The following is a 57671-nucleotide window of genomic DNA, read 5'->3' on the forward strand; positions in this document are numbered from 1 at the left end:
GCAGCAACGGTTCGAGCTTCGGGCCACGACGGGGCACTGACGCACCAGCAGCAGAAGTCATGCAATTTCTAACGATCAACTACTGGCGCAGGACACTAGCTCAGACCGAGGATGGAAAACGCTCCCTGTACTTGTCACCAGGCCGGTACGCTGCTTGTCACCGTGAGTGCAAGGCATCACCGTTCTCACCGGCGGCGCCCACCCTGAGCTGTGCGGGAGCCTCGTCACCAAGCGTGCTCGACAGCCGTCGTGCCATTGCTGGCGAGTTCTGTCAGCCCATGTTGGTGGTGTGGTCGTACGCGTCGCGGGCGGCCAGCAGGGTGGGCATGTGCTCCTCCGCCCAGCGCCGGCCGGCCGCGATGAATTCGAGCAAGGTGTGGCCCAGCGCGGTCAGTTCGTACTCCACTCGCGCGGGGACCTCGGCGTAGACGGTACGGGTGATCAGCCCATCGCGTTCCAGCGCTCGTAGGGTCTGGGTGAGCACCTTCGGGGTGGGGGCACGCAGGGGGACCCGGAGCTCGGAGAACCGCCGTGGCCCCTGCTCCAGACACAGGATGACCATGGCGGACCATTTGTCGCCGACCCGGATCGGCATCGCGCTGCTCGGACAGGCCGGATGGAACATGTCGGGATCAAGCGGTTGCACCAGTACCCCCGCGGTAGCCAGATACCCTTGAAGTAACCATTATGTCCTGCACTACCTTCGCGTCGGCGGCGCAACCGATCGTCGCCTCTCCGGATCATTGATGCGAGGGAAGCATGCGTGCTGTCCGATTCCATGACTATGGATCACCCGCCGTACTACGCGTCGACGAAGTGCCCGTTCCCCAGCCGGGCCCCGGGCAACTGCTGGTCCGGGTCACCGCCGCGGGCATCGGGTTCGCCGACGTCCAGATACGGGCCGGCCTGATGCGACAGACTGCCCTCCCCGATCTGCCGATGCCGTTCTCGCCGGGCTTCGAGGTGGCGGGCACCGTGGCGGATGTCGGGCCCGGCGTCGATCCCGCAACGGTCGGCAGGCGGGTGGTGAGCGCCCTTTCTGGCGGCGGTTACGCCGAAATGGCGGTGGTGTCTGCCGCCGCAGCCCTGCCCTGCCCTGACGCCCTTGATGACCGCCAGGCACTGGCGCTGTTGGGTCAGGGTTCGACCGCAGTCGGGGTGCTCCGGGCCGCAGCACTGCGAGCAGGCGACACCGTACTGGTCGAAGCCGCTGCAGGCGGTGTCGGCAGCCTTCTGGTGCAGTTGGCCAGGCGCGCCGGCGCCACTGTGATCGGCGTTGCCCGAGGGCAGAGGAAACTGGCCGTGGCCAAGCGGCTCGGCGCACACACAGTGATCGACTACACCGCGCCGGACTGGCACGAACACGTACGCGATGCGGCACGCGGCAGCGTGCAGGTGGTCCTGGAGGCCACGGGTGGTTCGGTATCGGAGGCCGCGTTCGACCTGCTGACCCCCGGCACAGGCCGTATGGTCGTCTATGGCATGACCAGCGGGCAGGCACCGCGCTTCGACCCGCTCGCGGTGTATCACCGAGGCGTCTCCGTGACCGGATTCGCCTCCATGGCCCTGACAGCGGACCAACAGACCCGACTGCGCGACGAGGCATTCGCCCTGGCCTCCAACGGTGCACTCAAGCCGATCATCGGTGCTGTCCTGCCGCTGTCGAAGGCCGCCGCAGCGCACCAGGCCTTTGAGGAACGCACCACCATCGGCAAAACCCTCCTCGTCCCCTGAACACCCACTATCGGTGTGAACCCCGCCGGGGCGCGCCGACGACGGTTTCGGCCTGCCGGTGACAACAGGTCACCGAGTGGGACGTAGAGGCCGACCTCCCTGACACCCCTGTCCCAGACGCCACCCGTCCGCGCATCGTTGCCGCCTTCATGGCCCATCTCGTGGAGACCGGGGGAATCGATTGAGCACGGGGATCGACCAGTCCGCTCTCGCCGCACCCATGCCATGACCACCTCGATGACACCGAGCATTTCCAGCGCTGCCGCTCCAGGGTGAGGACAGCGGCGGCGATTGACGAGAGCCGGTTCGGGCTGCAGCGGGCGCGGCGGAAGATCCGTCAGGACTTGAGCCTTGCAACGCTTCGTTCAACCGGCGCCCGAGCTGCCGACAGGGCTCTGTTGGCCGTCCGCTGGGTGGGCGTGAGCTCTCCAAGGGGCGGCCGTCCGACCGGCGTGGTCGCCCAGGGGCCGGCGCCGATGTAGGCGCGGTCGGCGATGACGGGAACGCCCTGGCGCTCGCGGATACGGATGATGTGGTGGGTGCGGGCCGCGGTGAGGTCGTGGGTGCGGCCGGGCAGGGCGGGCGAGATCTACAGCGGGTTGCCCGCGGGATCGGCTACGACCTGCACGTTCACCCCGTGGCGGCGGTGCTCGGGGGAGAAGTCGGCCCGGCTGTCGCCGACCCGGTCGCACTCGGCGAGCGTTCCGTCGAGCAGGACGTAGACGAGGTCGGTCTCCCGCAGGATCCGCAGCAGTCCAGGTGCCCGGTGGGACAGGTGGTCGATGACGGCGGTGGCGTAGGCGTGGGCTGTGCCGACGGATATGCCGAAGCCCGCGGCGATCTGCGTGAGCGTGTCGTGCCGGCGCAGGTGGACGAGGCCGGTCAGGGCCCGCTGGTGAGGCGGGAGCTTGCAGCGGCGGTCACCCTCACGGGTGACGATGAGCATGGTGACCCAGTCGACCAAGGCGTGGGGCAGGTCGAGTGCGGCAGGTTGTGGAACCAACAAGGCCCCCGAGCTGATGAGTTGAGACGCCGAGCACCTCTCTCAACGGCACGGGAGCCTCGTCCGTTGCGGGGCCCCGGCCGGTCACCCGATCAGTGGCCACTCTGAAAGACCTCACTGATGCGCGAGGGCGGCTTGCCCGGTTCTTGACGTTCTGGTGGTGAGGTTACGGGCTCGGGAGGTGCTGACGAACCCGATGCTCAGGGGTATGGAGTTGCGGACGGTGGCCCGGCTGACCGTGGCGCTTGGGATCCGTTGCCGCGTTGCAGGCCGTTAGCCTGTCGGTATGTCGGAGCGTGTCATGCCCGGTCGCACGGACGGCCTGATCCCCCTGGTTGCCGCGGACGCTCTGTGGGTCGATTTGACGGCCGGCAGTGCTGTGCCGACGGCTTCTGGGACATTCACCTGCTCTCCTGCCCCTGTCCAGGTGGGGTACGTCCTGCTCGGCTGCCATGTGGTGGCGACGGTGAGGGCGAGCGACGGTCAGTGGGGTGTTCCGGAGGTTGAGGTGCGCCGGGCGGCCGCGGACCTGAACGCGGTGAGGATGGATCGGCAGGACCTGGTCCGCATCGGTCCGTTTCGTGGGGCGCCGAGGCAGGAGTGCAACGAGGAAACGCCGCTGCGTTGGCGTCAGCGCATCAAGAGGGAGCTGCAGGAACTGGGCGACCCCGAGCGGGCAGCACGACGTGAAGTCGGCAGGCCGTACCATCTGGCGGGGATCGACTGGCGACAGCTGCTCGTGGAGCAGAGCCGCGACGGGACGCGGCGCACGTGGTGGCTGCCGCGCGCTGTGGTCAGGCTGCTGGACGCGGCCGAGCACGCCGAAACGCAGTGGGTGCGAGCCGCGCAGACCCGCCAGGCAAGCGCAGCCGTCACCGAGCCGCCCTCCCACCCCCGGCAGGCCCGAGAAGCCGGCGGTCGGCAGGCGACGAGCCCCGAGGGCTCCACCGCCTCGCTGCGCCCGTACGACAAAGAGCTGGAAGGCCAGCTGTACTCGGTGCTCAGCAGGAAGCCCGGTACCTCCCGCAGGGTGGCCGGGTGGGCGTGCGCCGTCTGCCGCACCGCGCCCGCCACCGTGCTCGACCACTGCCACGAACACGGCTACGTCCGCGCCCCCGTCTGCCAGTCCTGCAACACACAGGAACGCCCCGACCACCTGTACAGCAACGACATCCGCGTGGCGAACCGCTACACACGCCTCTTCCACACCGACGCCGACGACTGGCTCCGCCACTGGCACCGCTGCTCCGGCTGCCGCGCACGCACCACCCTGCCCCTGCCGCACCTCGCCGCATGGACCGCCCACATAGCCTGCCGATCACTGCGCCCGACCCATCGCGCCCCCCGCGGGCGCAAGCCCTGCGGTGTCCTGCGCGTGTCCTGGACGGGAAGTCAGAACGCACCCCGTTCCTGCCTGCTCACTGTCGCCGTCGACTTCTGCCCCTCCGGCGAGCACCGTGTCCTGGCGCAAGTCCCCTACCGCGAAGCCGCCGAGCGGTTTCGTACCTGGTTGGCCGAGACGGCCCCTGCCGTGGCCGCCGCGGCCGGTCCTGACCGCCTGGACGGCCTCCCTGCCCAGTTCCGGCCAGTCATCGCGGACACCAGCGGCGAGGACCTGGAACTGTTTTGAGCGGGCACCGGGAGACCTGACACCGTTCCTATTCAGTGCGTGGCAGCCCACCACAGGAGGTGCGCTCGGTCCGTGTCATTCTGAAGCGGAACCCCCAAGCCCCGCGGATTTCCGGATCCTGACCTCGTACCTCACCCCTTGAGTCATGACCACGACGGAGCAGCCTCATGACGCTGTCCCCCGGCCCCGGATCCCGGTTCTACGAGGTGCAGGAACTCCTGGAGGCCTACGCGGCGCACGACTGCACCTTCACCGACACTCCCGAGACCCCTGGGCCCGCCCTGTCCGCGTATCTCAGGATCGTCTCCCCAGACCCGCAGCGGACAGCCGACGCAGTACATCAGCTTGATGACATCCTCCGGACCGGCCTGTTCTCCCCCGAGATCGCGGACGACATCGAACTGCTCCCGAAGATCGAGCCGCCGTCCGGGCGGGGCGTCGAAGAATGCCTGCGCATCATCCGCGAGCATCTGGTCCGCCACCTCGGAAGCCCCGCACAGCAGAACCGGTCCTTGCCGCAGAACAAGTGGGAGTACAGAGAACGTTTCCCGGAACTGAACCAGTTCCTCGGAGCCCACTTCCATCAGGACTTCTCCGATGAGTACACCTCCTACGCCGAGGCTGTCGACGACTACTTGTCGGGGGCATCGGACGCTGACCTGGACCAGCTCGTACGGGACGTCACGGGGCTTCTCGCCATGGCCGCCACGGACAAGGACCTGAAGCAGGCTGTCTCCGTGCTGGGCATGGACGTATCACCTCCCTCAGGAATCAGCGTCCGCCGATGGCTCGAGGAGGTGGCCGGGACCGTCGCCGAGCGCCTTCGCCGCTAGGCATCGGCGTTCCCTTGGCTTTGCGCTTCATCGGCGGATGCTGTCGTTCCTCCAGCCTCGGTAGCGACGGTCCTGGCGGCGGCCGGAAGTGGCCCGCGCGGGTGGCCGTGCCCCCAGGGAACCCGAGGGCGTCCCCCCGGCGGGTGCGGTGGGTTGCGGGCCCGGGGCCGCATCGGTCAGACCCGGTCCAGGGGCCGGTGCGGGCCGCTGGGAAGCTCCACTTCGATCGTGTCGCCCGGGCGCACCGCTCCGCCCTCCTTCACGATGCTCATGATTCCGGCCTTGCGCACGACGTTCCCGGCCTCGTCGCGGCCGACGACCTGCTTCAGCAGCCCGCCCTGGAAGTTGTCGATCTGCACGCAGGGGTTGCGCAGGCCGGTCACCTCCAGCACCGCCTCGTCGCCGACGCGCAGCAGCGTGCCGACCGGCAGGCCGAGCAGATCGATGCCCCGGGTGGTGATGTTCTCGCCGAGGTCGCCGGACGCCACCTCGAATCCCTCCGCGCCGACCTCGGCGAAGAGTTCCTCGTGGATGAGGTGGACCTGGCGCAGGTTCGGCTGGGTGGGGTCCTGGGCGACGCGTGAACGGTGCTTGACCGTCACGCCGGCATGGACGTCCCCCTCCACCCCGATCCCGGCGAGCAGCGTGATGCTGTCCCGGTTCGGCTTGGTGAACGAGTACTCGCCGTTGCTGCTGACCGCCGTCACTGTCCCGCTCATCCCCGGAGCCCTCCCACGATGCCGATGAACCAGCCACGACCCTAACCGCCGGACTGCGGTACGCAGCGGTCACGGTCGAACGTGGGTGCGGCCGTCACCGCGTCGGCGCCGGGTGCAGTGCCGGGTGGCGGTCCGCGGCCGCGTCGGGGACGTGGACGATGCCGACGGGTGCACGCGGTCGGGGCCGGGCCGGGACCAGGTCGTCCGCCGCGCCGTGTACCGGCGTCCGTCCCGCCGTACAGCACGGCGTCGTACAGGCCGTGACGCTGGTGGCGGGCCGGGCATCACCACCACGCTGACCGCATGCACATCCCCCTCCGTACTCCGACGCACCCGGCGGACTCCACCGAGTTCGCCATGGCCTTCACCTCCACCCCGCGCGGCGCCCGTCTCGCCCGGCTCTTCGTCGCGCACTGCCTGAACGCCTGGGGCCACCCCTACGACGGCCACGTCAACGAGACACTGACCCTGATCACCGCCGAGCTGTGCGCCAACGCCGTACGGCACGGACGCGTCCCCGGCCGGGACTTCCACGTCCGGCTGGCCGCCGAGGCGGACGGTGGGCGGCTGCGCCTGGAAGTCTCCGACACCCGCGTCGAACGCCGGCCCGTCGTCGCCGTTCTCGCGGAACCCGACGCCGAATCCGGCCGCGGCCTCCTCCTCGTCACCGCCCTCGCCGATGACTGGGGTGTCACCGACCGCCGGGGCGGCCCCGGCAAGACCGTGTGGGCGACCCTGAGCACGCACCGGACCTCGGCGGAATGACCACACCGAACACGCGCGGCTTTCCGCCCCTCCCTACCAGGGCACCGGCCGTCCGCCGGCGGCGAGGTACCCGGACAAGCCGATGACGGTGAAGGAGCTGGTCGTCCAGGCCGGCCGGCAGGCGGCCCGTCCGGTGTCCTGACGCGAGGGCTCGAGGCCGGGCACGGGCCGCAGCGGCTTCAAGCGCATGTACTCGCGCTTCGTCGCCCTGCGGATCCGGCCCGCCGGACGCGAGATCCGCCAGGCCACCCAGGGTGCGGAACTGCCCGAGCGGTGGCTGCTGGCCCAATGGCCCGCCACCGAGCCGGAACCGGTGCAGTTCTGGCTCTCCAGCCTGCCCTCCGGCATGCCCCTGGCCACCCTGGTGCGGCTGGCCAAGCTCCGCTGGCGCATCGAGCACGACTACCGGGAGATGAAACAGGCCCTGGGCCTTGCCCACTTCGAAGGCCGCACCTGGAACGGCTGGCACCACCACGTCACCCTCGTCTGTGCCGCCCACGCCTTCTGCACCCTCCAGCGGCTGGCACGAGCCCCAAAAGACGCGGCGCAGGACTGAGCCTCTGACCAGGTCGTCCGCGAGTTGCAGACGCTCCTCGGCCTCTGGGCCGACACCTGCCCCACCTGCCACCGCGCCGTACCCATCCCCATACGAACCTGACCAAGCCCTACCGGTCCTCGGGAGACCTCGGCGCCTACCCGGCCACCGACGCGGGGTGGGCTGCCACCGCCGGTGTGACACAAGTTCCTGACGGTCGATGACCTGAAGTCATCCAGGTGAGGGCGAATCGTCCTGCTTCGGCCCCGGCCGCGCGAAGGTGACCGGGGCCGGAACTTGAACGGTGGCTTTGGTCGTGGCTTGTGAGGCGGTCAGCTCTGGGGCATTCAGCGGCTGATGTCGTCCAGCTCGGTCAAGTCCTCATGGGAGAGGGAGAGTCCCGCGCCGGCGATGTTCTGGCGCAGGTGTGCCGTCGATGACGTGCCGGGGATGAGCAGGATGTTCGGTGATCGCTGCAGCAGCCAGGCCAGTGCGACGGACATCTGTGTCGCCTCCAGTCGAGCGGCGACCGCCGAGAGCGCCGAGGACTGAAGCGGGGTGAAGCCCCCGAGGGGGAAGAAGGGCACGTATGCGACGCCGTCGGTGGCGAGCCGGTCGATGAGCTTGTCGTCGTGGCGGTGGGCGAGGTTGTACATGTTCTGCACGCACACGATCGGCGCGATGCTCTGTGCCTCGGTGACCTGCTCCTCGGTGGCGTTGCTGATCCCGAGGTGGCGGATCAGGCCCTGCTGCTGGAGTTCGACGAGCGTGGCGAACGCCTCGGCGAGCGAGCCGGGCTGGGGACCTTCGGCGTTGCCGAGTCGGAGGTTGACCAGGTCGAGTACGTCGAGGCGGAGGGACTTGAGGTTGTCGTGGACCTGACGGCGCAGATCTTCGGGTCGGCGGGCTGTAGGCCAGCCGCCCTGTTCGTCGCGGGTCGCGCCCACCTTGGTCACGATGTGCAGCGACTCGGGATAGGGGTGCAGTGCCTCGCGGATCAACTCGTTGGTGACACGCGGCCCGTAGGCGTCGCTGGTGTCGATGTGCGTGATACCGAGGGCGACCGCTTCACGCAGCACGGCCAGGGCACCCTCGCGATCGGCGGGTGGCCCCATGACCCACGGGCCGGCCAGTTGCATGGCGCCGTAGCCGAACCGGGTGACGGTCAGGTCCCCCAGAGTCCAGGTGCCGCCGGGAAGAGAGAGGGAAGGTGTGCTCATCTTGTTGCCTTTCATCGTGCACTCGGGGGTGGCGCCTGCTGCCTCCCTGCATCAGCATTGGAGAGAAACTTCCTGTCGGGAAGTAGGCACTTGGGAGTGCGTAACCCACCCATTGGTGAGAGGTGCGATCAGTGACGACGATGAAGGCGGCCCAGAAGAGGGCTCAGGCCAAGGTGGAGTACAACGCGTTCCTGGCAGGGTGTCCCAGCCGGCAACTGCTCGACCGAATCTCGGACAAGTGGGTCGTCCTGATCCTGTGTGCGCTGGGCGGCGACAACAGCCCCGGCCAGCCCGGTGCAGCACACGCAGACGCTCCGAAGGCGATGCGTTACTCCGAGATCTCTCGTCTTCTGGCCGGGGTCAGCCAGAAGATGCTGACCCAGACGCTGCGGTCGCTGGAGCACGATGGTCTGCTCACCCGTACCGTGACGCCAACCGTCCCTGTCACCGTCTCCTACGAGCTGACCGACCTCGGCCTCTCGCTCCACCACATGACCCGCGGGCTCAGAAACTGGGCGCAGACACACATGGCCGAGGTCCTCGCAAACCGCGAGAACTACGACGCTCGCACCCCCTGATGACTCACATCCAACCGTCCAACAGCTCTACGTTCTCGGCCTACACCCTCAACTGCGAAGAGCCCAGCAGACGCTGGACAGCGTCCTCCCACGAGATCTGGGTCATGCTTCGCATTCTCTCTTCCGACGGATCAGTCACAGCGCCGGCATCGATGTGACGACAACGAACGGCGGATCGAGATGGGGCCGGCGCCTTCGGCCATGGACATCACCGTGCATCCGCACCTCGTCCGTGCCCCGCGGCGGGAGTCCGGGATCCGACCAGGTGGGTACCGATGTCCGAGGTGGGCGGTATTTTTGACGCTGATCGTCAGGGCGCGGTCGCCGGACGTCACGGCGTCGCGCGTCCGGCGGTCCCGGTGATCGTCCTGTCCGAAAGGTCCTCGTGAAGCCCACCCTGGCCGCCGCGCAGCTCCGCGGCAGTCTCACGCAGTACCTCACCACGACGTACGCGCTGGCCGACGAGGACACGCGGCTGGCGCTGGAGCGGTTCCTCGGGGATCCGGAGACGGGCATCTTCCGGGGGCCGTACCTGCGGATCAGGACGCCGTTCCACCCGGCCGACGACGGGTGGCGGTCGGCGCTGGAGTGGCAGCCGTCGTTCACGCCGTGGCGGCACCAGGCGAAGGCGTGGGAGCGGCTGAGCACGTACAAGGGGGCGGCCGAGCCGACGCTCGTGACGACCGGTACCGGGTCCGGCAAGACCGAGTCGTTCCTGATCCCCGTGCTGGACCACTGCCGGCGGCAGAAGGCGCTGGGCCGGCGCGGGGTGAAGGCCGTGCTGCTGTACCCGATGAACGCGCTCGCCACCGACCAGGCCGGCCGCATCGGCGAGTACCTGGCGCAGCCGGAGCTGGCTCAGGTGACGGCCGGCCTCTACATCGGCGACAAACCGGACACGGATTTCCGGCGGGTGATGACGCGGCGCGAGGAGATGCGCCAGTCGCCGCCGGACGTGCTGATCACCAACTACAAGATGCTGGACCTGCTGCTGCAGCGGGCCGAGGACCGGCCGTTGTGGGAGGGCGCGGACCCGGCGTACGTCGTGCTGGACGAGTTCCACACCTACGACGGCGCGCAGGGCACCGACGTGGCGATGCTGCTGCGGCGGCTGGCGTCCGCCGTGGGCGCCTCGAAGCCGGAGCGGCCCCTGGGGTCGATCTGCCCGGTGGCGACCTCGGCGACCCTCGGTGAGGGCGGGGGCGACACCGGCGGCATCCTCACCGTCGCCGAGCAGGTGTTCGGCGTGCCGTTCGGTCCGGACTCGGTGATCGGTGAGGAGCGGCTGAGCGCCGACGACTTCGTCGGCGACATCGACTACGAGCTGCCCGAGCCCCCCGATCCCAAGGAGGTCATCGAGGTCTCGGGCGGGCCGGGTGTGGAGTCCGACCCGGACCGGCTCGACCTGGACGGGCTCGCCGAGCGGCTGCTGGGGCGGCGCGGCCTGGACGTCTTCCAGATCGGGCGGCTGCTGAAGAAGCACGACTTCACCCACGGGGTGCTGGCGCTGCTGAACGGCGATCCGCTCGACGAGTGGGGGCTGCGGGACCGCATGGCCCGCTTCGGGTACGCGTGGGCGCGCACCGCGCGGGAGAACCCGCGGCTGGCACTGGAGGCGTTGTCACGGTTCGTGGCGCTGCTGTCGTCGGCGCGGGACCCGGAGTCCGACCAGCACAGGCCGCGTCCGCTGGTGCACGTCGAGGCGCACCTGTGGGTGCGGCCGGTGGGGCGGGTGCTGAGCGGGGTGGGCGCCCGGCCGGAGTTCCGCTGGTACGAGGACGAACGGAGCGCCGCGCGGCGCTCGGCCCTCACCGCGGCCTCCGCGTCCGAGGACACCTCCGACGGCGAGGAGTGGCCGACGGCGGACTCGCGGCGGCCGCAGGCGCTGCCGGGTTCGGACACCGTGCAGCGGCCGGCGCAGGCCCACCTGCCCGCGATCTACTGCCGTGTCTGCGGCCGTTCGGGCTGGGCGGCGCTGTCCCCGGAGGCGGATCCGCAGAAGCTGGAGACCGGCCCGCTCAAGATCTGGCAGGCCGCCGTCGGGCGGGACAAGCGGCGGTTGCGCTACTTCGTCTCGGCCACGCCGGCCGAGGCACGGGACGCCCTGGCCGCGCTCACCGGCGCCGCGCCGAAGCAGGCGGGCGGCGTCGACCCGCAGTCCGTGGTGGTGCTGGACGGGGCGCAGGGCACCTACCGCCTGCCCGTCGCCGAGGACGGGGAGGGGCTGCAGGACGCCTGGTTCGCGCGGGCCGTCCTGGACAAGAAGACCGCCGACCAGGCCGCCAAGGACGACACCTGCCCGGCCCGGGCGTGGACTCGAACAGGGCCACGGCATCGGCCTTGAACTCGTCCGAGTAGTCCTTCATCGCCATCGGCGGTCTCTCGCTTCCTCCGGATCAAGCAGATCCAGTATCAGCGTGTCCACCACTCAGGGGGAGGCTCCAAGCGTTGGACGCTCGGTTCTCCGCATCGGCCGGCCTGGCGAGGAGGTGTGGTCTGCCCTCGCCTCTCACATGTCACGAGCGGGACGGAACCGATGCCGCGCCAAGGGGAACCTGTCCCACAGAATCTCCGAGCGGATCTCGCCACCGAGGACCGCGGCGAGGAAACGGGTGACAGTCAGGTCGTACCGCTCCCACTCCTCTCCGGACCCGTCATTGATCACGACCGTACGACTGGGGAATGCCGAAGTGCGACGCACCGACGTCTTTCCCCCGGTATCGCCGGGAGGGCACCGAGACGGCGCAGAAATGCCTACGCTCGTCCCACAGTTGTGTGACCCGCGGAAGAGGAGGGTGCGATGGATCCCATCGTGGTGTCGGCGGGGTCGGCCTTGGTCGGTGCGATGGCCACGGACGGCTGGGAGCGGGCCCGGGAGGCTCTGGTCTCCCTGTGGCGGCGCGTGCGCCCGGAGCAGGCGGACACGGTCGGCGCGGAACTCGCCGCCGTCCGCGCCCAGCTCCTCGTCGCCCGGAGCGCGGGGGACACCGACACCGAGGAGGCTCTGACGGGGAGTTGGCGGCTGCGGCTGCAGGAACTGCTCTCCGAGAACCCTGCCTTGGCCGACGAGCTGCGACGGCTCCTCGACCAGGAGTTGGCGCCCGCGATGACGGCGCACACGCGGGCCGACGGCGCGTCGACCGTGATCAATGCGAACGCCTCCGGGAACTCCAGGATGTTCGTGGCGGGGCGCGACCAGCACATCACCGGTTGAGCAGGCACGTCGGCGCTCGCCGGCACCGGACGTCCCGGCCGGACGGACGCAAAGGGCCGTCCACCGCTTCGGCGCGGGCCCGGTCGGGACGTTCCCCCTGCTCGGCCTCGACGCACGCCCCGTTCGACCGTCGGAGGGGCCACCCCGGGAAGAGGAGTTGAGGTGACGCATCCGTACTCGCCGAAGGAGGCGCCGGACGACGGGCGTCCGGCGACGTCGTCGGCCCGACGCACCGATGACACCGGCGGCACCGGCCCGCACGCGGACCCTTCCTCCGCGTCGGCGGACGGCGAAGGCTCCAAGGTGTTCATCACGGCCACGTCCAGCGGCTTCAGCCGCACCTACATCGCCGCCGGGGACATGACGGTCCACGACGCGCCGCCCCCGTACCACCTCACGGCGTGGCCGGCCGACCTGCCCGTCGTGCCGCCCGGGCAGGCACGCGCGCACCCCAGTCTGCTGCTGCGCACGAGCCACGCGGTGGTGCCCTTCACCGGCCGTGGGACGGAACTGGAAAGCCTCCGCCGGTGGCGCGACGACGACGCCCTGCCCGGGCCGGCGGTCCGGTTGGTGCACGGCCCCGGCGGGCAGGGCAAGTCCCGGCTGGCCGCGCAGACCGCACGGCTGTGGTCGGCCGACGGGTGGTCCGTGCTGGTCGCCCGTCACCGCCGGGACCTCTCCGCACCGGTCGCCGACACCGTCGAACCGGTGGCGGGTGCCCGCGGAACACTGGTGGTGGTCGACTACGCCGAGCGCTGGGACCTGCTCGATCTGGTGTCCTTGCTGAAGGACCTCCGCGCACCCGGCGTCCGCGTGCGGGTGCTCCTCCTCGCCCGTTCGGCCGGCCAGTGGTGGGAGGTCCTCCGGTACCGGATCGACCGCGATCTGGGGATGCTCGCGGACACCCAGGTGCTCGGCCCGCTCGCGGAGCACCCGGTCCACCGCGTCCACCTCTTCACAGCGGCACGCGCCGGTTTCGCCGAGCGGCTCGGTGTGCCGGACCCGGAGCCGGTGACGCCGCCCGCGGCTCTCCTGCGGCACGAGGCGTACGGCCTGGTCCTCAGCGTGCACATGGCCGCGCTCACCGCCGTCCTCGCCCACCTCGACGGGACCACGGCCCCCACGAAGCCCACGGAGGTCTCCTCCTACCTCCTCGCCCGTGAGCGCGACCACTGGCGGGAGCTGCACAACGGCCTCGACCGCCGGTTCCCCACCGACCCGGACACCATGGCCCGGGCCGTCTACACCGCGACGCTCACCGGCCCGTTGCCCTACCGCGTCGGCCTGCGCGCCCTGCAGAAGATCGGCGTGCACGCCGTCCCGCCCGACCACGTCCTCGCCGACCACGGCGTCTGCTATCCCCCGACGGTGACCGGTACCGTCCTCGAACCGCTGTATCCGGACCGCCTCGGCGAGGACTTCCTCGCCCTCTCCACCCCCGGACACGCGTCCGCGTACCCGGCCGATCCGTGGGCGGACGAGGCGGCGGCGGAGCTGCTGTCCGGTACCCTCCAGGACTCCGCTCCCACCTGGGTCCCGCCGGCCCTGACCACCCTGATCGAAACCGCGCGCCGCTGGCCCCACATGGCCGAGCGGCTGTGCCGGGTGCTCCGTGCCCATCCCTGGCTCGCGGTACGGGGCGGCAGCGGCGTGCTCATGGCACTGGCCGAACTCGACGTCCTCGACAGCGCCCTGCTGGAGGCGATCGGTGCCCACCTCCCCGTCGGCGCCAGCCTCGAACTCGACATCGGCATCGCCGCGTTCGCCCGGCGCCTGACCAGGGACCGGCTGGCCCGCACCGACGACGCCGCGACCCGTGCCCGGCTGCGGACCGAACTCGGCGCCCGGCTGTCCTCGGCGGACCTCCACCGCCAGGCGGTGGTCGAGTACCAGGAAGCCCTCGCGCTCTACCGCGGGCTCGACCCCGATAGCTACACGCTCGACCAGGCCGAGGGGCTGTCGATCGCCCTGGGCGGCCTGGGCAACTCCCAAGCCGCGCTGGGCCGGTACGAGGAGGCGCTGGCGAACACCACGTCGGCGGTCGAGGCCTACCGCGCGCTCGCCTCGATCTTCCCCACCACGCACGGGCCGGTGCTGGCGAGGACTCTGCTCAACCAGGGCGGTCAGCTGTGGCACCTGGGGCGGCGGCAGGAGGCGGTGGCGGCCACCGAGGAGGCCGTCGAAGTCTGCCGAGCGCGGGACGGCGGTCAGGTCACGCACGAGGCCGAGGCGGCCCGCGGCGCCGCGCTGGGCAACCTCGGCATGATGCTCCTGCAGACGGGCGAACCGGAGAGGGCGCTCTCCGTCACCGCCGAGTCGGTGGAGATCCACCGGCGGCTCGTCGAGGCCGACCCGGCCTCCCATCGGCCGGGACTGGCGGAGAGCCTGTACAGGTACGCGGCGGCCCGCGAGGCGCTCCGGGCCGAAACCGGTCGAGCGGCCGAGGCCGTGGCCGAGGCCACCGAGACGTACGCCGACCTGGCCGGTGTACGGCGGGACCGGTTCGCCGACGCCCTCCGGTCCAGCCTGCGACTGGAGGAGGACCTCGACGACACCTCGTTCCCGGCCGAGCTGCGACGGGTCGCCCTCCAGCGCGGAGTCCACCACGTCTCGGTGACCCCCGACGGCGCACACGCCCTGGCGGCCGCCCTCCTGGTCCACCGGGCGGAACGGTGCCTCGCCGAGGGACGGTTCGCCGAATGCCGTGACCTGGCCACCGACGCCGTCGAACGGTACCGGGGCTTCGCCGGGAAGGACCCGCGGACGTACGGGCACGAGCTGGCGAACGTACTGCACCTGGCCTCGCTCGCCGAAGGCAAGCTGGGGGAGTTCGGCCCGGCCCTGGCGCACAGCGCGGAGGCGACCCGGCTCCTGCGGCCGCTCGTGCGGGCCGACCCCGACGCCCTTCCCGCCCTGGCAACCGCTCTCCTGACACACGTGGGCATCCGCCTCACGGCGGGCACGGATCTCCCCCTGGCACTCGAACCCGCCCAGGAGGCGGTGCGGCTCTACGGGGAACTCGCGAAGCAGGCACCGGCCACGTTCGGACAGGATCTCGTCCTCTCCTACCGCTTCCTCGTCGATGTCCTGCACGGCCTCGGCGACCACGCGACGGCCGACGAGATCTCCCGTGCCCTCAACACGATGCCCCGGGGCGAGTCGTAGGGCGGGCGCCCACCGGAGCCCGACCGTCCGGTGGGCGCCCGCCCGCGTACGGCACCCTCCTGTACACGCACCGACGCCAGGGGCTCCGCCCGTGCCCGTCTGTTCACAGAACGGCAACACCCGTTCCCACCATGCGGATTATCACGGCGTGCCCTCGACAAACCGGGGACCTCACTGTCACCCTCCCGCCATGCACCTCGTCCCTCGTGTTCTGCGCCGCGTCCTCGCCGGCGCCACCGTCGCTCTCCTCGCGACCGCGGTCGGCTGCGCCCCGCAGCCCGAGGCCGACGCGTCCGCCACCTCCTCCGGTCCGGCCGGCGCTTCGTGCGCCAAGGGCAAGCTCCCCACGAAGACCTCCGGCAAGCTGACGATCGCCACCGACAAGCCCGCCTACGAACCGTGGTTCAAGGACGACGACCCGTCCAACGGCGAGGGCTTCGAGTCGGCCGTCGCGTACGCCGTGGCGGAGCGGCTCGGGTACGGCGAGGACGCCGTGGTCTGGCAGAGCGTGCCGTTCAACAAGGCCTTCGCCCCGGGTGAGAAGACCTTCGACTTCGACATCAACCAGGTCTCCGTCAGCGACGAGCGCAAGAAGGCCGTGGACTTCTCGTCCGGCTACTACGACGTGCGCCAGGCCGTCGTCGCGCTGAAGGGCTCCAAGGCCGCGAAGGCGACCGGTGTCGCGGACCTCAAGGGCCTCGAGCTGGGCGCCCAGGTGGGCACGACGAGCCTCGACTACATCGAGGACGTCGTGCGGCCGGCCCGGGACGCCGCCGTCTACGGAAAGAACGACCAGGCCAAGTCCGCGCTGAAGAACGGCCAGGTCGACGCGATCGTGGTCGACCTGCCGACCGCGTTCTACATCACCGCCGCCGAGGTGACCGACGCGGAGATCGTCGGCCAGTTCGAGAACCAGGGCGGCGCCCCGGAGCGGTTCGGCCTGGTGCTGGACAAGGGCAGCGCGCTCACCCCCTGCGTGACGAAGGCCGTGGACGCGCTCCGTGAGGACGGCACCCTGACGAAGATCGAGCAGCGGTGGCTCTCCGACGCGGTCGACGTACCGGTGCTCACGTGACCGTCGTCAAGGGCGGGTCCGGCCGTGACGGCGCGGACGACAGGACCGAGGAGGACAAGGACGGCAAGGGCGGCGGACCCGGCGGCGACGGCACGGCCGGTTCGTCCGGCGCCGCCGACCCGTACGTCCCGTCGCCGCGCCGGCTGGAACGTGAGCGGTACCGGCGCGTCCGGGCCCGCCGGGCCACGGCCATCGCCGCGCTGTCGACCCTGGTCACCGGGGCCGCCCTGTACCTGCTCGTCGTCAGCGCGCCCGGCTGGCAGCGCACCAAGGAGACGTTCTTCAGCCCCGAGTACGCGCGCGAGGCGTTCCCGAAGGTCATGGAGGGCCTCTGGCTGAACCTGCGGCTGCTGCTGGTGTGCGGTGCCGCCGTGCTGGTCCTCGGCATGCTCATCGCCGTCGCCCGCACCCTGCGCGGCCCGGTGTTCTTCCCGCTGCGGGTACTGGCGGCGGCGTACACGGACTTCTTCCGCGGGCTGCCGCTGATCATCAACCTGATGATCGTGGTCCTGGGCGTCCCGGCGCTGCGGCTCCAGGGCGTCACGGTCGACCCGGTGCTCCTGGGCGGTACGGCGCTGACGCTGACGTACTCGGCGTACGTCGCCGAGGTGTTCCGCGCGGGCATCGAGTCGGTGCACCCCTCGCAGCGCGCCGCGGCCCGCTCCCTTGGCCTGTCGAACCGGCAGGCGCTGCGGTTCGTGGTGCTGCCGCAGGCGGTGCGCCGCCAGGTGCCGCCGCTGCTGAACGACCTGGTGTCCCTGCAGAAGGACACCGGTCTGGTGTCGATCGGCGGCGCGGTCGACGCCGTGCGCGCGGCGGACATCGTCGTGGGCCGCAGCCTCAACTACACGCCGTACATCGTGGCCGGGCTGGTGTTCGTCGCCCTGACGATCCCGATGACCCGCTTCACGGACTGGGTGACGGCCCGGACGGACCACCGGCGGGCGCAAGGAGGAACGACGTGAGCGGCGACGTGCCGGTGCTGCGGATGGAGTCCGTGCGCAAGACCTTCGGCGGCTCGGTCGTCCTGCGGGACGTCGACCTGGAGGTCGCCCCGCACACGGTGACCGCGCTGATCGGCGCCTCCGGTTCCGGCAAGTCGACGCTGCTGCGGTGCGCCAACCTCCTGGAGGACATCGACGACGGCGCGATCTGGCTGGACGGCGAGGAGATCACCGACCCGCGCGCCGACCAGGACGCGGTGCGGCGCCGGATCGGCGTGGTCTTCCAGGCGTACAACCTGTTCCCGCACATGACGGTGCTGGAGAACATCACGCTCGCCCCGCGCCGGGTGCACGGCGTCCCCCGTGACCGGGCCGGGGAGCAGGCCCGGGACCTGCTGGAGCGGCTCGGGCTGGGCGCGAAGGCGGGCGAGTACCCGGACCGGCTCAGCGGCGGCCAGCAGCAGCGGGTGGCGATCGCGCGCGCCCTCGCCGTGCGCCCCCGGCTGCTGCTGCTCGACGAGATCACCGCGGCCCTCGACCCCGAGCTGGTCGGCGAGGTGCTGAACGTCGTGCGCGACCTCAAGGGCGACGGCATGACCATGGTGCTGGCCACGCACGAGATGGGCTTCGCCCGCGAGGTCGCCGACCAGGTCTGTTTCCTGGACGGGGGCGTGGTGCTGGAGCGCGGCACCGCCGAGCAGGTCTTCGGCGACCCGCGCCAGGACCGCACGCGGCGCTTCCTGCGGCGGATCGTGGAGGCGGGCCGCCTGTGAGGGGCCGCGGCGGGCCGGGGTGACCGGAGGGGGTGGCCTCCGATGAGCCGGTCGAGGCCGCTCCGGAGCAACGGCGGGGAGACGCGGCACGAGGGGAGACGCCGTCTGCCTTCTGGACCGCGAGGGCCTCTCTCGCTGGGTGCGAGGGGAACGCCGCACGGGCGTCAGGATCAAGGACGCCCACCGGTTGGGCATCCGCGTCATGACCACCTCGATGACCCCGATCGAGAGGTACGGCGTAAGAACGCCTCTCCCCGACGTGGGACTGAGCGCTCTCCCGCATCCGCGGGGAACCGGTGCCCGCCCGGTTCGGCGTCACCGGGCGAACGACGCCTGCCGCGGCACCAGCGACGTGGGAGAGTGAACAGCGATGATCTTCACGAGGGAATGGGACTGGGGCTCCCTGGAGACGCTGAGCATCCCGGCGATCGGGCTTCCGGCGTATCTCGAGCGCCTTCTCGGGCAGGACCCCGAAGAGCGGACCCGTGCCGGTCGGGTTCTGTACTGCCAGGTCGTCAACCAGGGACACCTGTACAGCGCCGCCGCCCCCTGCGTCGACGCCCTCACGGCCCGGGCCCGAACGGGTACGCCGCTGACGCCGCAGGCCGTGAGTCTTCTCGAGTGTGTTCTGAACGCCCGGAACGCCGGCGTGCGCGCCGCGGTGGAGGACGGGTCCGTCGACGTCGCCGGTTACTGCAGGAGTGAGGTACTGGCCGTGCTCCCCCGTTTGCTCCGCCACGCGGACGGTGCGGACGCCGAGTACTTCCGCGAGGTCTGCTACCTGGTTCCCCAACTGGCCGATTCCTCCGACGCGGTGGTCACCTTCCTGCGCAAGTCCGCCTCGACGTTCGACGGCGAACTGCGACAGGTGGCCGCCGACGCGTTGGAGGAGGCCGAAGAGGTGGCCGGGGGCACGTCCTGGGCTCACTGAAGCGGAAGAGTCGGGACGGTGGGGACTTCGCCGGTCTGCGGGTCGCGGTCCGTCCGTCGGGGCCGCCGGGCTCGGTGGTGGTCGGTGAGAAGGTGGGTGCCGGTGGCAGGGAAGCGGTGTGCTGATGCCGCGTTCCCTCCCACCGGTTCTCCCGGAGGGCTACGTGCCGGGCCCCGAGGTCACACCCGTACCAGCCGGTCCGTGAAGTCGTTGCCGAACACACCGTGGGGGTCGAGCCGGTCGAGGATGCCGACCGCCTCCGCCCACTGTCCGCGCCCGTACGAGGCCGGGATCACGGTGCCGATGACCTCCTGGTCGGCCCAGGCCGCGGTGTCGGTGTACCCCCAGCCCTTGGACCACTCGACACGGGCGAGCGCGTAACCGCCGTCGAAGGTGCGCAGCAGGAAGCGTTCCAGGTCGCGGTAGAAGGCGTGCGCCCCGGGGGTGGTCGGCTGGGTGAGCACGTCGACCCACACCGCGCAGTCGAACTCCGGGTGGTCGGGGTGCGGCCGGACGACGGACAGCAGCGGCGGGCGGGCGCCGGGGGCCGCCGACTCCTCGGGCCTGTCCAGTCCTCCGACGCGGATCTCGACCTGGCCGTTGACCGGATAGCTGCCGCGCAGCGCCGCCGACTTGAGCCGCTCGCTGTAGTAGGCGGCGAACTCGGAGACGACTCTTTGCACATCGGCGCGCCGGGTCAGAACGGCGTAACCGTTCGCGGTCTCGCGCAGGGTGGTGGGGCGCAGGTAGAACTGGAGCGCGTGCGCGGGACCCCACAGGTCGGTGGCGAGGGTGGCGGTCAGGCCGGTCGCCGCCACCGTGTACTGGGCGAGGCCGAGTTCGGGTGCGAGGAACCAGGCTCCCTCGCCGACGAGGCGTCCCGCGAGGCGGGCGACCGGTGTCGGCAGGACGTCGCTGAACGGGTAGTTGTACGGGTGGCTGACGGGCCGTGAGGTGAGGGGGCGCTTGGGGCTGAGGCTCCACACCTTCAGCCAGGGGCGGTCGGTGAAGGCGAACCAGATGGCCTCCACGCGACCCGCGCGATCGAGGAAGTCGGCGAACGTGTTGCCCCGGCCGGCCGCCGCGCTGCCGGGTGCCGCGAACAGTTCGTCGCTGCTGATGTCGACGCGGCTGACGCAGCGCAGCGGCACCTCCTCCCCTGCCTGGAGCACCACCTCGGTCAGCAGTCCGCGTCCGATGTGGGTGGCCAGCGCCTCGCACTCGTCGTCGGCGCCCCGGTGGAACGTGCGCACCACGTACTCGGCGCGTCCGGTGTCCCAGACGACGGCGGTGAGGGAGAGGACGAGGTTGCTGAGCGAGCCGTAGGTGTGACCGGGGCGCGCGGTCTCCCCCGCGGCCGGGACGCTGGTGCCGTGGGCGTCGATGGCCAGGGTGCCGCCGAGGGTCAGCTCCCCGGGCGCCGGGGTGTTGGTGACTCCGAGGCCGTGGTCGGCGAGGAAGGCCATCAGGGTCTCCAGGAGCACGCCGGTCTGCGCGCGGACGGCGCCGGGCGCGCCGGGGGGCGGGGTGACGAGTTCCATGCCGGTGAGGTGGCGGGTGGTGTCCAGGAGGAGGACCCGCTCGTCCGACTGGGAGGGGCCGGTGATGGTGAGCGGGGACCAGTTGTGCGCCTTGCCGCGTGCGCGCAGCCGCCAGCCCGCACGGTGGGCCCAGTTGGCCAGGTCGGCGACGTCCTGCGCGGTGCGCGGCGCGCAGGCCCATAAACCGCTGTGGGTGATCTCCCCCGACCAGTTCACGTAGGGGGTGCGGTACGCGACCAGTCCGGCGGGCAGTTCGGGCGCGTCCGGGGGAATGGCGGAGGGGGCGGCGACGGCCGGGGACGCGCCCGCCGTCCAGGCCGGGAGCGGGACGCCGACCACCGCGGCGGTGATCGCCGCCGCCCGGATCACCGCACGGCGGGAGGGGCGGGAGGCTCTGGCATCGGGAACGAGACGTTCAGACATAAACTTGAATGTACGCCGCCATGCTGACGGATCGGCGGAAGAGAAGGAAGTGCCGCCGAAACGCTTCGCTCTCGCACGGTCCGGGCGCCGTCGGGCCCACCTGCGATCGATGGCGGACCGCCGGCTCGGGCACCACGCCCGCCGGTCACGCCGACCGGGCGGGCGGGCCGCGCGGAGCCGGAAGGCACCTGCCCGGCGCGGCGTCAGTGCCTGCGTACGCGGGCGGTGACGGGAACGCTCTCGCGGCGGGCGCGGTCACGGGACGGGAGTCGGCGCGGGCCGCTGCCGGTGGCCGGCGGGAGCGCGCCTGCTCAGTGGCCGATCGCCAACGCCTCCCGCAACATCGGCAGCGACGCGTGCAGTTCACGTTCCCAGTACGCCCAGCCGTGCGTCCCCGGCCCGTAGAAGTTGGTCGTCAGGTGCCGTGCCCCCACCCTCCGCAGCTCCCCCGCCAGCGCCTGGTTCTGCCGGTTGAAGTCCGCCTCCAGGGCGCTCGTGGCGCCCGGCTGGTCCAGGGGGCCGGTCGTGCCGTCGCCGCAGGACAGGTACACCGGGATGGAGCGGAGCCGTTTCGCCAGGTGGTACGGGTCGTGGTCCTCCCAGATGCGGCGCTGCGCGACCGGGTCGCCCCAGACGCGCAGGGGGTCGTTGCCCTGGCCGGCGAAGAAGCCCATGATGCGGTCGACCGACTCGGTGTCGAGGAGCGGGTGGGCGGAGCCGGAGTACGCGGCCGCCGCCCGGAACATGCCGGGGTGGCGGGCGGCGTAGAGGAGGGCGCCCTGGCCGCCCATCGACAGGCCGGCGACGGCGCGGCGGGCGCCGGCGCCCCAGTCGTGCTCCAGGAGGTGGCGCAGTTCCACGGTGTGGAAGGTCTCCCACGCGGGGTCGCCGCCCCGGCCGTGGTTCCACCAGTCGCTGTACCACCCGTTCCAGCCGGCCTCCGGCATCACGACGAGGACGTCGCGCAGGGCGGCGGTCTCCGCGACGTCCGTCTTCGCGGTCCATGACGTGTAGTCGCCGCAGCAGCCGTGGAGCAGCCAGAGTGTCGGCCAGTGCTGCCGGTGTCCGGCGTCCGGGTTCCAGCCGTCGGGGGTGAGGAGGCGGACCTTGACCGTCCGGCCGCCCAGGGCGGTGGACCGTACCGTCAGGTCGACCTGCCGGTCCGCGACCCGGGTGACGGCGACGACCTCCGCGCCGTGCGGTGAGGAGGTGCGGGACGACGCGTCCGCCTGCTCGCCGGTGGCGGCCAGTGCCGGTGCGGTCGGTGCGAGGGTGGCCAGCAGGACGGCGAGGACGAGCAGGATGCGGGATCGGAGGGACGGGAGGACGGTCGTGGTCGCGGACATGGCGGCTCCCTGCGGTGCGGTTCGTCGCTGCGTGAACAGTGAGACCGGGCTGGGTCAGCGTCTGCTGGGTCAGTGCCTGCGGGGCAGGATCACCAGGGCGTCGCCCACCGGGCGTTCGCCTGTGGCGTCGGACGGGTCGTTGATGACCTCGCCGTCGGTCACCATCGTCGTCGAGCCGCCGCCGTCGAGGTTGACGGCGTCGCGCAGCCCGAGGGCCTTGGCGATCCGGGCGCTCTCCACGATGCTCAGGCCGAGCGCTTCGGTGCTGCGCCCGTCGGCCGTGATGAGTACGGTGCGGCCGGACGCGTCCACCCCGGCCAGGGTGCGCGGGTTGCGCTTGTGCACCCAGCCGTAGTACCAGCTCGGGTCGCCCGGGTGCACCATGCCGTCGGTGGCCGGAGTGACGTGGAGCCGGCCGTCGCGGACCAGTTCGGGACCGGCGTTGACGATGTCGGTGCGCGAGGACGGGGAGACGCGCCTGCCCCGGTCGTCCAGCAGGGTCGTCTTCGTGTGCACATGGGTGCCGGGGCGTGCCAGGGCCGTCAGTTCGGCGACGCGGCCGCCGGTCGCCTGGACCGAGCCGCCGCCCGCCGGGAGCGGGCCCCCGCGCGGTGAGCGCAGCTCGACGACTCGGCCGTGGGTGTCCAGTACGGCCTCCAGGCCCTCGCCGGACGGGGTCCGCTTCCCGTACTCGGGGGTGAAGGCGACGAGTTCGTTCGCGTTGGTGCAGGTCACGTCGTGCAGCGGGAGGGACGTCGGCTGGTCGCCTGCTGTGCCGCCGCAGTTTCTGATCAGGCCCGGTACGCGGTTGACGCCGTTCAGGGCGAGTGAGGTGCCGCGGGCCGTGATCCGTCCCTGCCAGGTGTAGCGGGCGATCTCGGTCCGTCTGCCGTCCTCGTGGAGGACCAGGCCGGGGCGTCCGCTCACCGGTTCGCTGAGCAGGCGTCCGTCGTGGACGCCCACTCCGGCGGGGTCGCCTGGTGCGCCCGCCTTCGGGTCGAGGACGAAGAAGCCGGCGTTGACCGCCGCGGTCGCGCCGGCCGCGTTCGACAGCGCGCTGGTGGTCTCGCGGTTCTCCAGGTCCGGGCCGTAGGAGGCGTCCAGGCCGCCGCGGAAGGTGCGCGGGTCGATGGTGAGCACGTCGACGTGCCAGGGGCCGCGGTCCGTGGCCTCGCCGTCCCAGCCGGTGAAGACGGCGGATCCGGTGTGTCCGGCGGCCCGCAGGCGCGTGCGTTCGGCCGTCGCGGCGGACTGGGAGGCGAACGTTCCGACGCGGACCCGCCAGCCGAGGGTGCCGCCTGTGTAGTCGGCCGTCCTCTCCGTCGTCACCTTCTCGACGCGGGCCGGGAAACCGTCGCGTGCGAGTGCGGAGGCCAGTTCGTCGGCGCTCGCCTTGTCCTTCAGGGCCGTCGGCGGTGCGTCGGGGTCCGGGGAGGTGTCTCCGCCGGGGATGGAGACCTCGACCGTCCAGTGCAGGGACGGGTCGTCGTCACCGCGCACGATGCGGGTGAGGGTGACGCCCGGTTGCAGGGTCGTGGTGGTGCGGGTCTCGGTCAGGTCGGAGGGGCCGAGCGGGAGGGCGTGACCGCCCGGCCGTTGGACCGGGGACGCCTGGGCCGGGGACGCCTGGGCCGGCAGCGCTCCGCACGTGACGAGGACGCCGAGGACGGCGCCCGCGGCACACAGTCTCTTCTTCATCTGCACCGCCTGGAAGCATGGGTATCGGGTTGTGACCGCGAATCGTCGGCGCGTGGCCCGGTGGGCGCGCCTTCGGTGGTTCGTGGACCGGATACGACCATGCGTGACTGCTCCTGTCTCTGGCCTACGTGCACATGGACAGTTGCCCAACGTCCCTTGACGTTCCTTGCACAAGTAGCGGCTTCTTCCGGCCCACCGTCAAGATGGGGAACCGGGGCGACAACGGCTCCTGGTCTCCCGCCCGTCGACTGCCGCCCGCCGACCGTCAGGCGTAGGGGCCGGGGATCGCCTCGTTCGCCGACGGGACCGTGCGGTCCACCCGCAGCAGGGTGCCGCCCACCCTCCCGCCCTCGACGGTCAGCAGGTCGGGGACGTGGGACTCGTGAAAACGCAGGTGTCCCATGAGTCCCGGAGTCGTCGTACGGGCGCCGAGCCACCGGACCATCCTGCGCAGGTCGTCGAACTCGTCGGGATGCGTCTCCTGGCGCACGGTCAGCGCCCAGCCTCCGTCGCGTGCGACCAGTTCACCGATCAGGACGCCTCCGATCCGCCATGCCGGGCCTCGGGCCGCCCAGAGGGGGTGCTCGTAGGCGTCGCCGTCCGCCCGGCCTCCTTCCTCACCCAGGTGCCAGCGGAGCAGGTCCAGATCGGGAGCGGGGAGGGAGTCGGGCAGGTCGAGGGCGAGGTGGACTTCGTAGACGTCGGCCATGGGCAGAGGTTACGCAGCGTGCGGGAGGGGTGAGCGGGCGGCCGGGGCCCGGGAGTCCCGGGCCCCGGCCGCGCTTCGCGCCGGCCTGCTCGGACCGTCAGCCGTAGCGGGACGGCAGGGCTCAAGCCCTCCGTCCGGTCCCCTCCCGCTCCGGAGAAGGGACCGGGCGGCGCGCTACGGCACCGGTGTCACGGCCGGTGCCGGTGCGTAGCCGGTGGGCCGGGCGGTGAAGGTGCCGCGGCCCTGGGTGCGGCTGCGCAGCCGGGTCGCGTAGCCGAACAGTTCGGCCAGCGGCACGGTGGCCGTGACGACCGCCGCACCGGCCCGCGTGTCCGAACCGGTGACCCGGCCGCGACGGGCGGCCAGGTCACCGAGGACGCCGCCGACCGCGTCCTCGGGCACGGTGACCGTCACCTCCACGACCGGCTCCAGCAGGACCATCACCGAGGCCCGCAGGGCGTCGCGCAGGCCCAGCCGGCCGGCGGTGCGGAAGGCCGTGTCCGAGGAGTCCTTCACATGGGTCCGGCCGTCGGTGAGGGTGACCCGCAGACCGGTCACCGGGTGCCCGCCGAGGGGTCCCTCGGCCAGGGCGTCCCGGCAGCCGGCCTCGACGGCCCGGACGTACTCCTGCGGCACGCGCCCGCCGACGACCGCCGAGCGGAACACGAAGCCGCCCTCGTCCCACGGCTCGACGTCCAGCACGACGTGCGCGAACTGGCCCGCGCCGCCGTCCTGTCTGACGTGCCGGAAGACGAATCCGGACACTCCTTCGCCGACCGTCTCCCGGTACGCCACGCCCGGGCGGCCCACGGCGACCTCGATGCCGTGCTCGCGCCGGACGCGCTCCACCGCGACCTCCAGGTGCAGTTCGCCCATGCCGGACAGCACGGTCTGCCCGGTCTCCGGGTCGGTCCGCACGGCCAGCGAGGGGTCCTCCTCGGTGAGCCGGGCGAGCGCGGCGGCCAGCCGGTCGGTGTCGGCGGACCGGCGGGCCTCGACGGCCACGTGCACGACCGGTTCGGCCACGCCCGGGGGTTCCAGGACGAGCGGGGCGCCCGGCGCGCACAGGGTGGAGCCGGCGCGGGCGGACTTCAGGCCGATCACGGCGACGATGTCCCCGGCGACCGCCCGCTCCAGCGGGTCGTGCCGGTCGGCCCGCACGCGCAGGATGCGGCCGATGCGCTCGGTGCGGCGCGTGCCCGCGTCCCACACGGTGTCTCCCTTCTCGATCGTGCCCGAGTACAGCCTCAGATACGTCAGCCGTCCCGTCGGGGTCGCGTTGACCTTGAACGCCAGGGCGGCCAGCGGTGCGGCCGGGTCGGCGGCCCGTTCCTGTTCCGTGCCGTCGTGCGTGCCGCGCACCGGGGGTACGTCCTCGGGGGACGGCAGGTAGGCCACCACGGCGTCCAGCAGCGGCTCGATGCCGCGGTTGCGGTAGGCCGAGCCGCACAGCACGACCACGGCGTCACCGGCGCGGGTCAGATCGCGCAGCGCCGCGGCGAGGGTGCCGGCGGTCAGCGTCTCCCGGTCGCAGAACTCCTCCAGCGCGGCCGGATGGCGTTCGGCGACCGCCTCCTCCAGTGCCCGTCGCCTGCGCGCCGTCTCCTCGCGCAGGGCGTCCGGCACCGGCCTCTCCTCGGCCGCGTCGGCGCCGTCGGCCCACACCAGGGCGCGCATGCGCAGCAGGTCGACGACGCCGGTGAAGCCGTCCTCCGTTCCGATGGGCAGCTGCACGGCGAGCGGTGCCGGGTGGAGCCGTTCGCGGAGGGAGGCGACGGCCGTGTCGAGGTCGGCGCCGGCCCGGTCCATCTTGTTGACGAACGCGATCCGGGGCACGCCGTGCCGGTCGGCCTGCCGCCACACGGACTCGCTCTGCGGTTCGACGCCGGCGACGGCGTCGAACACGGCGATCGCGCCGTCCAGCACGCGCAGGGACCGCTCGACCTCGTCGGCGAAGTCGACGTGGCCCGGGGTGTCGATCAGGTTGATCCGGTGACCGTCCCAGGAGCAGCTGACGGCGGCGGCGAAGATGGTGATGCCGCGGTCGCGCTCCTGGGGGTCGAAGTCGGTGACGGTCGTGCCGTCGTGGACCTCGCCGCGCTTGTACGTCGTGCCGGTGGCGTAGAGGATCCGCTCGGTGACGGTGGTCTTGCCCGCGTCGACGTGGGCGAGGATGCCGAGGTTGCGGACGGTGGCGAGGGAGGTGCTGCGCATGGCCCTGTGGCCTTTCGGATGGATGGTCCGGAAACGGGCAGCGCGATTCCCCGGACGCGCGCCGGACGCGCGCCGCTCCCGCCGACCGCCCTCACAGGAGGTCGTCGGGATGCGGCTGAGCGTGGTTCAGACGGACGTCGCGGGCATCCGGTACCGGCCGCGCAGCGGGCACCGGAGGGGCCGGGATACCAGGATCACCGTGTACCGGGAACGGGGAGCGACGACGGCGGTGCGGTCACGCACGGCGGTCTCCCCTCACTGGTCACGGACACCCACGGTGGGCGCCCGGCTGCTTTCGCTCGGTGAGTGTAGGCAGCGGGAGGAGGGCGGAGCCACGGATTTTCCGTACTGTCGTGCGGCGTGGCCGGGACATGCGAGAAGGACCCCGGCCACGGGCCAGGGTCCTCACATCGCTTCCGCGAGTGTCCGAGGGGGGACTTGAACCCCCACGCCCGATAAAGGGCACTAGCACCTCAAGCTAGCGCGTCTGCCATTCCGCCACCCGGACAAGGTGTCTGTCGCTGTGCGGGGTGTTCCCCGCGGCGACATGGACAACCATACCAAGGTTTCGGAGCGCCTTTCACCTGCGTTTTCCCTCCCCAGGACGGTGCTGCGGGCCGTGCGGCCACGAGGGACCGACGGGTCGCACCACGGGTGACCGGCCGGTTACGCGGAGCCCGTGCCGGGGTGCCGACGCCGGCTCCGCTCGGGGAGCGCCGGAACACCGGCGCCCACGGCAGCGGAAGGTGGTCCGGGAAGTCGCCGGGCAGCCTCTCCCCCTCCGGGCCCTGTGCCAGCGCGCGCACCAAAATCTCGCCGGCGGCGAAGGACGCGCGGCCGGTCCAGGGCGCCCGCACCGGGGCGCGGGGCGGCTCGCCTCCGTCCTCTCGCCGTACGGCGGCCCTTCCCGGAAGGTGACCGGGAAGGGCCGCCGTGCCGTGCCGCGGGTGCCTAGCAGCGCTTGCGCAGGGCCGCGAGGTTGTCATAGCTGATCTTGGCCTCGCGCAGCGACTGCGCGGGGTCGGTGGCGCTCGGGGAGTTGTCGTCCTCGATCATCGGGTTGTGGTAGTTGCGCTGTCCGACGCGTGAGAAGAACGTCGTGTAGTCGATGACGCCGGTTCCGAAGGGCACCATCTCGTAGCCCATGCCGTTGGTGGTGCTGACCACGCCGTCCTTGGCGTGGAACAGGGGGTAGCGCTTGTTGTTGCGTTCCACCAGCCCGGCCGGGTCGAAGACCTGCCTGCGGGTGGAGCCGTCGTGCGCCGTGTAGGTGTGGAACTTGTACTGGGCGACGTGCGCCCAGAAGATGTCCATCTCCAGCCAGACGAGCTTGGGGTCGGTGACCTTGAGGAAGTACTCCAGCTTCCGGATGCCGGAGCTGCGGGTCGGGCGGCCCTGGGCGTCCAGCGGGCCACCGTCGAGCAGGAAGCCGTAGGCGGCGTCGTGGTTGTGGGTGTAGAGCTTGATGCCCTCGCGGCGGGCGATGGCACCGAGGGCGTTCCACTTGTCGGCGGCGACGTCCCAGTCGGCGCGGTAGGAGCTGCCGGTGGGGTCGCCGCCGGTGCCCATGTGGTCCATGCCGAGGATGTTGGCGATCTCCAGGTGCTTCTTGAAGGTGTCCAGGTCCGCCGTGGTCAGCGGCCAGGACGGCGGGATGAAGCCGTGGTTGCCCTGGGCGCGCAGGCCGTGCTCGTCGAGCCAGGAGCGCAGCAGCTTGGCGCCCGCGACGGATTCCAGGTCGGCGCCGCCGGGCGCGTTGACGTGCTGGCGGTAGCCGGCGAACTCCACCTGGCGGTAGCCGTGACGGGCGAGCTGCTTGAAGACCTCGCGGAAGCCGGAGGGCAGGCCGGTGGCGAGGGGGTCGCGGCCGGTGGCGTCGCGCACGGTGTAGAGGATGATGCCGCGCTTGTCCGCCGGGACGAGGACGTCCCCGCCGCGGTCGTGGCCGTGGCCGTGGCCGTGGTCCTCGTTCCGGCCGCCGGCCAGGGCCGGGCCGGCGCCGAAGACGGGGGCCGCGACGGCGCCGGCCGCGACGGCGGTGCAGGTGGTGAGGAAGCGGCGGCGGCCGACGCCGAGGGTGCGGCGCAGGGCCTCGCCGGGGTTGTCGGCAACGGAGGACGGGTCGGTGCGGGACGGGTCGGGGAACAGGGTCACGGGTGCCTGCCTTCTGGGTCGTGGCCTGCGCCGATGTGGCGGGGCGGGCCGTTGTCAGTGCCGTGTGTTTCACTCTGGGTAGCTGGATCCCGGGGTCGTACGCCGTGGTGCGCGGCCGTGCGTCACCCGAGTCCGGCGAGCCGGAGCAGGAGTTGCTTGACGTCGGTGGCCGCGACGCGGTCGCCGACTGCGCGGGGGGTGGAGCAGATGAGGAGCGGACCTTCGTCGTCGCTCGCTGGGAGGCGGCCGTGGCTGCCGCGAACAGGTGAGGCGTCCAGGGGCACGACCGCCATGCGGTAGCGCATGCCGAGCTTCTTGCGGGCCACGGCGGCGGCGGCCTTGACCTTGACGTAGGGGTCGAGGGGGTCCATGAACAGCTCGACCGGGTCGTAGCCGGGTTTGCGGTGGATCTCGACGAGCTGCGCGAAGTCGGGCGCGCGGTCGTCGTCGAGCCAGTAGTAGTACGTGAACCAGGCGTCCGGCTCCGCGACGGCGACGAGTTCGCCGGCGCGGGGGTGGTCGAGGTGGTGGGCCTTCTTGCCCTCGTCGTCGAGGAGCTGCTCGATGCCGGGCAGGCCGTCGAGGGCGGCGCGGGTCGCGTCGAGGTCCTCGGGGCGGCGGACGTACACGTGGGCGATCTGGTGGTCGGCGACCGCGAAGGCGCGGGAGGCCATCGGGTCGAGGTACTCCATGCCGTCCTGGGTGTGGACCTCGAGCAGTCCGGCGCGGCGCAGGGCGCGGTTGATGTCCACGGGCCGGTTCACGCGGGTGATGCCGTACTCGGACAGCGCGACGACGGTGCGGCCCTCGGCGCGGGCGTCGTCGAGGAGCGGGGCCAGCGCCGCGTCCAGGTCCGTGGCGGCCCGCAGGGAGCGCGGGTCGTCGGGGCCGAAGCGCTGCAGGTCGTAGTCGAGGTGAGGGAGGTAGCAGAGCGTGAGGTCGGGGTGGCGGGTGGCCATGACGTGCCGGGTGGCGTCGATGATCCACTGGCTGGAGACCAGGTCGGCACCGGGGCCCCAGAAGTGGAAGAGGGGGAAGGTGCCGAGTTTCTCGGTGAGTTCGTCGTGCAGGGCCGGGGGCCGGGTGTAGCAGTCGGGTTCCTTGCGGCCGTCGGCGTAGTAGACGGGGCGGGGGGTGACGGTGATGTCGGTGTCGGCGCCCATGGCGTACCACCAGCAGATGTTGGCGACCGTGTAGCCGGGGTGGGCACGGCGGGCGGCGTCCCAGAGTTTGTCGCCGGCGACGAGGCCGTTGTGCTGGCGCCACAGCAGGACGTCGCCGAGTTCGCGGAAGTACCAGCCGTTGCCGACGATGCCGTGCTCGGAGGGGTGGGCGCCGGTGAGGAAGGTGGACTGGGCGGCGCAGGTGACGGCGGGCAGGACGGTACCGAGCGGCGCGCGGGAGCCGGACTGGCCGAGCTTCTTGAGGTGGGGCATGTGGTCGAGGAGACGGGGGGTGAGGCCGACGACGTCCAGGACGAGGAGCGGGGTCGGTCCGTCGGAGGGGGTGGGTGCGGTCATGGCAGTTCCTTCAGGCCGAGATCGGTCAGCAGGTCGCGGGCGAGGGTGAGCTCGGCGGCGATGCCGTCGGTGAGCTGGGACCGGGCGCGGGGCCGCAGCTCGGGCGGGAGGGCCTGCCAGGTGTAGGTCTCGACCTCCAGGTGCCGGGTGAGCGGGTGCGGGCCGCCGACGAGCCGGGTCAGCGCGGCCTTGAGCACGGGGAGTGTGGAGGTGAGGGGCGCGGCGGGGTCCGCGTGCAGCGGGACGTGGAAGTGGGCGCGCCAGGGCGCGGTGTCGGGCAGCGGGCCGTCGGCGGCCAGGGCCTCGTCGAGGTCGTCGGTGCCGTGCAGGGCGCCGTTCGCGGTGGTGGTGCGGGTCTGGTGCAGGAAGCGGGGCTCGGCGAAGGCGGCGAGTGCCTCGCGGACCTCGGGTGACGAGGGGTGTTCGGCGTGCAGGGCGGCGGAGAGCTGGGACTTGACGACGGGGACGCGGGCCTCGGCCAGGGCGTCCAGGGCGGTGTGCGGGTCCTCGAAGGAGGTGGCGAGGTGACAGGTGTCGACGCAGACGCCGATGCGGTCGTGGCCGATCGCGGTGAGCGGCGCGAGGGCGTCGCCGGTGGTCTCCACCACGCAGCCGGGTTCGGGTTCGAGGCCGATGCGGATGGAGCGGCCGGTCAGTTCCTCGAGGGCGTCGAGGCGTTCGGCGAGGGTGACCAGGGCGCCGCGGGCCTTGTCGGCGCGGGTGTCGTCGTAGGCGGTGCGCCAGGCCAGCGGCAGGGTGGAGATGGTGCCCTCGATGACGTCGTCGGGCAGCAGGCCGGCGAGGACGCGGGCGAGGGAGGTGGTGTGGTCGAGGCGCTCGGGGTCGGCCCAGTCGGGCTTGTAGACCCGGTACTTGACCTCTTCGGCGCCGAAGCCCTCGTAGGGGAAGCCGTTGAGGGTGACGACCTCCAGGCCGCGCCGGTCGAGTTCGCCGCGCAGGCCGCGCAGGGCCGCGGGGTCGGTGACCAGGGCGTGGGCGGCGTCGCGGGCGAGCCACAGGCCGATGCCGAGGCGGTCGCGGCCGAGGCGCTTGCGGACGGGCTCACAGTGGTCGCGGAGCTGGGCGAGGACGCCGTCGAGGGTCTCGGCGGGGTGGACGTTGGTGCAGTAGGCGAGGTGGACGGTGGATCCGTCGGGGTGCCGGAAGCGCATCGCTCACTCCCCGCCGCGCAGGATGGAGTTGCCCTCGTGCGTGGCGTCGGACGAGGTCACGTCGAGGCTCAGGCGTCCGCTGAGCCCGTAGAAGGCGACGGGGTTGCGCCACAGCACGCGGTCCACGTCGTCCTCGGTGAAGCCCTCGGCGAGCATCAGGTCGCCGACCTTGCGGGTCTTGAGCGGGTCGCTCTTCCCCCAGTCGGCGGCGGAGTTCACCAGGACCCGTTCCGGGCCGTACTCCCGCAGGAGGGCGACCATGCGGGCCTCGTCCATCTTGGTGTCCGGATAGACGGAGAAGCCGAGCCAGGCGCCGCTGTCCTTGGCCTCCTTCACGGTGGTCTCGTTGAGGTGGTCGACCAGGACCCGGTCCGTGGGCAGGGCCGACTCGCGGACCACGTCCAGGGTGCGGCGCAGGCCGGCGAGCTTGTCGCGGTGCGGGGTGTGCACGAGGGCGGGCAGGCCGTGGTCGGCGGCGAGCTGGAGCTGCGCGGCCAGGGCCTTGTCCTCGGCGGGGGTCATCGAGTCGTAGCCGATCTCGCCGACGGCCACGACGCGGTCCTTGACGAGATAGCGGGGCAGTTCGTCCAGGACGGGCAGGCAGCGCGGGTCGTTGGCCTCCTTGGGGTTGAGGGCGATCGTGCAGTGGTGGGCGATGCCGTACTGGGCGGCGCGGAAGGGCTCCCAGCCGAGGAGGGCGTCGAAGTAGTCGCGGAAGGAGTCGGGAGAGGTACGGGGCTGGCCGAGCCAGAAGGAGGGCTCGACGACGGCGCGGACGCCCGCGGCGTGCATGGCCTCGTAGTCGTCGGTGGTGCGGGAGGTCATGTGGATGTGGGGGTCGAAGATGCGCATCAGGACTCCTTGCCGTGGGGGTCGACCGTGCCGTGCGGGGAGCTCGGGGCCTCGGTCAGGGCCAGGACGCGGTGCAGGTCGTCGGGGACGGGACGCCCCGCCGCGGTGCGTTCGGCGGCGTAGTCGGCGAGCATGCGGGCGAGTTCGCCGTCCCCGCCGGACCGCCGGCCCAGGTCGGCGACCTGGTCGACGGGGACGCCGGTGAACAGGCACTTCAGCACGGCGTGCCGCCACTGGTGGGCGTCCAGGTGCCGGGCGGCGTACGGGCCGAGGGCGGCGGCGACCAGCCGGGTGTCGTTGGTGCGCAGGGCGTCCTCGACGAGCGGGAGGGCGTCGGGGCCGGGCACGAGGTGGGGCAGCGCCCGCAGGACGGCGCGGCGTTCGTCGGCGGTGCCCTGCCGGTACACCCGGGACAGGGCGTCCGTGTCGGCGCGGGCCGCGTGCAGGATGAGGACGCGGGCGGCGTCGGCGTGGGCGGGGCCGCAGCGGCGGCCGGCCTCGGCGAGGCGCAGCTCCCACACGGTGATGGGGCCGTGACCGCCGGGGTGGGCGGCGGCCTCGTCCAGGGCCTGGTCGAGCCAGGCGCGGGCGGCTCCGTCGAGCCGGGCGGTGAGCACGGCGCGCAGGTCGGCCGGCGGGATGTGGGCGGGGGTGGTGTCCTGGGCGGCCTGCCCGGCGGGTGTGCCGTCCGGGTCCGGGGTGGCGTGGACGGCGGGGGTGCCGTCCGTGTCCTGGGCGGTGTGGGATCTGGTCATGAGGTGGCTCCCTTCAGAGGGCGGCGGACGGCTCGTCCCGGTGGCTCGTGGCGGTGGACGCCGCTGCCGCCGCCCGGCGGAGGAACGGGAGGGAGTGTTCGGCGAAGTGGGGGCCCGCGTGCGAGTGGCGGGGCAGTTCGACGACGGTCAGGCCCTGGTAGCCGGTGGCGGCGAGGGCCGCGAGGACGGGCGGGAAGTCGATCTCGCCGTCTCCGAAGGGGAGGTGTTCGTGGACGCCGCGGCGCATGTCCTCGATCTGCACGTGCCGCAGCCAGGGAGCGGCTTCGCGCACGCAGTCGGCGGGCGGGAGGGGCTCCAGGCACTGGCAGTGGCCGATGTCCAGGGTGAGGCCGAGGTGCCCGGGGTCGCCGAGGGTGCGGCGCAGGACGTGGAAGTCGGCGAGGGTGGCCAGGAGGTGGCCCGGTTCGGGCTCGACCGCCAGGGGGACGCCGGCGTCGGAGGCGGCGTCCAGGACCGGGGTGAGGGACTCGGCCAGCCGCTTCCAGGCCGTGTCCTCGTCCGTGCCGGGCGGGGTGATGCCGCTGAAGCAGTGCACGGCGTGTGCCCCGAGGTCGGCGGCGACGCGGACGGCCCGCACGAGGAGGTCGGTGCGGCGGGCGCGGTCCTCCGGGTCCGGGTCGAGGAGGGACGGGCCGTGCTTGCGGCGCGGGTCGAGCACATAGCGGGCGCCCGTCTCCACCGTGACGCCGAGCCCGAGCGCGTCCAGACGGTGCGCGACCCGGCGGGTGCGGGCGGCGAGGCCGGGGGCGAGCGGGTCGAGGTGCATGTGGTCGAGGGTCAGGCCGACGCCGTCGTAGCCGAGGTCGGCGAGGAGGGCGAGGGCGTCGTCGAGGCGGAGGTCGGTCAGGCCGTTGGTGCCGTAGCCGAAGCGGTGGGTGGGCGCGGAGGCGCCGTCCCGGTGGTGCCGCGGGTCCGGGGCCGCCTGTCCGTGCGGCCCCTGAGGGAGGTGCGGGCTCATGTGATGCTCACCTTCCTCATGGCGGTCCTCCTCGCGAACAGCCGGCCGGCCGGGGCGAGGGCCGCGACCAGGAGGGACGTGGGGAGCGCGCCGGCGCGGGCGACGAGGGCCGCCTGGAGCGGGATCGTGGCCCGGATGCCGCCGCCGACGGCGCGTTGGGTGAGCGGGGGCGAGGGGTTGAGCACGGCGTGGAAGTAGGGGCGGGCCGCCGTCGCGGCGTAGGCGGCGCCCAGGGCGGTGGTGAGGGCGGCGGCGGCCCGAGCCGGGCGCGCGGCCGGGGCCGCGAGGGCCTTGACGGCCCCGAGGGTCCTGGATGCGCCGTGAGCCGGGGCCGACTGCCCCGGCGGGCTGGAGCCCGGCAGGCCGGGGGCGGCTGCTGCCCGCCGGCCTGCCGGGAGTCGGGTGCGGTGGTGGGTGACCAGCCGCGTCAGCGCCCCCGTCGTGGCGAGGGCCGCCAGCGGGGCCAGGACCGAACCGCCGGTGGTCTCCCGGCGGGAGACGGCCGTGACCGCGAGGGTGTGCGTGCCGAGCAGCGCGGCGGAGGGCAGCGCGGCGCGGGTGCCGCCGCCCGTGGCGGCGGCGCCGAGGAGCAGGTCCAGTCCGCGGGCGGCGGCCATGGCCGCGGGACCGGCGGGCGTGTGCTTCAGGGCGAGGTCGTAGGCCCAGACGGTTACCGCCAGGGGCGCTGCCACCGCGAGGGCGGGCCGTCCCGCGCCGGCGGCGAGCGCCAGTCCGGCGCCGGTGAGGGCACCGGCGGCGGCGAGGGCGGCGGCCGGGCGGATGCGGCCGGACGGGATCGGGCGGTGCGGGCGCTCCCCGGCGTCCTCGGCGCGGTCCGCCCAGTCGTTCAGGGCCATGCCGGCCTCGTACAGGCACAGGGAGGATCCGATGGCGAGCAGGGTGCGGGGTCCGGGGCGCGCGCCGACCGCGGCGGCGCCGGCCAGGGCGTCGCCGGGGACGGTGAACAGCGCGGGCAGGCGCAGCAGTTCGGCCCAGGCGCCCGCGGGGCCGGAGCGGGGGCCGGGCGCCGTGCCCCCGGAGGCGTCCGGGGCGGTGGCCGCCGTGGCGGGGCCGGCGGCCGCCGTCGGTCCGGCGGGCGTGGACGCACCCCGCGCCGTGGTGACCGCGCGGTTCATCGCCGCGCCCCTCGGTCGTCGGCGCCGTCACCCGGCCGCTCGCCCTCCGGCGACCGCTCGCGGTCCCCCGACCCCACGCCGGCTCCCGGCTCCGCGTCGGTCCCCGGCCCCACGCCCGCTCCCGGCTCCGCGTCGTCCCGCAGTCGCGCGGCGAAGCGCCTCAGCTCCGCGTACTGCTCGGCCAGGGACGACGGTCCGTCCCCCACCGGGTCCTTGAAGTAGAAGCCCAGTTCGCCCAGCGGGCCGGTCAGGCCCTTCTCCCGGGCGCGGACGGCCAGGCGGGCCAGGTCGAGGACGAGCGGGGCGGCGAGCGCCGAGTCGCAGCCCTGCCAGATGGTCTGCAGGATCATGCGGGAGCCGAGGAAGCCGTCGAAGGCGATGTGGTCCCAGGCCGTCTTCCAGTCGCCGAGCGCGGGGACGTCGTCGATGTGGACCTCGCCCTCGGGTGCGGCACCGAGGGTGTCGACGAGGACGCGTTCCTTGCCGGCGTTCTTGGCGGCGGCGGCCGCGGGGTCGGCGAGGGCGGCGCCGTCGCCGCCGCCCAGCAGGTTGGTGCCGGACCAGGCGCGCACGGCGAGGGCGCGCTGCGTGAACATCGGGCCGAGCACGGAGCGCAGCAGGGTCTGCCCGGTCTTGCCGTCGCGGCCCGCGTACGGCACGCCCGAGGACGCGGCGAGCGGGGCCAGCGCCGGATGGTGCAGCCCCGTGGACGGGGTGAAGTTGACGTAGGGGCAGCCGGCGCGCAGGGCGGCGGCCGCGTAGAGGGAGCTGGGCGGCAGGGAGCCGTCGGTGGGGGCGGGCTCGGTGGAGGCGACGTTCACCACGACGGCGCCCGCGAGGTCGTGGCGGCGCACGAAGTCGCGGATGTCGGCCGCGAACACGTCGATCCACGCCTCGTCGCCCCGGTCCGGGTCGCCGAGGTGGGGGCCGCCGGGCCTGATCTCCCGGTCGGCGGCGGTGAGTTCGGCGTGCACGGCGGAGGGCAGGCCGTGCGGCAGGACGCCGCCGGCGGCGAGGTGTTCGGCGCGTTTGGGCAGCGGGCAGTCGACGGTGTCGTGGCCTCCGAAGACGAGGGACGACAGCGCCGGCAGACCGCAGGAGGTGAAGTCGGGGGTCTCGGTGACCATGCCGGCCGGCGGGTGGAGCCCGGCGGTGACGGCGGCGCAGCCCGCGATCGCGGTGGTGGCGACGGATCCGCGCGCCCCGATGAACCAGACGCCGAAGCGCGGGGCCGGGGACGGGGCGGGCAGGGACGGTTCGGCGGACATGGGCAGCCTCCTTGTCGTACGCGAACCGGGTGGGTGTGCCGGAGGGGGACGAGCGGGGTACCGGGCGTGCGGCCCGGTGGGGCGGCGGGCGGAGGTCCGGCGTCCTCCGCCCGCCGCCGTTCCGGTGGCCCTAGGAGGGCAGTTCCTTGAGCTGGATGTTGCGGAAGGAGACCTGGTCGTCGGCGCCGTGGTTCTGCAGGCCGATGTAGCCGTCGGTCAGGCTCCGTTCGGGGTCCTTGTTGGTGAAGTCGTTGATCTTGACTCCGTTGAGGAACACCTGGAGGCGTTCGCCCTGGACCTTGATCTCGTAGGAGTTCCACTGGCCGGGCGGTCGCAGGACCTGGTCACGGGCCTTGATGTTCGCCGACTTGAACGAGTAGACGGAGCCCGTGGTGCGGTCGGGCGCGTCCGTGGCGTCGATCTGGATCTCGTAGCCCTTGTTCACCGCGGACCAGGGGTCGTCGGAGGCCGGGAAGCCCACGAAGACTCCGGAGTTGTCGTCGCCCTGCATCTTCCAGTCGAGCGTGAGGGAGTACGACTTCAGCTCCTTGGCCTGGTACCAGAGCAGGCCCATGCCGCCCTCGGTCTCCAGGGTGCCGTCCTTGACGTTGAACTTGCCGGGGCCGGCCTGCTTCCAGCCGTCCAAGGTCTGGCCGTTGAAGATCTTCCGGTAGCCCTTGGCCGGCTTGCAGTCGGCCTTGACCTGGCCGGTGGCGTACTGGAGGCCGCCGAGCAGGTGGGCGCGGAACGTCTCGTCGGCGTAGGACTCCTTGGTGTGGCCGAGGCCGGTGTAGAAGGAGCGGCCGCCCTCGTAGGGCTGGCACCAGGCGATCGGGTGGTCGCCCTTCATGGTGCCGCCCTGGTAGGTGGTCTCGTCGAGGGTGGCGAGGACCTTGGCCTGCTCGCGCGGGTTGGTGCGGTAGTTGTACAGCTCGTCGGTGTGCTCCCAGGTGTCGCCCAGGTGCGCGGTGGCCGGGTGGTCGTGGTCCTCGACGCGGACGGTGGCCTTCTGGATGGCCGGGTGCGACTGGAAGTAGGCGCCGACGAGGCCGCCGTAGAACTTCCAGTCGTACTCGGTGTCGGCCGCGGCGTGGATGCCCATGTAGCCGCCGCCGTTCGCGACGTAGTTCTCGAACGCCTTCTGCTGGTCGGCGTTGAGGACGTCACCGGTGGTGGACAGGAAGGCGACCGCGTCGTACTTGGCGAGGTTGGCGGTGGTGAACTGCTTGGCCTCCTCGGTCGCGTCGACCGTGATGCCGGCCGGGGCGCCGAGCTCCTTCAGGGCGGTGATGCCGGCCGGGATGGAGTCGTGCCGGAAGCCCGCGGTCCTGGAGAAGACCAGGACCTTCTTGCCCTGTTTGAAGGGCTCCTTGGAGAACTCGAAGTCGTCCACGTCGTAGAGGGCGCCGGCGCCGCCCCGGAAGACCAGGTAGATCTCCGTGGTGCGGCCGGGCAGGGCCCGCAGCGGCACGTCGACGTTCTGGAACGTCTCCCAGCCGCCGGTGGGCGGGATGTACGCCGAGCCGTGCAGCGGGCCGTCGGGGGAGCCGGTGCGCAGCTCGATGAAGCCGCCGGAGCCGCCGGAGGAGGCCCGCACGGTCATCTTCTTCTGCCCGTCGAACTTGTAGGGGCTGAAGGAGATCCAGTCGCCGTCGTGGATGTCGCCGACGGTCTTGCCGCCGTGGGCGGTGGTCTTGCCGAAGGTGTTCACGCCCGACTGGGCGGTGAAGTGCTCGGCCTGGCGGTGCAGCGGCTGGATCACGGTGCGGGCGGTGCCGGTCAGGGCCTCCTGGCCGTTCGCCCCGCCGTCGGTGTAACTGGCGCCGACGACGCCGTAGATGTTGGCGTTGGGGTCGTGTCCGCCGTCCCCGTTGGGCGGTGTGAGGGTGCCCTCGCAGCCCATCTCGCTGGTCATCTCGTGGGCGTGGGAGTCGTGGCCGAGGCTGTAGGTGACCTTGACCTTGGAGCAGTCGACGGTCTCCTCGGGGTCGGTGACGGTGACCTTGAAGGGGACGGGCTCGCCGAAGGCGGCCAGGCTGCCGTTGCCCGGCACCTCGATCTTCACCTTGGGCTCGGTGTTGCCGACGACGATGCGGACGCTGGCGTGGCCGGTGTTGCCCTCGGGGTCCTTCGCGGTGAAGGTCGCGGAGTAGGTGCCGGTCTTCTTGTACCGGTGGGTCGGGGTGAGCCCCTCGCCCTTGGTGCCGTCGCCGAAGTCCCAGCTGTAGGTGAGGTCCGGGGAGTCGGCGTCCTTGGCGGAGCCGGTGAAGGCGACCTTCAGGCCGGCGGCGCCGGAGGTCTTGTCCGCGCTCACCTCGGCGATCGGGGAGAAGCCGTCCTCGGCGTTCTCGATCCGGTACAGCGCGGAGTCCTTGTCGCCCTGGAACCAGGACAGGCCGTAGTCGAGGACGTAGAGCGCTCCGTCGGGGCCGAACTCCATGTCCATGATCTGGGTGCCGGTCCACGGGAAGGGGTTGATCTTCGCGACCGATCCATCGGCGTTCTGCTCGATCCGCTTGATCCAGCGGCGGCCGAACTCGCCCGCGAAGAAGTCGCCGTCGTACGCCTCGGGGAACTTCACCGAGGATTCGAGGTTCGGGTCGTAGCGGTAGACCGGGCCGCCCATCGGGGACTCGGAGCCGCTGCCGAACTCGGGTACGGAGCCGCCGTCGTAGGGGATCCAGGCGGGCTGGGCGGGCGGCAGGTCGACGAGACCCGTGTTGTGGCGCGAGGTGTTCTTCGGGGCGGCGCAGTCGAACTTCGCACCGGAGGTCTTGGTGGCGAAGTCGTAGTCCGTGTAGGCGTCGTTGGCGCCGGTGCAGAACGGCCAGCCGAAGTTGGCGGCCTTGGTGACCTTGGCGAACTCGACCTGTCCTCCCGGTCCCCGCTTCGGGTCGGCGGCGCCGGCGTCGGGGCCGTAGTCACCGACGTAGACCGTGCCGGTCTTCTTGTCGACGCTGATGCGGAACGGGTTGCGGAAGCCCATCGCGTAGATCTCGGGGCGGGTCTTCGCGGTGCCCGGGGGGAAGAGGTTGCCCTCGGGGATGGTGTACGAGCCGTCCTCGGCGACCTTGATGCGCAGGATCTTGCCGCGCAGGTCGTTGGTGTTGCCGGCGCTGCGGCGGGCGTCGAAGGCCGGGTTGCGGTCCGGGCGTTCGTCGATCGGCGTGTAGCCGTCGGAGGCGAAGGGGTTGGTGTCGTCTCCGGTGGACAGGTAGAGGTTGCCCTGGGCGTCGAAGGCGATGTCGCCGCCGACGTGGCAGCAGGTGCCGCGGGACGCGGCGACGTCCAGGACCTTCTTCTCGCTGGCCGTGTTCAGCGTGCCGTTGGGGTTGAGGACGAAGCGGGAGAGGCGGTTGACGCCGTCGAACTTCTTGAAGTCCTCGGCGGTGCCGGTCTCCGGGGCGTCGCCCGCGGGGGTGTCGAGCGGCGGGGCGTAGTAGAGGTAGATCGCCCGGTTGTTCTTGAAGTCCGGGTCGACGCCGACGCCCTGCAGACCCTCCTCGTCGTGGTTGTAGACGGGGATCCTGCCGGCGATCCTGGTGACGCCGCCCTGGTCGGTGAGGCGGAGCGTGCCGTCGCGGGAGGTGTGCAGGACGCTGCGGTCCGGGAGGACGGCGAGCGACATCGGCTCGCCCATCTCGGGCTCGCCCTTGGCGAGCGGTACCTGCTGGAACTGCCCCTCGGCGGCCGCGGGGGCCGCCGGTCCGTCGAGTGCCGAGCCGCCGGGCCGGGCGCCGGCGACGGTCGCCGGGGTGGCCACCGCCAGGGCGAGGCCGGTGATCAGGGCGAGGGCGGTGCGGAGTCCGGGCCGTCTCGTCGTGTCGGTGCCTCTGAGTCTGCTTCTGTGCACGAAGTCCCTCCGGGAACGGAATGGGCCGTACGGAACGGGTGCGAAGACATGCGGTGCGGACGCCGGGGTGCGCCGTCACCCCGGAGGCGTGTGTGTCCTGAACACATCAGGGACGGTAGCCGCCTTCGTCCTGTGCGAATACCCCTTGGCACGCGGGGAGTTGAACTTTTACCCGGCACAGGACAAAGCGGGGGCCGGGCAGGCCGGACCGGGGACCGGCGGATGTTCCGGTCCCCGTTCCGGCCTGCTGCCGGACGCGTGGATCAGCTGTTGAACGCGGCGTCGAAGGACGCGCTGGGCGGCTCGAAGTCGAACGCCTTGAGCCGGGTGAGGGCCTCGGGGGCGCCCTGGAGCCGGTCCATGCCGGCGTCCTCCCACTCGACGGAGACCGGGCCCCGGTAGTCGATGGAGCGCAGCATGCGGAAGACGTCCTCCCAGGGGACGTCGCCGTGCCCGGCCGACACGAAGTCCCAGCCGCGCCGCGGGTCGCCCCACGGCAGGTGGGAGCCGAGGCGGCCGTTGCGTCCGTCGAGGCGCCTGCGGGCCTCCTTGCAGTCGACGTGGTAGATCCGGTCCCGGAAGTCCCACAGGAAGCCGACCGGGTCCAGGTCCTGCCACACGAAGTGCGAGGGGTCGAAGTTGAGGCCGAAGGCGGGCCGGTGGTCCACCGCCTCCAGGGCGCGCTGGGTGGTCCAGTAGTCGTAGGCGATCTCGCTGGGGTGGACCTCGTGCGCGAACCGCACGCCCTCGGCGTCGAAGACGTCGAGGATGGGGTTCCAGCGGTCCGCGAAGTCCTGGTAGCCGCGCTCGATCATCGACTCGGGCGCGGGCGGGAACATGGCGACCAGGTGCCAGATGGCGGACCCGGTGAAGCCGATGACGGTGTCGACGCCGAGGCGGGCGGCGGCCCGCGCGGTGTCCTTGATCTCGGCGGCGGCCCGCTGCCGGACGCCCTCCGCGTCGCCGTCGCCCCAGATCCGGGCGGGCAGGATGGCCTGGTGACGCTCGTCGATGATGGCGTCGCAGACGGCCTGCCCGACGAGGTGGTTGGAGATCGCCCAGCACTTCAGGCCGTACTTGTCGAGCAACTGGTGGCGGGAGTCCACGTAGGACGGGTCCGCGAGAGCCTTGTCGACCTCGAAGTGGTCGCCCCAGCAGGCGAGTTCGAGGCCGTCGTAGCCGAAGTCGCGGGCGAGCCGGCAGACCTCCTCCAGGGGCAGGTCGGCCCACTGCCCGGTGAACAGTGTGAAGTTGCGCGGCATGCGTTCTCTGGCCTCCTCAGACGACGGTCGACGTGATGGCGACGGGGGTGTAGACGGAGTTCTTCCCGGCGCTCTCCTCCACGGCCGCGAGCACGCGCTGCACCTGCAGCCCGTCGGCGAAGGAGGGTTCGGGACTGCGGCCCTCGGCGACCGCGTGGACGAGGTCGCGCACCTGGTGGGCGAAGGTGTGCTCGTAGCCCAGTCCGTGGCCCGGCGGCCACCAGGCGTCCAGGTAGGGGTGCTCGGGCTCGGTGACGAGGATGCGGCGGAAACCGGCGTACTCCCCCGGTTCGGTGCCGTCGTGGTACGACAGCTCGTTGAGCCGCTCCAGGTCGAAGGCGAGCGAGCCGCGCTCGCCGTTGAGTTCGATGCGCAGGGCGTTCTTGCGGCCGGTGGCGTACCGGGTGGCCTCGAAGGAGGCGAGGGCGCCGGAGGTGAAGCGGCCGGTGAACACGGCGGCGTCGTCCACGGTGACCTCCCCCGTGCCGGCGGCCGACGTGGCGGACAGGCCCCGCGCGGCGCCGCCGGGCAGGGGACGCTCCCGCACGAAGGTCTCGGTGAGGGCGGAGACGCCGGCGAGCCGCTCCCCGGTCAGGTACTGGGCGAGGTCGACGATGTGCGCGCCCAGGTCGCCCAGCGAGCCGGAGCCGGCCTGCTCCCTGCGCAGCCGCCAGGTCAGCGGGGCCTCGGGGTCCACCAGCCAGTCCTGGAGGTACGTCACCCGCACGTGCCGCAGCCGGCCGATGCGACCCTCGGCGACCATGCGCCGGGCCAGCGCGGTGGCGGGCACCCGGCGGTAGTTGAAACCGACCATGGCCAACTGGCCGCGGGCGGCGGCCTCCTCGGCGGCCCGGGTCATCGTCTCCGCCTCGGCGACGGTGTTGGCGAGGGGTTTCTCGCACAGGACGTGCTTGCCGGCGGCGAGCGCGGCCAGCGCGATCTCGGCGTGGCTGTCGCCGGGGGTGCAGATGTCGACGAGGTCGATGTCGTCCCGTTCCACCAGGGCCCGCCAGTCGGTCTCGGCGCTCGCCCAGCCGAGCCGGTCGGCCGCCGTGCGGACGGCGTCGGCGTCCCGGCCGCAGATGGCGGTCATGACCGGGTTCAGCGGCAGGTCGAAGACCCGGCCGGCGGTACGCCAGCCCTGGGAGTGGGCGGCGCCCATGAAGGCGTAGCCGACCATGCCGACGCGTAGCGGCGGTCTGGTCGCGGTCGCCCCCGTGGCCGTGGTCCCGTCTGCGGTACCGGTCCCGGTGGCTGTCGGCTCCGCCCCGGCCCCCTCGGGCTGCTGCGGCTGTCCCATGCGGATGTCCTCCTCGTCGTGGTGGCGCGGTGGGGGGTGGACCCCGCCCCGGCGGACTGGTCAGGTCCGCGGGGCGGCGGGCCTCACTTGAAGCCGGTGGACATGTACTGGTCCACGTTCTCCTTGTCGACGACGGCCGAGTAGCAGGTGACCGTCGAGGGGATCTCGAACTCGGCGAGTCCGCCGATGCCCTTGCCCTGGCCGAGGGCCCGGGCCAGGTCGATGGCGGAGGCCGCCATGGTCGGCGGGTACAGCACGGTCGCCTTCAGGACGCCGCTGTCGGCCTTGATGGCCTGGAAGGCGGAGAGCGCCCCGGCTCCGCCGACCATCAGGAAGTCGTCGCGGCCCGCCTGCTCGATGGCGCGCAGCGCGCCCACGCCCTGGTCGTCGTCGTGGTTCCACACGGCGTCGAACTTCGGCTGGGCCTGCAGGAGCTGGGCCATCTTGGCCTGGCCGGACTCGACGGTGAACTCGGCGGCCTGGCGGGCCACCTTCTTGATGTTCGGGTAGTTCTTGAGGGCGTCGTCGAAGCCCTGGGTGCGCTGCTGGGTCAGCTCCAGGTTGTCCAGGCCGGCCAGTTCGATGACCTTGGCACCGGGCTTGTCCTTGAGCTTCTCGCCGATGTAGTGGCCGGCGTTGAGGCCCATGCCGTAGTTGTCGCCGCCGATCCAGCAGCGGTATGCCTGGGGGCTGTTGAAGATGCGGTCGAGGTTGACGACCGGGATGCCGGCGCGCATCGCCTTCAGTCCGACCTGGGTGAGTGCCTTGCCGTCGGCGGGCAGCACCACGAGGACGTCGACCTTCTTGTTGATGAGGGTCTCGATCTGGCCGATCTGCTGTGCGGTGTCGTTGGAGCCCTCGGTGACCTCGAGGGTGACGTCCGAGTACTTCTCGGCGCGCTTCTTGGCGTTTTCGTTGATGGCGTTGAGCCAGCCGTGGTCGGCCTGGGGGCCGGCGTAGCCGATGGTGACCGGCTTGCCGGGCTTGTCGTCGGCGGCGGGCCGGTCGTTCGCGGCCGGCTTGTCGTCGTCCGTCTCGTTGCTGGTGCAGCCGGTGAGGAAGGCACCGGCGGAGACGGCGGCGGCTCCGAAGAGCAGTCCTCTGCGACTCGCGTTGAGTTGCTGCATGGTGGTGAACCCTTTCCTCAGGTCGTGCTCCCGGTACGGCGCTGGACCAGCACGGCGACGACGATGATCGCGCCCTTGGCGATCTGCTGGACGTCGCTCTGCAGGTTGTTCAGGGCGAAGATGTTCGTGATCGTGGTGAAGATGAGGATGCCGAGGACGGAGCCGACGATGGTGCCGCGGCCTCCGGTGAGGAGCGTGCCGCCGATGATCACGGCGGCGATGGCGTCGAGTTCGTAGAGGTTGCCGTTGGTGTTCTGGCCGGAGCCGGCCAGGACGATCAGCAGGAAGGCGGCGATGCCGCAGCACAGCCCGGACAGCAGGTAGAGGTAGAGCCGCTGGCGGCGGACGTCGATGCCGGCGAGCCGGGCGGCCTCCGCGTTGCCGCCGACGGCGACCGTGCGGCGCCCGAAGGTGGTCCGGTTGAGCAGCAGCCAGCCGATGACGGTGACGGCCGCGAACACCAGGACCAGCGGCGGGACGCCCAGCACGTAGGAGTCGCGTTCGCCGAGGTCCAGCACGCCGGGCACCGTGACGACCTGGGTGCGGCCCTCGGTGATCTGCAGTGCGAGACCGCGGGCCGAGGCCAGCATGGCGAGGGTGGCGATGAACGGGACCACCCGGCCGTAGGCGACGAGCACGCCGTTGACCAGTCCGCAGCCGAGCCCGACCACCACCGCGGTGAACAGGATGCCGGCGAAGCCGTACTCCTGGGTGGCGACCGTCGTCGCCCACACCGAGGCCAGGGCGACGATGGCGCCGACGGACAGGTCGATGCCGCCGGAGATGATCACGAAGGTCATGCCGACGGTGACGACGCCGATCACGGACGCCTGGGTGAGCACCAGTTGCAGGTTGCGGGTGTCGAGGAACGAGTCGGGCTGGGTGATGCCGCCGATGAGGACCAGCACGGCGAGCACGCCGAGCAGGCTCAGGGTGCGCAGGTCGGCGCGGGCCGTCAGGCTCCGCCAGGCCGGCGGGGCATCCGCGGATGCCGCCTTGCCGGTGCCGCCCCGTGGCGGGGACACATGCTGCGTCATGACGCCGGGCTTCCTTCCATCACGAGGTCGAGTACGCGGTGTTCGTCGAGTTCGCGGGCGGGGGCCTCGTGCACGACGCGGCCCTCGCGCAGCACCAGCACGCGGTCGGCGAGGCCGAGCACCTCGGGCACCTCACTGGAGACCAGCAGCACGGCGAGGCCCTCGTCGGCGAGGCGGCGGATGACCGCGTAGAGCTCGGCGCGGGCGCCGACGTCGACGCCGCGGGTGGGTTCGTCCAGGAGCAGGACCCGGCAGCCGCGCAGCAGCCAGCGGGCGAGGACCGCCTTCTGCTGGTTGCCGCCGGACAGGGTGCGCACGGGCGCGGACGGGATGTCGGGCCGCAGGGACAGTTCGCGGGTGGCCGCCCGGGACGCGCCGAGTTCGGCGCCGCGGTCGATCCAGCCGCCGCGCGAGAAGCGGGACATGGCGGAGACCGACACGTTGCGGGTGACGGACTCCAGCATCAGCAGGGCCTGCGCCTTGCGTTCCTCGGGGGCGAGCCCGAGTCCGGCGCGGACGGCGGCGCGCACACTGCCGGGCCGCAGCGGGCGGCCCTGGACGAGGACCTGTCCGGCACTGGCCTTGCGGGCCCCGTAGACGGTCTCCAGGATCTCGGAGCGGCCGGAGCCGACCAGCCCGGCCAGGCCGACGATCTCGCCGGGACGGACGTCCAGGTCGAGGGGGGCGAACTCGCCCTCCCGGGCCAGCCCCCGCACGCTCAGTACGGGCTCCGCCGCCGGCGGCGAGGCCGGTCGCTCGGGAAAGACGTACTCGACGTTGCGTCCCGTCATCAGCGCCACCACGTCGCGGGTGGGTGTCGTCCTGGCGGGCAGTCCGCCGGCGACGGCCCGGCCGTCCTTCAGGACCGTGACCCGGTCGCCGATGCGGCGGATCTCCTCCAGCCGGTGCGAGATGTAGACGACGGCGACCCCGTCGGCGGTGAGGTCGGCGACGATGCGGAAGAGGTTGTCGACCTCGTCCGGGTCGAGGGCCGCGGACGGCTCGTCCATCACGATCAGCCGTACGTCGTGGGAGAGCGCCCGCGCCATGGACACGATCTGCTGCTGTGCCGCCGACAGGTCGCCGACCAGCCGCCCGGGGTCGACCTCGGGGTGCCCGAGCCGCTTGAGCAGCTGGGCCGTCGACGCCTTGGCCGCCCTGCCCCGCACCACGAAGCCGGCGGTGGTCGGCTCGTGGCCGAGGTGGACGTTCTCGGCGACCGACAGATGTTCCACCAGGTCGAGTTCCTGGTAGATGGTGGCGATGCCGAGGCGCATGGCGGCGATCGGCGAGCGCAGGGTGACGTCCTCGCCGCGCCAGCGGATGGTGCCGGTGTCGGGCTGGTGGGCGCCGGCGAGGACCTTGATGAGGGTGGACTTGCCGGCCCCGTTCTGGCCGAGCAGGCAGTGCACCTCGCCGGCCTGGACGTCGAGGTCGACGCCGTCCAGGGCCCGGACTCCGGGGAACGACTTGGTGATGCCGGACATGCTGAGCAGCGGTGGTTCTGGTGCCATGTGAGGTCCCCTCGGCGGGCGTACGGGCCGGTATCAGGGCAGAGCAGGGCAAGGCAGGACAGAGCGCTGTGCTGGTGGGACTCGGAGGCGGGTGGTGCCTACGCGGGTGGGAAAGCGGGTGGGAAAGCGGTGCCTACGCGGGTGAGAAGAGGTGGTCGCTGATCAGCCGGGCCGCGCCGATGACGCCGGCGGTGGGGCCCAGCTCCCCGAGGACTATGGGCAGGTTGCCGGTCGCCAGGGGCAGCGACTGGCGGTAGACCTGCGTGCGGATCGCGGCGAGCAGGTTGTGCCCGAGGCCGGTCACCCCGCCCCCGATCACGACCAGGCCCGGGTTGAAGAAGCTGACCAGGCCGGCGATGACCTGGCCGGTGCTGCGGCCGCCCTCCCCGATCAGGTCGAGTGCGGTGGGGTCGCCCGCGGCGGCCGCGGCGGCGACGTCGGCGGCGCTGAGGGCCCCGCCCGCCGCCTCCAGCCGGCTCGCGAGCTCGGCGGACCGGCCCTGTTGGGCGGCCTCCGTGGCGTCGCGGGCCAGTGCGGCGCCGCTGAAGTGCGCCTCCAGGCAGCCCCGGTTGCCGCAGGCGCAGGGGCGCCCGTCGGGCACGGCCTGGATGTGGCCGATGTCGCCCGCGCTACCCGTCGTACCGCGGTAGACGTCACCGCCGACGACGATGCCGCAGCCTATGCCGGTGCCTATCTTGACGACGAGGAAGTCGGCGACGGTGCGGGCGACGCCCGCGTGCTGCTCCCCCAGCGCCATCAGGTTCACGTCGTTGTCGACCATGACCGGGCAGCCGAGTTCCTGGCTGAGCGCCTCCCGCACGGGGAAGCCGTCCCAGCCCGGCATGATCGGCGGAGCCACCGGCACGCCCTCGGGGAAGCGGACCGGCCCCGGGACGCCGATGCCGGCGCCGTCGAAGCCCTCCGCGAGCCCCGAGGCCCGCAGCTTGGCGGCCATGGACAGCACCTGCTCGAAGACCGCGACCGGCCCCTCGCGCACGTCCATGGGCTGGTTGATGTGCCCGAGGATCTCCAGTTCGGCGTTGGTGACCGCGAGGTCGATCGAGGTCGCGCCGATGTCGACGCCGAGGAAGCGGAGTTCGGGGTTGAGGCGGACGTTGTGGGAACGGCGGCCGCCGCGCGAGGCGGCGAGTCCGTCGGCCACCACCAGCCCGGTCTCCAGCAGCCGGTCCACCTCGACCGCCAGCTTGGACCGGGACAGGTCGACCTGGTCGCCGAGCTGGGCGCGGGAGTTGGGGCCGCCGTCACGCAACAGCTTCAGCAGCCGGGCCTGGTGGGCGTTCGCAGGTCGTGCCGTCATACGTCTCACGAACCCCTCCCCGCCTCGATCGGCTTGAGTCCACCGGTGTTCCGGGCCACATCCGTGGCTTGCTTTCGGAGGGAACGTAGCAGTGGGTGCCGGGTGTGGGAAGAAGTCGCGCACGAATTACTGCGAACTTTCTCCACTGAGAGGACAAAGGAGAGGTGCGGGCCCCGGCGGCCGGGGACATGACGAGGCCGCCCGGCGGGCGCGCCGGGCGGCCCTGGCCTCCAGCAGCGCACGGCCCGTCAGGAGCAGGCCGGCCTCCTCCTCGGTGGGCTCGTGCACGAACGCGCCCTGCGTCGGGCGCGGTTCGTCCCAGCCCTCGGTCCGGGAGCGGAAGCGCCGGCCGCATCACGGCGCGGGCCGTGCCGTCACGGGCAGCGGACGACCTGCCCGGCGTAGGAGAGGTTCCCGCCGAAGCCGAAGAGCAGCACCGGGTCCCCGGCCGTGATGTCGCCCCGTTCGACGAGCTTGGAGAGGGCGAGGGGGATGCTCGCCGCCGAGGTGTTGCCGGACTCCACGACGTCGCGGGCGACGACCGCGTTGACGGCGCCGATCTTCGCGGCGAGGGGTTCGATGATGCGCAGGTTCGCCTGGTGCAGGACGACGGCGGCGAGGTCGGCGGGCTCGAGTCCCGCGCGTTCGCAGGCCCGGCGTGCGATGGCGGGCAGTTTCGTGGTCGCCCAGCGGTAGACGCTCTGCCCCTCCTGCGCGAACCGCGGGGGCGTGCCCTCGATGCGGACGGCGTTGCCCATCTCGGGCACCGAGCCCCACAGCACCGGTCCGATCCCCGCCTCCTCGCCCGGGGCGCAGGGCTCCACGACGGCGGCCCCCGCCCCGTCGCCGACGAGCACGCAGGTGGTGCGGTCGGTCCAGTCGGTCACCTCGGACATCTTGTCGGCGCCGATGACCAGGGCACGGTGCGCCGAGCCGGCCCGGACGGCGTGGTCGGCGGTGGCCAGGGCGTGGGGGAAGCCGGCGCAGACGACGTTGAGGTCCAGCACGGCGGGCTCGGGGATGCCGAGGCGGGCCGCCACCCGGGCCGCCATGTTCGGCGAACGGTCGATGGCGGTGGAGGTGGCGACCAGCACCAGGTCCACGTCCGCGGGTGTCAGCCCGGCCGCGGCGAGCGCCTTGGCGGCGGCGTGCCCGGCCAGCTCGTCGACGGGCTCGTCGGGTCCGGCGATGTGGCGGGTGCGGATGCCCACCCGGCTCCTGATCCACTCGTCGCTGGTGTCGACCATGCCCGCCAGGTCCTCGTTGGTCAGAATCCCGGCGGGCTGGTAGTGGCCGACGGCGGTGATGCGCGAGCCGTGCATGGATGGAATCCTCGTTGCCTCGGGGACGGGATCCACCAGTGTGATGAGTGACCGGTGAGTACGACGGCAGGTGAAGCGACAGGAATCGGGCGCCCGCATTGTCGGCTTCGGTCAGCATCCGTGACGCCCTCCCCCTCGTCCGGTGAACAACCGGGGTGCCCGCTCGCGCCAAGCCGTGTCCGGAACCTTCCCTCGGCCCGCCGGAGTCCTCCCGGGAGGGCCCGGACCGCTCCGGCACCGGCCTCCGGCGGGCCCGCGGGTGAGGCCCGCGACCGGCGCGATCCGCCGCTGCCGGGGCCGCACACGCTCGACGACAGGGCCGGCCTGCTCGGCGGGGGACGGGGTCCGGCATGCGGGCGGCGGGCACCCGGGACGGGGCACGGCGGACGGGGACGACCGCGGTGTGCGCGTACTGCGGTGCGGGCCACGACCTTGCCCCGCACGTGCGGGACAATGAGACCGCCTGGGTCACCTCGCCGCACGACGGCCCGGTGACCCACGGCGACCTGTGCATCAAGGGCCGCTTCGGCCACCAGCACGTACAGAACCGGGACCGACCGGCACGAGGGGCACGGACATGGGACGAGTCACGGAACGACGCAAGGTGATCCGCATCCGGGACGGGGCGGTCTCCACCCGCCCGGACACCTTGGTGGCCGAGGAACCGCTGGAGATCCGGCTGAACGGCAGGCCGCTCGCGATCACCATGCGCACTCCGGGCGACGACTTCGCGCTGGCGGCCGGTTTCCTGGTCAGCGAGGGTGTGCTGGCCGAGCGGGACGACCTGCAGAACATCGTGTACTGCGCGGGCGCGACGGCCGACGGCTCCAACACGTACAACGTGGTCGACGTGAAGACGGCCCCGGACGTGCCGGTCCCGGACATCACGCTGGAGCGCAACGTCTACACGACCTCGTCCTGCGGTCTGTGCGGCAAGGCCAGTCTGGACGCGGTGCGCACCACGGCCCGCTGGCCGATCGCCGACACTCCCCCGGTCCGGGTCACCCCGGAGCTGCTGGCGGCCCTGCCGGACCGGCTGCGCGCCGCCCAGCGGGTCTTCGACCGCACCGGCGGACTGCACGCGGCGGCCCTGTTCACCGAGGACGGTGAGCTGGTGGACGTACGGGAGGACGTGGGCCGGCACAACGCGGTCGACAAGCTGGTCGGCCGCGCCCTGCGGAACGGGGACCTGCCGCTGTCCCGGTCCGTGCTGCTGGTGTCGGGCCGGGCCTCCTTCGAGCTGGCGCAGAAGGCGGTGATGGCGGGCATTCCGGTGCTCGCGGCGGTGTCGGCGCCGTCCTCGCTGGCGGTGGACCTGGCCGCCGAGACGGGGCTGACGCTGGTGGGCTTCCTGCGGGGCGCCTCCATGAACGTGTACGCGGGCGAGGACCGCGTCGCCCTGCGGGCCGCGGCCGCCCAGGGCTGACCCGCCTCCCTCGCGGCACGGCGGCGGGTCCCGAGCGGTCGGAGAGCGCCCGGGTGGAGCGGGTGGGGCGGGCGACGTATCGGGCCGGGACCCCGGCCGGCGACGCGCGGAGCGGGTGGGGCGGGCGACGTATCGGGCCGGGACCCCGGCCGGCGACGCGCGGAGCGGGTGGGGCGGGCGACGCATCGGGCCGGGACCCCGGCCGGCGACGCACGGAGCGGGTGGGGCGGGCGACGCATCGGGCCGGGACCCCGGCCGGCGACGCACGGAGCGGATGGGGCAGGCGACGCATCGGGGCGGGACCCCGGCCGGCGGGAAACGTCCCCTGCGTCGCAGGGCCCCGCCTCGACCGGACCACCGCCCGGCGTGCGCCGGCCGGATGCCGGGCGGTCAGCCGTCGGCGCCCGTACCGGCGATCCGGCGGACCATGTCCAGCAACCGCGCCCGCTCCTGCGCCGTGAGCGGGGCGAGGAGTTCGTCGTTGGCCGTACGGGCCGCCTTCTCGCACCGCGCGAGCACCCGGCCGCCCTCCTCGGTGAGGGAGACCGCGTTCTTGCGGCGGTCGTCCGGGTCCGGGGCGCGGACGACGAGGCCGGCGGCCTGCAGGTCGTTGAGGACGCCGACCAGGTCCTTCGGGTCGAGGCCGATACCGCGGCCGAGGTCGGCCTGGGCGACGGGGGCGAGGTCGCGGACGGCGGAGAGCACCACGTGGTGCCACATCTTCAGGCCCTCCGCGGCCAGTGCCTCGGCCACCAGGGCCCGGCCACGGGCGGCGGCCCTCCCCAGGAGCCAGCTGGGCAGGGAGCGGATCTCGGGAAGCGGTGCGTCGGCCATGGGCCCCAGCCTACCCAAAAGTCGTTGGACCTCCCCACGACCCCCTCTTATCGTTGGGTCTCCCAACGGCATATGGAGGTGCGTCGATGCGCCGTGTCCGGTACGCGTCCCCCGGAGGCCCGCTGTTCCTGGAGGAGGCCCCCGTCCCCGAGCCCGGCCCGGGCGAGCTGCTGGTGCGCTGCGAGGCGGTCGGCGTCACCCTGCCGGTCGTCCGCAAGGTCACCGAGGCCGCCGAGCCGGTCCCGCTCGGCGGTGAGGTCGCCGGGGAGGTGGTGGCCACCGGTGACGGTGTGACCGGCTTCCGGGCGGGCGACCGGGTGACGGGGCTCTGCTTCGGACACGGCTACGCCGACTTCGCCGTCCTGCGCCGGGAGATGGCCTCGCCGATCCCCGACGGGGCCGGTGCCGTCGACGCGGTCGCGCTGGTCCGCAGCGGCCTGGTGGCACTCGGCGCCCTGTCGGCCGCCCACCCCCGGCCGGGCGAGTCGGTGCTCGTCACGGCCGCGGCCAGTGGGGTCGGCCAGCTGGCCGTGCGGCTGGCACGGACGCGCGGCGCGGCCAGGGTCGTGGGCGCCGTCTCCGACCCGGCCAAGGCGGACTTCGTGCGCTCCCTGGGCGCCGACGACGTCGTGGTCTACGGCGACGACGACTGGGGCGAGCCCGTCGACCACGTCCTCGACGGGGTGGGCGGCGACCTGCTCGCCCCGGCCGTCGCCGCCCTCGCCCCGGGCGGCCGGCTGGTGGCGTACGGCTCGGGCGGCGGGACCGTCCGGGCGTACGACCTGCTGGTGGGCTCGAAGACGGTGACGGGGTTCCAGATGGCGCGGATCGCCCGCGAGCAGCCGGAGCTGTACGAACAGTGGCGTCAGGAGCTGTGGCGCCTGTTCGCCGAGGGAACGCTCCGACCCGCCGTGCACGGCGGGTTCGGGCTGGCGGACGCGGCGAGGGCGCACGAGGCCGTCGGGTCGCGCCGCAATCTCGGAAAGGTCGTCCTCGTCCCCTGAGACACCCCCCGCGACGGGTCTCAGCGGCAGCGGGGCCCCGTGCCGGCGGCCGGCCGTGACGCCGTGGCCGGCTCGCCCGGGGCCGTCGCCTCGGGATCGTGCGCCCGGCGCTTGGCGATGACCGCGCACACCATCAGCTGCATCTGGTGGAAGAGCATCAGTGGCAGCACGGCCAGCGAGGCGTGCGCGCCGAACAGGACGCTCGCCATGGGCAGGCCGGAGGCGAGGGACTTCTTGGAGCCGGCGAACTGGATCGCGATCCGGTCGGCCCGGCCGAAGCCCAGCGCCCTCGCCCCGTACCAGGTCAGCAGCAGCATCACGGCGAGCAGCACCGCCTCCACGACCAGCAGGCCGGCCAGCCGGACCGGGCTCACCTGATGCCAGATGCCCTGCACCATGCCCTCGCTGAACGCCGTGTAGACGACGAGGAGGATCGAACCGCGGTCGACGAGTCCGAGCACCTTCTTGTGCCGGGCGACGAACCCTCCGATCCAGCGGCGCAGCACCTGCCCCGCGACGAACGGCACCAGCAGCTGGAGCACGATCTTCACGACCGAGTCGGCGGAGAAGCCGCCCCCGCTGTTGCCGAGCAGGGCCGCGGCCAGCAGCGGTGTGAGGACGATGCCCGCCAGCGAGGAGAAGGAGCCGGCGCAGATCGCGGCGGGCACGTTGCCGCGGGCGATGGAGGTGAAGGCGATCGACGACTGGATGGTGGACGGGACCAGGGTGAGGAAGAGCAGCCCCTGGTAGAGGGGGTCGGTCAGCAGGACCGGGACGAGCCCGCGGGCAGCGAGGCCCAGCAGCGGGAAGACGACGAAGGTGCAGGCCAGCACGGTGACGTGGAGACGCCAGTGACGCAGCCCGTCCATCGCCTCACGGGTGGAGAGCCGGGCCCCGTACAGGAAGAAGAGGAAGGCGATCGCGAACGTGGAGGCCCCGGAGGCGACGTCGGCTCCCGTGCCGCGGGCCGGCAGCAGTGCCGCGAGGCCCACCGTCCCGAGCAGCAGCAGGACGTACGGGTCGATCGGCATCCAGCGCGGCCATCGCAGGCGTTTCACGGTGCTCCACTTGCTCGTGCTTGCTCGTTCTCTTCGTGCTCCGGCGGGGTCACGGGTCCCCGCTCCATCGTGCTTCCTCACTCTGCGATCGGGAATCCGGCACACCGCTCTCACTGTCATCATGTTTCGCGATGACCGGGTACGGTGGGCCGTGTGTACGACCCCTCCCATCTGCGGACTTTCCTGACCGTGGCCCAGACGCTGAGCTTCACCCAGGCCGCGCGGCGGCTCGGGCTGCGCCAGTCGACGGTGAGCCAGCACGTGCGGCGACTGGAGGACGCCACCGGGCGGCAGCTGTTCACGCGCGACACGCACTCCGTGGAGCTCACCGAGGACGGCGAGGCGATGCTGGGCTTCGCGCGCCGCATCCTGGACGTGCACGAGCAGGCGGCGGCCTTCTTCGCCGGCACCCGGCTGCGCGGCCGGCTGCGCTTCGGAGCGTCCGAGGACTTCGTGCTGACCCGGCTGCCGGAGATCCTCGAGGGCTTCCGGCACGAACACCCGGAGGTCGACCTGGAGCTGACCGTGGAGCTGTCGGGCACGCTGCACGAACAGCTGGCCGCCGGGAAACTCGACCTGGTGCTGGCCAAGCGGCGCCCCGAGGACCCGCGCGGCGAGCCGGTCTGGCAGGACCGGCTGGTGTGGATCGGCGCGGAGCGGCTGCGCCTGGATCCGGACCGTCCGGTGCCGCTCATCGTCTATCCGCCGCCGGGCATCACCCGCGCGCTCGCGCTGGACGCGCTGCAGCGGCAGGGCCGCGAGTGGCGCATCGCCTGCACCAGCGGCAGCCTCAACGGGCTGATCGCGGCGGCCCGCGCGGGCCTCGGCGTGATGGCGCACTCGCGCGGGCTCGTCCCGCCCGGCCTGGTGCGCGTGCCGGAGCGGGCCGGGCTGCCGGAGCTGGGCCGCGTCGACTTCGTGCTGGTGCACGGGCGCCGCCGCCCCTCGGCGCAGGGCGCCGCGGACGCGCTGGCGGCGGCGATCCTGGCGGGCGGCGACCGGCTGCACCGGCCTCGGCGTGCGGGCCTCGCGCAGGTGTGACGGAATCCGGGGCGCCCACGCCGAAGAAAGGGACGGCGGCTCCGTACCGACGGTAAGCGGGGCGTACAGATTCGGTGGAGATTACGGCGCCGGAACTTACCCAACCGTAAGGAAACTGTCCGTCCCTTCCCCATGTGAGCGCATTTCCTCCCACTGACCGGCGCGGTCACGAGCCGTGCCCGGTTTCGCCGGCCCTCCCACCCCTGCCCCGCGTGGGGTAGCTTTCACCGCGCCGTGCGGGGTGTCACCAGGAGCGGGGAGCGGGGTTTGCGCGAGTTCACCAACCCTCCGTCGGCGTCGGCACCGCCGGTGGGCGGTCTGGCCGACGTGGTCTTCCGGCATGCAGAGGAGGATCCGCGGCACATCGCGCTGGGCCGCAAGGACGAGGACGGGCGGTGGCGGGACGTGACCGCCGGCGCGTTCCGCGACGAGGTGCTGGCCCTCGCCAAGGGCCTGCTCGCCCAGGGCGTCCGCTTCGGCGACCGGGTCGCCATCATGTCCCGCACCCGCTACGAGTGGACGCTCTTCGACTTCGCGCTGTGGGCGATCGGCGCCCAGGTGGTGCCGGTCTACCCGACCTCCTCGGCCGAGCAGTGCCTGTGGATGCTGTACGACGCCGAGGTGACGGCGGCGGTGGTGGAGCACGAGGACCACGCGATGACGATCGCCACCGTCATCGACCGGCTGCCGCGCCTGCGCGGCCTGTGGCAGCTCGACTCCGGCGCCGTCCAGGAGCTGTACGACGCGGGCGCCCACCTCGACGACGAGGTGGTGCACCGGCACCGGCAGGCGGTCACCCCCGACTCGGTCGCCACCGTCATCTACACCTCGGGCACCACGGGCCGCCCCAAGGGCTGCGTCATCTCGCACGGCAACCTCATGTACGAGGCGGACACCGTCATCGAACGCTGGGAGCCGGTCTTCCACTCCAGGAAGGGCGACGAGGCGTCGACCCTGCTGTTCCTGCCGCTCGCGCACGTCTTCGGGCGGATGGTGGAGGTCGCGGCGGTCCGGGGCCGGGTCCGCTTCGGCCACCAGCCGCAGCTGAACGCCGCGGCCCTCCTGCCGGACCTGGCCGCCTTCCGGCCGACGTTCATCCTGGCCGTGCCGTACATCTTCGAGAAGGTGTTCCACGCCGCCCGGCGCAAGGCCGACAAGGAGGGGAGGTCCGGCCCCTTCGAGAAGGCCGTCGACGTGGCGGTGAAGTACGCGGAGGCGGTGGAGGCCAAGGCCTGGGGCATCGGCCCGGGCCCCTCGGCGGGCCTGCGCGTGCAGCACCAGCTGTTCGACAAGCTCGTCTACGCCAAGGTGCGGGCGGCGATGGGCGGCCGCATCCGCAACGCCATGTCGGGCGGCTCGGCGATGGACCGGCGGCTCGGCCTGTTCTTCGCGGGCGCGGGCGTGCAGATCTACGAGGGCTACGGCCTGACCGAGTCCACCGCGGCGGCCACCGCCAACCCGCCCGAGCGCACCCGCTACGGCACGGTCGGCCGCCCCATCCCCGGGGTCGCCGTGCGCATCGCGGACGACGGCGAGATCTGGCTGAGCGGCGGCAACGTCTTCCAGGGCTACCTCAACGACCCGAAGGCCACCGACGAGACCCTCCACGACGGCTGGCTGGCCACCGGCGACCTGGGCTCGCTGGACGAGGACGGCTACCTCACCATCACCGGCCGCAAGAAGGAGATCCTGGTGACCTCCGGCGGCAAGAGCGTCTCACCGGGCCTGCTGGAGGAACGCGTCCGGGACCATCCGCTGGTCAACCAGTGCATCGTCGTCGGCAACGACCGCCCCCACATCGCCGCGCTCATCACCCTCGACCAGGAGGCGGTCGAGCACTGGCTGACGATGCGCAACAAGCCCCGGATGGCCCCGGCCGACCTGGTGCGCGACGCCGACCTGGAGGCGGAGGTGCGGCGCGCGGTCGTCGCGGCCAACACGCTCGTCTCCCAGGCCGAGTCGATCCGCACCTTCCGCATCCTGGCCCAGCCGTTCACCGAGGAGCACGGGCTGCTGACCCCGTCGCTGAAGCTCAAGCGCAAGGCCATCGAGAAGGCCTACGCCGCCGAGGTCGAAGCCCTGTACCGGATCTGAGTTCCGCGGTCAGGAATGCACGGCGCCCCGTGATCGTTGACCATGGGAGTACCACCTGACCACAACCGAAGGATCAAGAGCTCGTGAGCAGCAAGGTCCCCCCGATCATCCTGAACAACGGCGTCGAGATGCCCCAGCTGGGCTTCGGCGTCTGGCAGGTGCCGGACGACGAGGCCGAGACGGCCGTCGCCACGGCCCTGGAGGCCGGGTACCGCAGCATCGACACAGCGGCGATCTACGGCAATGAAGAGGGCACCGGCAAGGCCATCGCCGCCTCCGGCATCGCCCGCGAGGACCTCTTCGTCACCACCAAGCTCTGGAACAGCGACCAGGGGTACGACTCCACCCTGCGCGCCTTCGACACGTCGCTGGCCAAGCTCGGCCTCGACTACGTGGACCTGTACCTGATCCACTGGCCGCTGCCGTCGAAGGACCGCTACGTCGACACCTACAAGGCGTTCGAGAAGCTGTACGCCGACGGCCGGGTCCGGGCCATCGGCGTCTCCAACTTCCTGCCGGAGCACCTGGAGCGGCTGATCGCCGAGACGTCGGTCGTCCCGGCCGTCAACCAGATCGAGCTGCACCCGCACCTCCA

43 protein-coding genes, 1 tRNA gene and 4 pseudogenes (1 of these 48 running past the window's edge) are annotated in these 57671 nt (G+C 72.4%); 19 read left to right on the top strand and 29 right to left on the bottom strand.

Annotated elements, in window-relative coordinates; translation table 11 throughout:
- Positions 1-271: 271 nt before the first annotated feature.
- Positions 272-625 (bottom strand): winged helix-turn-helix transcriptional regulator, encoded by a 354-nt coding sequence (locus ACIRFH_RS11195; protein ID WP_403519159.1) that lies wholly within the window; start codon positions 623-625, stop codon positions 272-274.
- Between the two features lie 134 nt (positions 626-759).
- Here ACIRFH_RS11195 and ACIRFH_RS11200 point away from each other — a divergent pair, with 134 nt between their 5' ends.
- Positions 760-1734 carry a zinc-binding alcohol dehydrogenase family protein gene (locus ACIRFH_RS11200; protein ID WP_403519160.1) on the top strand — a complete coding sequence of 325 codons (975 nt, stop codon included), beginning with the start codon at positions 760-762 and terminating at the stop codon, positions 1732-1734.
- Between the two features lie 256 nt (positions 1735-1990).
- Here the strand turns inward: ACIRFH_RS11200 and ACIRFH_RS11205 are convergent.
- Positions 1991-2737, bottom strand: a pseudogene (locus ACIRFH_RS11205) (transposase family protein); the annotation flags it as partial.
- Positions 2738-3023: 286 nt separating this feature from the next.
- Between ACIRFH_RS11205 and ACIRFH_RS11210 the strand changes: the two are divergent.
- A complete protein-coding gene (locus ACIRFH_RS11210; RefSeq protein WP_403519162.1) occupies positions 3024-4367 on the top strand; it encodes an endonuclease domain-containing protein in 1344 nt (447 codons plus the stop codon).
- A 167-nt stretch (positions 4368-4534) separates the two neighbouring features.
- The gene (locus ACIRFH_RS11215) at positions 4535-5200 is read left to right on the top strand and encodes a contact-dependent growth inhibition system immunity protein (protein ID WP_403519164.1); all 666 of its coding nucleotides are present in this window, start codon (positions 4535-4537) and stop codon (positions 5198-5200) included.
- Positions 5201-5376: 176 nt separating this feature from the next.
- Here ACIRFH_RS11215 and ACIRFH_RS11220 read toward each other — a convergent pair whose 3' ends face one another.
- On the bottom strand, positions 5377-5919 hold the full coding sequence (locus ACIRFH_RS11220) for an MOSC domain-containing protein (RefSeq protein WP_403519166.1): 543 nt from the start codon (positions 5917-5919) through the stop codon (positions 5377-5379).
- Positions 5920-6222: 303 nt separating this feature from the next.
- Here ACIRFH_RS11220 and ACIRFH_RS11225 point away from each other — a divergent pair, with 303 nt between their 5' ends.
- Both ACIRFH_RS11225 and ACIRFH_RS11230 read left to right on the top strand, forming a co-directional pair.
- Positions 6223-6684 (top strand): ATP-binding protein, encoded by a 462-nt coding sequence (locus tag ACIRFH_RS11225; protein ID WP_403519168.1) that lies wholly within the window; start codon positions 6223-6225, stop codon positions 6682-6684.
- A gap of 25 nt (positions 6685-6709) precedes the next feature.
- A pseudogene (locus tag ACIRFH_RS11230) lies at positions 6710-7240 on the top strand (transposase); the annotation flags it as partial.
- Positions 7241-7566: 326 nt separating this feature from the next.
- Here the strand turns inward: ACIRFH_RS11230 and ACIRFH_RS11235 are convergent.
- Positions 7567-8439, bottom strand: a complete 873-nt coding sequence (locus ACIRFH_RS11235; protein ID WP_403519170.1) for an aldo/keto reductase family oxidoreductase — start codon at positions 8437-8439, stop codon at positions 7567-7569.
- Between the two features lie 140 nt (positions 8440-8579).
- On the opposite strand from ACIRFH_RS11235, the gene ACIRFH_RS11240 reads away from it, so the two are divergent.
- The 8 genes from ACIRFH_RS11240 to ACIRFH_RS11275 all read left to right on the top strand — a co-directional run bounded on the left by ACIRFH_RS11240 (position 8580) and on the right by ACIRFH_RS11275 (position 19119).
- Positions 8580-9017, top strand: a complete 438-nt coding sequence (locus ACIRFH_RS11240) for a winged helix-turn-helix transcriptional regulator (protein ID WP_403519501.1) — start codon at positions 8580-8582, stop codon at positions 9015-9017.
- Positions 9018-9402: 385 nt separating this feature from the next.
- Positions 9403-11361, top strand: coding sequence for a DEAD/DEAH box helicase (locus ACIRFH_RS11245; protein WP_403519172.1), 1959 nt, complete (start codon positions 9403-9405; stop codon positions 11359-11361).
- A gap of 456 nt (positions 11362-11817) precedes the next feature.
- Entirely contained in the window at positions 11818-12231 is a 414-nt protein-coding gene (locus ACIRFH_RS11250; protein ID WP_403519174.1) for a hypothetical protein, read from the top strand.
- 162 nt (positions 12232-12393) lie between these two features.
- Entirely contained in the window at positions 12394-15396 is a 3003-nt protein-coding gene (locus ACIRFH_RS11255; RefSeq protein ID WP_403519176.1) for a hypothetical protein, read from the top strand.
- A 190-nt stretch (positions 15397-15586) separates the two neighbouring features.
- Positions 15587-16471, top strand: a complete 885-nt coding sequence (locus ACIRFH_RS11260; RefSeq protein WP_403519178.1) for an ABC transporter substrate-binding protein — start codon at positions 15587-15589, stop codon at positions 16469-16471.
- A complete protein-coding gene (locus tag ACIRFH_RS11265) occupies positions 16468-17436 on the top strand; it encodes an amino acid ABC transporter permease (RefSeq protein WP_403519180.1) in 969 nt (322 codons plus the stop codon). The genes ACIRFH_RS11260 and ACIRFH_RS11265 overlap by 4 nt, the downstream gene beginning before the upstream one ends.
- Positions 17437-17459: 23 nt before the next feature.
- Complete coding sequence (locus ACIRFH_RS11270) at positions 17460-18188, top strand: amino acid ABC transporter ATP-binding protein (RefSeq protein ID WP_403519503.1); 729 nt, start codon at positions 17460-17462, stop codon at positions 18186-18188.
- Positions 18189-18558: 370 nt separating this feature from the next.
- Positions 18559-19119 carry a hypothetical protein gene (locus tag ACIRFH_RS11275; protein ID WP_403519182.1) on the top strand — a complete coding sequence of 187 codons (561 nt, stop codon included), beginning with the start codon at positions 18559-18561 and terminating at the stop codon, positions 19117-19119.
- Between the two features lie 179 nt (positions 19120-19298).
- On the opposite strand, the gene ACIRFH_RS11280 is transcribed toward ACIRFH_RS11275, so the two are convergent.
- From ACIRFH_RS11280 to ACIRFH_RS11390, 23 genes and pseudogenes are all read right to left on the bottom strand, one after another.
- Positions 19299-21083, bottom strand: coding sequence for a cholesterol oxidase substrate-binding domain-containing protein (locus ACIRFH_RS11280; RefSeq protein WP_403519184.1), 1785 nt, complete (start codon positions 21081-21083; stop codon positions 19299-19301).
- 311 nt (positions 21084-21394) lie between these two features.
- Complete coding sequence (locus ACIRFH_RS11285) at positions 21395-22429, bottom strand: alpha/beta hydrolase (protein WP_403519186.1); 1035 nt, start codon at positions 22427-22429, stop codon at positions 21395-21397.
- Between the two features lie 69 nt (positions 22430-22498).
- Positions 22499-24127 (bottom strand): phosphodiester glycosidase family protein, encoded by a 1629-nt coding sequence (locus ACIRFH_RS11290; protein WP_403519188.1) that lies wholly within the window; start codon positions 24125-24127, stop codon positions 22499-22501.
- Positions 24128-24392: 265 nt separating this feature from the next.
- A complete protein-coding gene (locus ACIRFH_RS11295; protein ID WP_403519190.1) occupies positions 24393-24836 on the bottom strand; it encodes a hypothetical protein in 444 nt (147 codons plus the stop codon).
- 174 nt (positions 24837-25010) lie between these two features.
- Positions 25011-27050: an elongation factor G gene (fusA, locus tag ACIRFH_RS11300; RefSeq protein WP_403519192.1), complete on the bottom strand. Its 2040-nt coding sequence runs from the start codon at positions 27048-27050 to the stop codon at positions 25011-25013.
- Positions 27051-27473: 423 nt separating this feature from the next.
- Positions 27474-27558, bottom strand: a tRNA-Leu gene (locus ACIRFH_RS11305).
- Positions 27559-28001: 443 nt separating this feature from the next.
- Positions 28002-29204: a sugar phosphate isomerase/epimerase family protein gene (locus ACIRFH_RS11310; RefSeq protein ID WP_403519194.1), complete on the bottom strand. Its 1203-nt coding sequence runs from the start codon at positions 29202-29204 to the stop codon at positions 28002-28004.
- Between the two features lie 122 nt (positions 29205-29326).
- Positions 29327-30724 (bottom strand): nucleotide pyrophosphatase/phosphodiesterase family protein, encoded by a 1398-nt coding sequence (locus ACIRFH_RS11315; RefSeq protein WP_403519196.1) that lies wholly within the window; start codon positions 30722-30724, stop codon positions 29327-29329.
- Positions 30721-31896: a metabolite traffic protein EboE gene (eboE, locus tag ACIRFH_RS11320; protein ID WP_403519197.1), complete on the bottom strand. Its 1176-nt coding sequence runs from the start codon at positions 31894-31896 to the stop codon at positions 30721-30723. Before eboE ends, ACIRFH_RS11315 begins: the two co-directional genes overlap by 4 nt.
- A 3-nt stretch (positions 31897-31899) precedes the next feature.
- Entirely contained in the window at positions 31900-32748 is an 849-nt protein-coding gene (locus tag ACIRFH_RS11325; RefSeq protein ID WP_403519199.1) for a TatD family hydrolase, read from the bottom strand.
- Positions 32748-33503 (bottom strand): EboA domain-containing protein, encoded by a 756-nt coding sequence (locus tag ACIRFH_RS11330; RefSeq protein WP_403519201.1) that lies wholly within the window; start codon positions 33501-33503, stop codon positions 32748-32750. Before ACIRFH_RS11330 ends, ACIRFH_RS11325 begins: the two co-directional genes overlap by 1 nt.
- Before the next feature lie 13 nt (positions 33504-33516).
- Entirely contained in the window at positions 33517-34482 is a 966-nt protein-coding gene (locus tag ACIRFH_RS11335; RefSeq protein WP_403519203.1) for a sugar phosphate isomerase/epimerase family protein, read from the bottom strand.
- Positions 34479-35618 carry an SCO3242 family prenyltransferase gene (locus ACIRFH_RS11340; RefSeq protein ID WP_403519205.1) on the bottom strand — a complete coding sequence of 380 codons (1140 nt, stop codon included), beginning with the start codon at positions 35616-35618 and terminating at the stop codon, positions 34479-34481. Before ACIRFH_RS11340 ends, ACIRFH_RS11335 begins: the two co-directional genes overlap by 4 nt.
- A complete protein-coding gene (locus ACIRFH_RS11345) occupies positions 35615-36886 on the bottom strand; it encodes an inositol-3-phosphate synthase (protein WP_403519207.1) in 1272 nt (423 codons plus the stop codon). Before ACIRFH_RS11345 ends, ACIRFH_RS11340 begins: the two co-directional genes overlap by 4 nt.
- 130 nt (positions 36887-37016) lie before the next feature.
- The gene (locus ACIRFH_RS11350) at positions 37017-40739 is read right to left on the bottom strand and encodes a ThuA domain-containing protein (RefSeq protein WP_403519209.1); all 3723 of its coding nucleotides are present in this window, start codon (positions 40737-40739) and stop codon (positions 37017-37019) included.
- 263 nt (positions 40740-41002) lie between these two features.
- Positions 41003-42001 carry a sugar phosphate isomerase/epimerase family protein gene (locus ACIRFH_RS11355; RefSeq protein ID WP_403519211.1) on the bottom strand — a complete coding sequence of 333 codons (999 nt, stop codon included), beginning with the start codon at positions 41999-42001 and terminating at the stop codon, positions 41003-41005.
- Positions 42002-42017: 16 nt separating this feature from the next.
- Complete coding sequence (locus tag ACIRFH_RS11360; RefSeq protein WP_403519212.1) at positions 42018-43301, bottom strand: Gfo/Idh/MocA family protein; 1284 nt, start codon at positions 43299-43301, stop codon at positions 42018-42020.
- A gap of 83 nt (positions 43302-43384) precedes the next feature.
- Complete coding sequence (locus ACIRFH_RS11365; RefSeq protein WP_403519214.1) at positions 43385-44428, bottom strand: substrate-binding domain-containing protein; 1044 nt, start codon at positions 44426-44428, stop codon at positions 43385-43387.
- Between the two features lie 17 nt (positions 44429-44445).
- Positions 44446-45465: an ABC transporter permease gene (locus ACIRFH_RS11370; protein WP_403519216.1), complete on the bottom strand. Its 1020-nt coding sequence runs from the start codon at positions 45463-45465 to the stop codon at positions 44446-44448.
- Positions 45462-46979, bottom strand: coding sequence for a sugar ABC transporter ATP-binding protein (locus ACIRFH_RS11375; RefSeq protein ID WP_403519218.1), 1518 nt, complete (start codon positions 46977-46979; stop codon positions 45462-45464). The genes ACIRFH_RS11370 and ACIRFH_RS11375 overlap by 4 nt, the downstream gene beginning before the upstream one ends.
- Before the next feature lie 133 nt (positions 46980-47112).
- A complete protein-coding gene (locus ACIRFH_RS11380; RefSeq protein WP_403519220.1) occupies positions 47113-48297 on the bottom strand; it encodes an ROK family protein in 1185 nt (394 codons plus the stop codon).
- A gap of 189 nt (positions 48298-48486) precedes the next feature.
- Positions 48487-48636 (bottom strand): annotated as a pseudogene (locus ACIRFH_RS11385) (GntR family transcriptional regulator); the annotation flags it as partial.
- Between the two features lie 35 nt (positions 48637-48671).
- Positions 48672-49619 (bottom strand): beta-ketoacyl-ACP synthase III, encoded by a 948-nt coding sequence (locus ACIRFH_RS11390; RefSeq protein ID WP_403519222.1) that lies wholly within the window; start codon positions 49617-49619, stop codon positions 48672-48674.
- A gap of 350 nt (positions 49620-49969) precedes the next feature.
- Between ACIRFH_RS11390 and ACIRFH_RS11395 the strand changes: the two are divergent.
- Together ACIRFH_RS11395 and fdhD are read left to right on the top strand one after the other, a co-directional pair.
- Positions 49970-50227 (top strand): annotated as a pseudogene (locus ACIRFH_RS11395) (hypothetical protein); the annotation flags it as partial.
- Positions 50197-51045, top strand: a complete 849-nt coding sequence (gene fdhD / locus ACIRFH_RS11400) for a formate dehydrogenase accessory sulfurtransferase FdhD (RefSeq protein WP_403519224.1) — start codon at positions 50197-50199, stop codon at positions 51043-51045. The pseudogene ACIRFH_RS11395 and the gene fdhD, both read left to right, overlap by 31 nt.
- A 390-nt stretch (positions 51046-51435) precedes the next feature.
- On the opposite strand, the gene ACIRFH_RS11405 is transcribed toward fdhD, so the two are convergent.
- Positions 51436-51879: a MarR family winged helix-turn-helix transcriptional regulator gene (locus ACIRFH_RS11405; protein WP_403519226.1), complete on the bottom strand. Its 444-nt coding sequence runs from the start codon at positions 51877-51879 to the stop codon at positions 51436-51438.
- 86 nt (positions 51880-51965) lie between these two features.
- Here ACIRFH_RS11405 and ACIRFH_RS11410 point away from each other — a divergent pair, with 86 nt between their 5' ends.
- Positions 51966-52883, top strand: a complete 918-nt coding sequence (locus ACIRFH_RS11410) for a zinc-binding alcohol dehydrogenase family protein (RefSeq protein ID WP_403519227.1) — start codon at positions 51966-51968, stop codon at positions 52881-52883.
- Between the two features lie 20 nt (positions 52884-52903).
- Here ACIRFH_RS11410 and ACIRFH_RS11415 read toward each other — a convergent pair whose 3' ends face one another.
- Positions 52904-53941 carry a bile acid:sodium symporter family protein gene (locus ACIRFH_RS11415; protein ID WP_403519229.1) on the bottom strand — a complete coding sequence of 346 codons (1038 nt, stop codon included), beginning with the start codon at positions 53939-53941 and terminating at the stop codon, positions 52904-52906.
- A gap of 153 nt (positions 53942-54094) precedes the next feature.
- On the opposite strand from ACIRFH_RS11415, the gene ACIRFH_RS11420 reads away from it, so the two are divergent.
- From ACIRFH_RS11420 to ACIRFH_RS11430, 3 genes are all read left to right on the top strand, one after another.
- A complete protein-coding gene (locus ACIRFH_RS11420; protein ID WP_403519231.1) occupies positions 54095-54982 on the top strand; it encodes a LysR substrate-binding domain-containing protein in 888 nt (295 codons plus the stop codon).
- A gap of 267 nt (positions 54983-55249) precedes the next feature.
- Positions 55250-57076, top strand: a complete 1827-nt coding sequence (locus ACIRFH_RS11425) for an AMP-dependent synthetase/ligase (RefSeq protein WP_403519233.1) — start codon at positions 55250-55252, stop codon at positions 57074-57076.
- Positions 57077-57159: 83 nt separating this feature from the next.
- Positions 57160-57671, top strand: partial view of an aldo/keto reductase gene (locus ACIRFH_RS11430; protein WP_403519234.1) — the 5' portion only. 325 nt of this gene lie beyond the right edge of the window; 512 of the gene's 837 nt are visible here — the first part of the coding sequence; it begins with the start codon at positions 57160-57162; the stop codon falls past the right edge of the window.

The sequence above is a fragment of the Streptomyces sp. NPDC093586 genome (genome assembly GCF_044764905.1).
Classification (GTDB): Bacteria; Actinomycetota; Actinomycetes; order Streptomycetales; family Streptomycetaceae; genus Streptomyces.

Bases quoted from the DNA above. Each gene is read 5' to 3' on its own strand.
- ACIRFH_RS11390 (WP_403519222.1), bottom strand. From the start codon at position 49,619: ATGCACGGCTCGCGCATCACCGCCGTCGGCCACTACCAGCCCGCCGGG.
- ACIRFH_RS11315 (WP_403519196.1), bottom strand. From the start codon at position 30,724: ATGACCGCACCCACCCCCTCCGACGGACCGACCCCGCTCCTCGTCCTG.
- ACIRFH_RS11405 (WP_403519226.1), bottom strand. From the start codon at position 51,879: ATGGCCGACGCACCGCTTCCCGAGATCCGCTCCCTGCCCAGCTGGCTC.
- ACIRFH_RS11375 (WP_403519218.1), bottom strand. From the start codon at position 46,979: ATGGCACCAGAACCACCGCTGCTCAGCATGTCCGGCATCACCAAGTCG.
- ACIRFH_RS11380 (WP_403519220.1), bottom strand. From the start codon at position 48,297: ATGACGGCACGACCTGCGAACGCCCACCAGGCCCGGCTGCTGAAGCTG.
- ACIRFH_RS11240 (WP_403519501.1), top strand. From the start codon at position 8,580: ATGAAGGCGGCCCAGAAGAGGGCTCAGGCCAAGGTGGAGTACAACGCG.
- ACIRFH_RS11225 (WP_403519168.1), top strand. From the start codon at position 6,223: ATGCACATCCCCCTCCGTACTCCGACGCACCCGGCGGACTCCACCGAG.
- ACIRFH_RS11410 (WP_403519227.1), top strand. From the start codon at position 51,966: ATGCGCCGTGTCCGGTACGCGTCCCCCGGAGGCCCGCTGTTCCTGGAG.
- ACIRFH_RS11220 (WP_403519166.1), bottom strand. From the start codon at position 5,919: ATGAGCGGGACAGTGACGGCGGTCAGCAGCAACGGCGAGTACTCGTTC.
- ACIRFH_RS11325 (WP_403519199.1), bottom strand. From the start codon at position 32,748: ATGCGCATCTTCGACCCCCACATCCACATGACCTCCCGCACCACCGAC.
- ACIRFH_RS11260 (WP_403519178.1), top strand. From the start codon at position 15,587: ATGCACCTCGTCCCTCGTGTTCTGCGCCGCGTCCTCGCCGGCGCCACC.
- ACIRFH_RS11250 (WP_403519174.1), top strand. From the start codon at position 11,818: ATGGATCCCATCGTGGTGTCGGCGGGGTCGGCCTTGGTCGGTGCGATG.
- ACIRFH_RS11285 (WP_403519186.1), bottom strand. From the start codon at position 22,429: ATGTCCGCGACCACGACCGTCCTCCCGTCCCTCCGATCCCGCATCCTG.
- ACIRFH_RS11200 (WP_403519160.1), top strand. From the start codon at position 760: ATGCGTGCTGTCCGATTCCATGACTATGGATCACCCGCCGTACTACGC.
- eboE (WP_403519197.1), bottom strand. From the start codon at position 31,896: ATGCGCTTCCGGCACCCCGACGGATCCACCGTCCACCTCGCCTACTGC.
- fdhD (WP_403519224.1), top strand. From the start codon at position 50,197: ATGGGACGAGTCACGGAACGACGCAAGGTGATCCGCATCCGGGACGGG.
- ACIRFH_RS11235 (WP_403519170.1), bottom strand. From the start codon at position 8,439: ATGAGCACACCTTCCCTCTCTCTTCCCGGCGGCACCTGGACTCTGGGG.
- ACIRFH_RS11330 (WP_403519201.1), bottom strand. From the start codon at position 33,503: ATGACCAGATCCCACACCGCCCAGGACACGGACGGCACCCCCGCCGTC.
- ACIRFH_RS11275 (WP_403519182.1), top strand. From the start codon at position 18,559: ATGATCTTCACGAGGGAATGGGACTGGGGCTCCCTGGAGACGCTGAGC.
- ACIRFH_RS11210 (WP_403519162.1), top strand. From the start codon at position 3,024: ATGTCGGAGCGTGTCATGCCCGGTCGCACGGACGGCCTGATCCCCCTG.
- ACIRFH_RS11360 (WP_403519212.1), bottom strand. From the start codon at position 43,301: ATGGGACAGCCGCAGCAGCCCGAGGGGGCCGGGGCGGAGCCGACAGCC.
- ACIRFH_RS11270 (WP_403519503.1), top strand. From the start codon at position 17,460: ATGGAGTCCGTGCGCAAGACCTTCGGCGGCTCGGTCGTCCTGCGGGAC.
- ACIRFH_RS11370 (WP_403519216.1), bottom strand. From the start codon at position 45,465: ATGACGCAGCATGTGTCCCCGCCACGGGGCGGCACCGGCAAGGCGGCA.
- ACIRFH_RS11295 (WP_403519190.1), bottom strand. From the start codon at position 24,836: ATGGCCGACGTCTACGAAGTCCACCTCGCCCTCGACCTGCCCGACTCC.
- ACIRFH_RS11340 (WP_403519205.1), bottom strand. From the start codon at position 35,618: ATGAACCGCGCGGTCACCACGGCGCGGGGTGCGTCCACGCCCGCCGGA.
- ACIRFH_RS11335 (WP_403519203.1), bottom strand. From the start codon at position 34,482: ATGAGCCCGCACCTCCCTCAGGGGCCGCACGGACAGGCGGCCCCGGAC.
- ACIRFH_RS11345 (WP_403519207.1), bottom strand. From the start codon at position 36,886: ATGTCCGCCGAACCGTCCCTGCCCGCCCCGTCCCCGGCCCCGCGCTTC.
- ACIRFH_RS11290 (WP_403519188.1), bottom strand. From the start codon at position 24,127: ATGAAGAAGAGACTGTGTGCCGCGGGCGCCGTCCTCGGCGTCCTCGTC.
- fusA (WP_403519192.1), bottom strand. From the start codon at position 27,050: ATGCGCAGCACCTCCCTCGCCACCGTCCGCAACCTCGGCATCCTCGCC.
- ACIRFH_RS11365 (WP_403519214.1), bottom strand. From the start codon at position 44,428: ATGCAGCAACTCAACGCGAGTCGCAGAGGACTGCTCTTCGGAGCCGCC.
- ACIRFH_RS11195 (WP_403519159.1), bottom strand. From the start codon at position 625: ATGTTCCATCCGGCCTGTCCGAGCAGCGCGATGCCGATCCGGGTCGGC.
- ACIRFH_RS11215 (WP_403519164.1), top strand. From the start codon at position 4,535: ATGACGCTGTCCCCCGGCCCCGGATCCCGGTTCTACGAGGTGCAGGAA.
- ACIRFH_RS11355 (WP_403519211.1), bottom strand. From the start codon at position 42,001: ATGCCGCGCAACTTCACACTGTTCACCGGGCAGTGGGCCGACCTGCCC.
- ACIRFH_RS11280 (WP_403519184.1), bottom strand. From the start codon at position 21,083: ATGTCTGAACGTCTCGTTCCCGATGCCAGAGCCTCCCGCCCCTCCCGC.